This window comes from Actinomadura sp. 7K507 (assembly GCF_004348425.1).
GTDB lineage: Bacteria > Actinomycetota > Actinomycetes > Streptosporangiales > Streptosporangiaceae > Spirillospora.
The window spans coordinates 1-42,007 of the sequence record NZ_SMKK01000063.1 but is presented as its reverse complement, the minus strand read 5'-3'; the positions used below and the strand labels follow the sequence as shown (position 1 = coordinate 42,007).

The window sequence follows — 42,007 nt, the reverse complement described above, 5'->3', positions numbered from 1 at the left end:
CCCCTGGACGACCTCGCCGAGGTGTACGCGGCGCTCGTCCTCGGCACCCGCGACTACACCCGCAAGAACGGGTTCCGCTCCGTCGTCCTCGGGCTGTCCGGCGGCATCGACTCCGCCCTGGTCGCCACCATCGCCTCGGACGCCATCGGCCCGGAGAACGTGCACGCCGTCCTGCTGCCGAGCCGCCACTCCTCCGAGGGCTCGGTGACCGACGCCGAGGAGCTCGTCAAACGGCAGGGCGTCCACTCGCGCGTCGTCCCCATCGCCGGCATGGTCGAGGCCTTCGAGGAGCAGCTCGACCTGCACGGACTCGCCGCCGAGAATCTCCAGGCCCGCATCCGCGCCAACATCTGGATGGGGCTGTCCAACGAGCACGGCCACCTCGTGCTGACCGGCGGCAACAAGAGCGAGCTCGCCACCGGCTACTCCACCCTGTACGGCGACTCCGCGGGCGGCTTCGCCCCCATCAAGGACATCTTCAAGCTCACCGTGTGGGACCTGGCCCGCTGGCGCAACGCGCAGACCGGCGCCCCGCCCCCGGCCCCCGGCCTGGCGTTCCTGCACCCCTTCGCCGAGGAGCCCATCCCCGAGGCGATCATCGAGAAGGAGCCGTCCGCGGAGCTGCGCCCCGGCCAGCGCGACGTCGACAGCCTGCCCGAGTACACCGCCCTCGACCCCGTGCTGACCGACTACGTCGAGCGCGACATGGGCCGCGACGCCCTGGTCTCCGCCGGACACGACCCCGCCCTCGTCGACCGCGTCATCCGCATGGTCGACATCGCCGAGTACAAGCGCCGCCAGTACCCGCCCGGCCCCAAGATCACCTCGAAGAACTTCGGCCGCGACCGCCGCCTCCCCATCACCAACCGCTGGAGGGAGAGGTGACCCGGCCGCCCCCTACTCGCGGTGGTGGTTCTCGCCGGGCCAGCTCTCCTCGGGCCAGCCGGAGACCTGGTCGGAGGCGTCCGGGTCGACGCCGGGCACGATCTGCTCGGACCAGACGACCTTGCCGGCGGCGGTGCGGCGGGTGCCCCAGCGGTGCGCCAGCTGGCTGACGACCAGGAGGCCGCGGCCGTTCTCGTCGTCGTCCTCGGCGCGGCGGAGGCGCGGCAGGGCGGCGGACCGGTCCAGGACCTCGCAGACCAGGGTGCGCTCCAGCAGGAGGCGCAGCTCGATCGGGCCCGGCGCGTAGCGCAGCGCGTTGGTGATCAGCTCGGAGGCCAGCAGCTCGGTGGTGTACTCCAGCTCCTCCAGGCCCCACTCCTCCAGCCGGGCGCGGACGAGGCCGCGGGCGCGGCGGACGGCGGCCGGGTCGGCGGGCAGCGTCCAGGAGGCGTGGCGGTCCTCGGGGAGGCGGCGCAGCCGGGCGATCAGGACGGCGATGTCGTCGCGGTGCTGGTCGCCGTAGACGCCGGCGAGGGTGGCCTTGGCGAGGTCCTCCATCGAGTGGCCGACGGAGTCCGGGCCGAAGATCTTCTGGAGGCGGGCGAGGCCGTCGTCGATGTCGCGGCCGCGGTTCTCGACGAGGCCGTCGGTGTAGATGACGAAGAGGCTGCCGTCCTCGACGGTGAACTCGCGGCTCTCGATGGCGGCGCCGCCGGCGACGCCCAGCGGCGGGGCGGGCGGGACCTTCAGGTAGTCGTTGTCGCCGGCGGGGCCCGCCAGCAGCGGCGGCAGGTGCCCGGCGGAGGCGATCTCGATGGTGCCGGTGGTGGCGTCGTACACCGCGTACACGCAGGTGGCGAAGTGCGGCTCCTGCTCGCCCAGCTCGATCATCAGCTCGTGCATGACGTGCAGCGCGTCGGCGGGCGGCAGCTCCAGGTTGGCGAGCGTGTGGAGCGCGGTGCGCAGCCGGCCCATCGTGACGGCGGCGCGGACCCCGTGGCCCGCGACGTCGCCGACGATGAGGGCGACGCGGGCGCCGGGCAGCGCGATCGACTCGTACCAGTCGCCGCCGACCTCGACGAGCTTGCTGCCGGGCAGGTAGCGGTGCCGGACCTCGACCGAGGACGGCGCCGACAGCCGGTTCGGGAGCAGGCTGCGCTGGAGCGCCAGCGCGGTGGCGCGCTCGCGGCTGAACAGCCGGGCGTTGTCGACGACGATCGCGGCGCGGGCGGCGAACTCCATGCCGATCTCGACGTCGTAGAGGTCGAACTTGCGGAACCCGGGGACGCGGGTGCAGGCGATGAACCCGAGCAGGGTGTCGCGGGCGATCATCGGCAGCAGCACCATCGACACGTCCGACAGCAGCTCGCCCGCCGGGCCGCGCCGCCACAGCCTGGCGATCTCGGACGCGCGGTCCAGGCTGATGTTCGGCAGGTGGACGGGACGCGCCGTCTCCATGACCTCCCGGTACGGGGTGCCCTCAGGGAACACCAGCACCTCGCCGACGGGGAACGTGGACGTCCACGCCGGGTTGCCGTCGTCGGAGGTGACGGCGATGCGGCGCAGCACCGCCGAGCCGGACTCGGAGTGCACCTCGTCGGCGGCGACGAGGCTCTCCAGCACCAGCACCGAGGCGGCGTTGCAGTAGTGCGGGACGACGACCTCGACGAGCTTGCGGGCCGACTGGTCCAGGTCGAGGGACGCGCCGAACCGGGTGACCTGGTCGTCCATCAGCGCGCGGCGCATGAGGGCCGGGTCCTGGTAGCGCTCGCTCGGCGGCAGCGCGACCCGGACGTACAGCAGCGCGGCGGGCGCCGCGCCCGGATCGCCGACCATGGGCTGCGCGGTCAGCACCGCGTCGGCGGACGCGCCGTCGCCGCGCAGCACGGTCATCACGCCGTTGCGCTCCTGGCCGGCCTCGTTGGCCTCCAGGAGGGCCTCGAGTTCGGCTTTGGCCTCGTCCCCCACCAGATCGGTGGCGGGACGGCCGATGAGGTCCTCGGGCGCGCGGCCGAGGACGGCCCTGGCGTTCGGCCCGCACTGCACGATCCGCCGGGAACCGTCGATGCCCAGGACAAGGGTCCGGGACGCGGAATCGGTGGCGGGCGCATCGCCTCGCGGCGCCATCACTGATCTCACCTGACGCGCTCCAGACAGCCGGTCGTCTACGCACTACCCAGCGACAGTATGGGGCATGACACGGTTTCCATGGGAGAAGATCACGCTTACCAGGCCGAAAACGGTTCGGCATTCGTCACATTTCACTCCGGGACGGTCCCGATCCCGTCCAGGAGGGCGCCGACGACGGCCTCGGCGTAGCCGTCCGGGAGGCTCTCCCGCGGTCCCTTCGGCGTCAGCGAGCCGATCAGCATCGACATCGCCACCTCCACGTCGAGGCCGGCGCGCAGCTCCCCCCGGGCGACGCCGCGCAGCAGCACGTCGCGGACTATCGCGCGCCTCGGCTCGATGACGTCCTGCTTGTAGCGGGCGTACAGCTCGGGGTGCCGCTCCGCGCCGCCGACGACGTTCCAGAAGCAACGGAAGTGCCCGCCCTCGCGCTCACCGGCGAGCGCGCGGGCGATCTCGGTGAGGTCCTCCCGGACGGACGCGCCGGACGGCTCGGGCAGCGGCCGCTTCGCCGAGCCCAGCGCGTCCACGATCAGCGCCTCCTTGCTGGGCCAGCGCCGGTAGATGGTGGTCTTGCCGACGCCGGCGCGGGCGGCGACGGCCTCGATGGACACGCCCGCCACGCCCGACTCCCTGGCGAGCAGGTCGAGGGTCGCCTCGATGATGGCCTTCTCCGCCCGTTCGCTGCGGGGCCGTCCCGGCGCCCGGCCAGTGGTGTCGGTCCCGGTGGTGTCGGTCCCGGTGGTGTCGGTCCCGGTGGTGTCGGTTCCGGCGGCGTCGGCCCCGGCGGTGCTCGTCATGGCGCGCTCACGCTCTCGCTCCGGCCTTCTCCAGCCGCGGCTCGCTCGGCTCCGGGCCATCGGCGGGCGGGACGGCCGCCGCGCGGCCCGGCATCCACTTGAGGACGACCATCGCGCCGAGGAAGGCGATGAACGCGGCGGCGGCGGACGCGGTGTGCATGGCGTGCACGAACGCGGCGTTCGCCGGTTCGATGAGGCTCTGCCCGGCGGCGCCCAGCTCGGCCGCGACGCCGTGCGCGCCCTCGATGGACTCGCCGGCGGCCTCCCGCGCCCCGGCGGGCAGCGCGGCGAGGTCGCCGTCCAGGTCGCGGCGGTAGACCGACGCGATGACGGAGCCCAGCACGGCGACGCCCATCGCGACGGCGACCTGCCGGGCGACGTTGTTGATGGACGATCCGGCGCCCGCCTTCTCGGGGGGCAGCGCCGACATGACCGACTCGGTGGCGGGCGGCATCACGTTGGCCATCCCGGTGCCCTGCACGAAGAAGATCACGCCGAGGATCCACATCGGGGTGTCGGTGCCGACGAACTGGTAGCTCGCCAGCGCCGCGGCGACCAGGAGCATCCCGGTCGTGCAGACGGCCCTGGCGCCGAAGCGGCGGACCATGGCGGCGCTGCGCGGCGAGAAGAAGAGCTGGGCGGCGGCGAACGGCAGGACCATCGCGCCCGCCGCGAGCGGGGTCAGTCCGCGCACCGACTGCATGTAGAAGTTGGCGAAGAAGAAGACGCCGGACGCCGCGAAGAAGCACAGCGCGATGGAGGCGACGGCGGCCGACAGCCGCGGATCCCTGAACAGCCGGACGTCGAAGGCCGGGGAGTCGCTGCGGGCCTCGTGCCAGACGAACAGCGCGATGACCGCGGCGCCCGCGAGGATCGGGCCGGCCGCGGAGAGGCCGAGCCAGTCCCCCGTCTCACCGCCCCGGATGATGCCGTACGACAGGACGACCAGGCCGACGACCGAAAGCAGCACGCCGACCGGGTCGAGCCGCCCGGGACTCGGATTGCGCGACTCGGGCACCAGGAACACCATCAGCACGATGCCCAGCGCGATGACCGGCACGTTGATCAGGAAGACCGAGCCCCACCAGAAGTGGGCGAGGAGCAGGCCGCCGGTGAGCGGGCCGATGGCGATGGCGAGCCCGACCGCGCCGGCCCAGATGCCGATGGCGCGGGCGCGCTCGTGCGGCTCGAAGACGTTGGTGATGATCGACAGCGTCTGCGGCATGACCGCGGCGCCGCCGAGGCCCATCAGGGCCCGGGCGTAGATGAGCTGCTCCGGGGTCTGCGCGTACGCCGAGACCAGCGAGGCGAGCGCGAACACGGCCATCCCGCCGACCAGCACCCGCTTGCGCCCGAGCCGGTCACCGAGGACTCCGAAGGTGAACAGCAGGCCCGCGAAGACCAGCGTGTAGGAGTTGATGGACCATTCGAGCTCGCTCTGCGTCGCGCCGAGGCCCTTGTCCGGGTCCGCGATCGTCTTCAGCGCGACGTTGAGGATGGTGTTGTCGAGCACCACCACCAGCAGGCTCATGGTCAGGACACCGAGGATGTACCACCGGCGGCGCTGGATCGTGGGGGAGTCCATGTAGATACGCAACGGTACCGTTTCGGAATTCATTCCCGGCTCCCGCGAGAGATCGGGGAATGGCGGGGCTACCAGAATCGTTTTCGAAGTGGCACCATCGGTTCCGTCTGGGTACGCCACAGTGGCGCCTCAAGACCGGAGGTCTCGCATGTCTTCATCTGCCGCACCCCCAGCGCAGCCGGCCGCACTCTACGGCGGCACGAGCGGGCGAAGGGTCACCGTACGCGACATCGCCGCCGCCAAGGAGCGGCGCGAGAAGTGGCCGATGCTCACCGCGTACGACGCGCTCACCGCACGGATCTTCGACGAGGCCGGGATCCCCGTGCTGCTCGTCGGCGACTCCGCCGCGATGGTCGTGTACGGGTACGACTCGACCATCCCCGTCACCGTGGACGACCTCATCCCGCTCACCGCGGCCGTCGTCCGCGGCTCCAAGCGCGCCATGGTCGTCGCCGACCTGCCGTTCGGCTCGTACCAGACGGGGGTCCCCGAGGCGCTGTCGGCCGCCACCCGGTTCCTCAAGGAGACCGGCGCCCACGCGGTCAAGCTGGAGGGCGGCCGCCGGATCATCCCGCAGGTCGAGGCGATGGTCGCCGCGGGCATCCCGGTCATGGCCCATCTCGGGCTCACCCCGCAGTCGGTGAACGCCTTCGGCGGCTACCGCGTGCAGGGCCGCGGGCAGGACGGCGACGAGCTGATGGCGGACGCGAAGGCCCTCGAGGCCGCCGGCGCGTTCTCCGTCGTCCTCGAATGCGTCCCCGAGGACCTGGCCGCCCACGTCACCTCGTCGCTGTCGATCCCGACGATCGGCATCGGCGGCGGCAACCGGACCGACGCGCAGGTCCTCGTCTGGCAGGACATGGCCGGGCTCACCCCGCAGACCGCGAAGTTCGTCAAGAAGTTCGCCGACATGAACGGCCTGCTCGGCGAGGCCGCGCGCAGCTACGCCGACGAAGTCGTGAGCGGCGCCTACCCGGCACCCGAGCACACGTACCACTGATCCGGCCACTGATCCGGCCACGGATCCGAGCCACCCCCGGACCCGCCGCCGCCCACCCCTGCGGCGGGCCTCGACGCCCGCACGGCCGCCCTCCCTCCCGGCGCGGCCGTGCGGGCGTTCGCCATGGACGGGTGCTCACCGGCCGGTGTCCACCGGCCCCCGCTCCCGCCGCCGTCAGGATCCGTTCTCGCGGCGGCCGTCGTCGCGGGCCAGCTCCTCGCCGTTCCCGTCCGGCTCCTTCTGCTCCGGGCGCCGCTTGGACTGCGCGACGATGAGCCGGTCGCCCGGCCGGAGGGACTTGCACTCCGGGTGGTCGAACGGCAGCATCCGGCCGTCCCGGACGACCGCGAGGACCGGCTCCCGCACCGCGCCGAGCGGCCCGCCGGTCTCGTCCGGGCGCACGTCGCGCTCCGCCAGATCGAGGCCGCTGCCCTGGTCGAGCAGGTCCTCGATCACCTGGCTGACGTTCGGCTGGCTGGTGGACACCCCGAGCAGCCGGCCCGCCGCCTCCGACGACGTCACCACGTGGTCGGCGCCGGACTGCCGCAGCAGCGGGACGTTCTCCGACTCGCGCACCGACGCCTGGATCGCGGCGTGCGGGTTGAGCTGCCGCGCCGTGAGGGTGACCAGCACGGCCGTGTCGTCGCGGGCGCTGGCCACCACGACCTGCCGGGCCTGCGGCACCGCCGCCTGTTTGAGCACCGAGCTCCGGGTCGCGTCCCCGACGACGCCGACGAACCCGGCCTCCGCCGCCTCGGCGACCACGCGCGGATCGGGATCCACCACGACGATCGATTCGCGGGTCACACCGGTGCTGATCAGGGTCTTGATGGCGCTGCGGCCCTTCGTGCCGTAGCCGGCCACCACGATGTGGTCGCGCACGCGCGTCCTCCAGCGGGCCTTGCGCCAGTCGTCGCGGGTGCGTTCCGCCAGCACCTCAAGGGTCGTGCCCACGAGGACGATGAGGAACAGCACCCGCACGGGCGTGATGAAGAGGATGTTGACCAGCCGGGCGGCGTCGCTGACCGGCGCGATGTCACCGTATCCGGTGGTCGACATGGTGACTGTGGCGTAGTAGAAGGCGTCCTGCAACGACACCGTCCCGTCCGCGCCGTCGGTGTACCCGTCGCGGTCGAGGTACACGGCGGCCACCGTGGCGAAGAGCAGCAGCAGCGCGAAGCCGATCCGCTTGGCGACCGCGCGCAGCGGCCCCGTCCGTGCCGAGGGCATCAGGACGAGCGGACCGTGCGCCGCTTCCGGAACGTTCACCTTCGGCACCGTACCGGGTCAAACGATCAGACGTCGGTGATCCGCAGGCCCGCGTGCGCCTTGTAGCGGCGGTTCATCGAGATGAGGTTGGCGGTGAACGCCTCGACCTGGCCGGCGTTGTGCAGCTTGCCGCCGTAGACGCCCCGCATGCCGGGGATCCGGCCCGCCAGCGCCTGGACGAGGTCGGTCGCCTCGCGGTCGTTGCCGAGGACGAGCACGTCCAGCTCCATCCCGTCCACCTCCGGGTCGAGCAGCAGCTTCGCCGAGACGTGGTGGAACGCGGCGACGACGCGGCTGCCGGTCAGGACGGCGGCGGCCTGCTCGGCGGCGCTGCCCTCCTCGACGGGCAGCGCGAACGCGCCCTTGCCCTTCTCGAAGCCCAGGGGGTTCACGCAGTCGACGACGATCTTGCCGTCCAGCTCCGCGCGCAGCGACTCCAGCGTGGGCTTGTGCCCGTCCCACGGCACCGCGACGATCACCACGTCGGACTGCCCGGCGGCCACCGGGTTCTCCGCACCCGACACCGGCAGTCCCGCGCCGCCCCGCTCCCCGGTGAGGTCGTCGGCGGCCTGCTGGGCGCGCTCGGCCTTGCGCGACCCGATCGTCACCCGGTGCCCGGCGAGCGCGAACCGGCGCGCGAGGCCCTTGCCCTGGTCGCCGGTGCCGCCGAGAATGCCGATCGACAGGCCGCTCACGTCGGGAAGGTCATAGGGCGTCTTCTGCTGCTCAGTCATGCCGCCGAGTCTGCCAGGCGGCCTCCCGGGCGCCCCTCCCCGGCCCACCGCATCGCGGAACCGCCCCGTCCGGGACGCCCGGTTGCGGCACCATGGTCTCCGTGGACGCCGAGCAGATCACGATGTTGCGCGAGGTGCTGTCGGCCACGGGCTGGCTGGAGCGGACCCAGGAGTTCGGCCGCGCGCTGCGTGGCACGTCCCGGACCCCCGGCGGGCTGCTGCTCGTCGGCACCCCCGGCGACGACCCGTGGCATCTGGCGGCGCACCTGGACGACGAGAGCCGCCTCGGCGACGTTCCCGGCCTGGCGCCCACGCTGGTGCGCTGGAAACCGCCGGCGGGCGCGCCCGCGCACCTGAAGATCGGGCTGGAGCGGCTCGAAGCGGCCCGGCGCGGCGAGACGCTGTTCGTCGTCGCCGAGGAGGACGCGCCCGTCCCGCTGCTGGAACGGGTGGACGACGCGCGCCGTACGGGTGCGACCGTCCTCGCGCTGGAAGGCGGCGACCGCGAGCTTCAGGGCCTCGCCCACGAGGCGCTGACCGTCCCGCCTCGGGAGGCCCTGCTGTCGTTCGACGGCGCGCAGCACCTCGTCAGCGCGGCGGCGGGCCAGGAACCCGCGAGGAGTCCCCGCGGGTTCCGGCGCCGCCTCGCCAGGCTCCTCGACACCGTGTCGGGGCCCGTGGTCGACTAGCCGTGGTCGACAAGCCCGTGGGCGGCTAGTCCTCGGCGTCGTCCCTGCGCCACGCCTCGTTGCGCTCGCGCGCCAGGGCCAGGGCGTCCGCCGCGGCGCTCTCCGACTTGTACGGGCCCATCCGGTCCTTGCCGGGGCAGCCCGGCCCGTGCTCGACCTTCATGTGCTTCAGGCAGAACCACCAGTCACCGTCGTCACCGGCCATCGGCGCTCCTCTCGAATGTGCGCTCGGCACGGGATTCGTTGCCGCGATCCCGCTGACTACACTCCATCACTATGACGACCCAGCTACTCCGGCCCGGAAACGTTTCCCCGATGCGCAAGGTCCCGTCGAGCATCCCGCGCCCGGAGTACGTCGGGAAGAAGCGCCCGAAGACCGGTGAACCCGATGTCAAGACGCCTGAGATCATCGAGCGGATGCGGGTGGCGGGGAGGATCGCCGCGCAGGCGCTCCAGGAGGTCGGCAGGCACGTCCGGCCCGGCGTCACGACCGACGAGCTGGACGTCATCGGGCACGAGTTCCTGCTCGACCACGGCGCCTACCCGTCCACGCTCGGCTACCGCGGCTTCCCCAAGTCGCTGTGCACCTCGGTCAACGAGGTGATCTGCCACGGCATCCCGGACGACACCGTCCTGCGCGACGGCGACATCGTCAACGTCGACATCACCGCGTTCATCGGCGGCGTCCACGGCGACACCGACGCGACGTTCCTGTGCGGCGACGTGGACGAGGAGTCGCGGCTGCTGGTGGAACGCACCCACGAGGCGGCCATGCGGGGCATCCGCGCGGTCAGGCCGGGACGGGCGCTGAACGTGATCGGGCGGGTCATCGAGTCCTACGCCAAGCGCTTCGGGTACGGGGTCGTGCGCGACTTCACCGGTCACGGCATCGGCACGACGTTCCACTCCGGGCTGGTCGTCCCGCACTTCGACGACCCGACCGCCACGACGCTCATCGAGCCGGGGATGACGTTCACGATCGAGCCGATGCTGACGCTCGGTACCCACGACTACGACATGTGGAAGGACGGCTGGACGGTCGTCACCAAGGACCGCAAGCGCACGGCCCAGTTCGAGCACACACTCCTGGTGACCGAGGACGGCCACGAAATCCTCACCCTGCCGTGACGAACCTCTTGATCTAGGGTCCGATTCGCCCCACATCCGGCCGGGAGAGTCTCTAGAGATGAACGCCCCAGCGCCCTACGAGCCGCGGGTTCCGTCCGACAGCATGCCGCCGGGGCGCGCGGCGCTGAGCGTGACGTGGGCGGCGCTGCCGTTCCTGACCCTCGGCTACGCCACGCCGTTCACGTTCGCGGTGGTGGCGCTGTGGCGGCGCAGCCTCCATCTGCTGCTGTCCACGGCCGCCTACCTCGGCGTGTTCGCGGTGATGCTGTACCTGCTGCCCGGAATCGGCAAGGACGACGGCACCGAGCGCACGGTCGGGGTACTGCTCTTCGTCCTCGCGGTGGTGGGCTGCGCGCATTCGTTCGTCATCCGGCGCCGCGTGTTCGACCCGCACGGGCTGTCGGGGGTCGACAACGAGGCAGTCGTGGAGCGGGTGAAGAGGCAGCGGCTGCTGCGGGACAAGGCGCGGGAGCTGGCGCGCGAGGATCCCGGCCTCGCCAAGGAGCTGCGGATCGGCCGCCCCGACCTGCCGCGCCAGTACAACGACGGCGGGCTGGTCGACGTCAACCACGCCCCGGCGGAGGCGCTGACGCTGCTGCCGGGCATCACCCCGGAGCTGGCGGGGAGGATCGAGCGGGTGCGGGCGGAGTCGGGCGGGTTCATGTCCGCCGAGGAACTGTCCGCGGTGGCGGGCCTGCCCGCGTCCCTGACCGGCGAGGTCGCCGACTACGCCGTCTTCATACGCTGACAAGGCGCCGATCCCGGGTACGGGACGTGCGTGGCCCCGAAGAAGCGCGAGAAGGACGCCGACCGGCTGGCGGAGTACCGCGGCAAGCGCGACGCGGAGCGGACGCCCGAACCCGTCCCCGAAGAGAAGGCGCTGCCGCACGGGGACGACGACACGTTCGTCGTCCAGGAGCACCACGCCAGGAGCCTGCACTGGGACCTGCGGTTCGAGCGCGACGGGGTGCTGGTGTCGTGGGCCGTCCCGAAGGGCCTGCCGTGGAGCCCGGAGACCAACCATCTGGCCGTGCACACCGAGGACCATCCGCTGGAGTACGCGACGTTCGAGGGAGACATCCCGAAGGAGGAGTACGGCGGCGGCAAGGTGCTCATCTGGGACCGCGGCACGTACGAGACGGAGAAGTGGTCCGAACGCGAGGTGAAGGTCGTCATCCACGGCTCGCGGGTCTCCGGCCGCTACGTGCTCTTCAAGACGCGCGGCCGGAACTGGATGATCCACCGGATGGACCCGCCGGCGGACCCGGACGCCGAGCCGCTGCCGGAGTCGCTGCTCCCGATGCTCCCGGTGGAGAAGGCGCGGCTGCCGCGCGACCAGGACGCGTGGGCCTTCGAGTTCGCCTGGGGCGGCAAGCGGACGGCCGCCTACGTCGAGGGCGGCCGGACGCGGTTCACCGACGGCCGGGGACGCGCCGTCGACGGCCCCGGCGGGCTGGGCTCGCGGCTCGGCGTGGCGCTGGGCGCCCGGCCCGCGCTGCTGGACGGCGAGCTGGCCGTCCTGGACGGCCGCGAGACCTACATGATCTACGACGTGCCGCATCTGGACGGGCGGCCGCCGCTGGACGTCCCGTACCGGCGACGCCGGGAGACGCTGGACGAGCTGGGCCTGTCGGGCTCGCTGTGGCAGACCGCCCCCTGGTTCCCGGGCGACGGCGACGCCGTCCGCGCCGCCGCGGGCGAGCAGGGGCTGCCGGGAGTCGTCGCCAAGCGGCTGGACTCCGTCTACGAGCCGGGCGAGGAGTCCGCCGCCTGGCGTTTCGTCCCGTCGAGGTGACCGAGGGGTCACCGCATCCGGCCCGGAGGGGAACCGGGGCGGGGTTCCGCGCATCCAAACGGACGTAGCGCCCGCTTCGGCGCGTCGCCGCCGAAAACGATCAGTAGCGGGTTAGAGTCCGCCACTGAAACGCGGGCGGCGGGACGTGCTGGAAGGCGGGGGAACGGCGGATGATGGGCAAGACGCACGCCCTCAGCGGCGCGCTGGCGTGGCTGGCGGCCGTGCCGGTGATCGCGCAGGAGCGGCTGCTCGGCGAGCACGCGGTGTCGCTGTCGCCGGAGCAGGTCGCGGCGGGCGCGGTCGTGTGCGCGGGAGCGGCGATCCTGCCCGACATCGACCATCACAACGGCCGCATCGCCAACACGTTCGGGCCCATCACCCAGCACATGTGCAAGTGGGTCGGGAAGATCTCGGGCGGGCACCGGCAGGCGACCCACTCGATCCTGTTCGCGGTCGGGATCGGCTTCGCGATGGACTTCCTCGCCACTCACTACGTGTACGCCTGGTGGGCCTGCCTGTTCATGATCGTCGGCCTGGGGCTGCGCGGCGTCGGCCTGGACTTCGAGGGCAAGGAACCGCAGTCCGCGCTGGCCGACTGCGCGCTCGCCCTCGTCGCCGTCTGGCTCATGGCCAAGATCGATATGAGCTTCGTGGGGTACGCGGTCGCGCTCGGATGCATCGCGCACGTCGTGGGCGACTGCCTGACGCCGCGGGGGTGCCCCGTTTTCTGGCCGCTGCCGTGGCGGATCGCCGTCCCCGTGATCCCGAGGACGGACGGCAAGGTGGAGCGCTTCCTGGTGATGCCCGTCCTCACCCTGGGAATCGCCGTCCTCGCCGTCCGGTCGGTGCTCGGAGACGTCGGCGCGCAGTGGCTCACCAGAGGCTGAGCGCGGCTCAGTAGCGGGTCACCAGGGCGATGCGGCCGTGGTCGACCAGGAAGCCGTCGGAGACGAAGGTGACCTCGCCGCCGTACTCCATCGCCGTCTCTATGACGTCGTCGACGGCGTCGTCGACGACGTCCGCGCCCTTCAGGACGCCGGGCATGCCGTCCATCGGGACGAGTTCGCGGTGGGTTTTGACCGCGGGCGCGTAGTAGCCGCGCTCGACGACCAGGTGGTCGCCGCGTCCCTCCTCGACCAGCCGGGAGACCTCGCAGAGGCCGCCCGCGTACCGCTGGATGCTGCGCGCGGCCTCCAGCTCGGCGAGCACGGCCACCTCGCGGAGATCGTCGTAGGCGTCGAGCGCCGGGCGGGCGGCCTCGGCGAGCGTGCCGGGCGCGGCGCCCTCGAAGCTGCCGTCGACGCGTCCGGCCACGGTGGTGTGCGGTCCCGCCAGCTCGTCGAAGAGCGCCTGCCGGCGGGTGACTCCCGCGACGATCAGGGGGCGCCGGTCGCGCGCGAGGATCCGGTCGACGGCGCGCGCCGCGTCCCGGACGATCTGGCGGTGGCGCTCCCCGGCTCCGCCGCCGTCGCCGCCCTGCGCGGCGCGGCGCGACTGCCGCCCGGAGCCGGCCTCGTCGATCGGCTCCGGCGTGACGGGGAAGCCGCCGCCGGTGTGCTCGGCGAGCCGCCCGTCGTGGCCGTCCCACAGCCGCGTCCGCTGGTCCGACAGCGACAGCAGCCAGTAGCGCGGGGTGCGCGTGTAGTCGGCGACGAGGTCGCGGGTGGCGAAGCCCGCGTCGACGACCACCCGCTCGTCCACGTGCTGGCCGATCGTGAACGCGTGGTGCTCCCCGTCGGGCGCGGCGAACAGCACAAGCCCCGCGGAGGCGTGGCGCGGGTCGATCCCGTCCGCCGCGCGCTCCAGGCCGCGCACGACCTGCCCGGCGGCGTCGGGCGCCACGCGGACGTCGTCGTGCAGCCGCCGCCGCACCTCCGTCAGCAGGTTGCGCAGCCGGATCCGGTCCTGCCGGCTCTCCGGGAGCGTCCGGTGCGTGGGCATCAGCACGGATACCGCCGGATAGGCCCTCGGCTTGCGCAGTTCGGACAGAGTCGCGGCGTCCATGATCCCCCGATCGTCGACCTTGTTCGCTTATGACTCTTTTGTAGCTACTCGTAGGTAAACGAGGCGTAAGGGGGGTGTCAGGGTCAGCCCGGTGTGATGAACGACGTCTCGTAGGCGAAGATCACCGCCTGGGTGCGGTCGCGGGCCTGCAGCTTGGCCAGGATGTTCCCGACGTGCGTCTTCACCGTCTGCGGGCTCACGAACAGCTCCTGGGCGATCTCGGCGTTCGAGCGTCCCTTCGCCATCAGGCGCAGCACGTCGCCCTCCCGCTCGGTGAGCCGACCGTGCCAGCTCGGCGCGGCCGCCCCGCCCGCGGGCTGACCGTGCTGTGCGGCCAGCTCCCGGATCGCCGCGGGAAACAGCAGGCTGTCGCCGTGCGCGACCATCCTGATCGCCTGCAGGATCTCCTCGGGCCGCGTCCGCTTGAGCAGGAAGCCGTTCGCGCCCGCCTTCAGCGCGTCGTAGACGTACTCGTCGTTCTCGAACGTGGTGACGACGATGATCCGCGGCGGTTCCGGGACGGTCTCCAGGATGTGGCGGGTCGCCTGGATGCCGTCGAGCCGCGGCATCCGCACGTCCATCAGGATCACGTCGGGCCGCAGCCGGTTCACCTCGCCCGGGACCTCCGAGCCGTCGGCCGCCTCGCCGACCACGGAAAGGTCGTCCTCGGCGTCGATGATGGCGGCCAGGCCGGCCCGGATCAGCCGCTCGTCGTCGACCAGCAGAACCTTGATGGTCATGTTCCGGACCTTAGCGGCAGTGAGACGTGGAAGCGCCAGATGTCGCCGTCCGGCCCGGCGATCATCTCGCCCCGCAGCACGGTGACGCGCTCGCGGACGCCGCCGAGGCCCCGCCCACCGCCCACGCCGCTGAGCGAGGGACCGGCCTCGTCGCCCTGGTGGGCGCCGAGCGGGTTGCTCATCTCCATCTCCAGCCTCTCCCCCTCGACCGCGAGCCGGAGCCGCACCGGCACCTTCCCCGCGTGCCGCAGCGCGTTCGTCAGCCCCTCCTGGACGATCCGGTACGCCTCGCGCGACACCGCGGCCGGGACGCGCTCCACTCCGGGACCGACGTCCGCGTCGAGCTTCACCCCGGCGATCCTCATCTGCTCCAGCAGCCGCCCGAGATCCTCCAGCGTCGCCTGCGGCGCGGGGCGCGACGGGTCCTCCCGCAGCAGCCCCAGCACGTGGTCGAGATCCTCCAGCGCGGCGCGGGCCGACTCCTCGATCGCGCCGAGGGCCTCCCGCGCGAACGCCGGGTCGCTGTCGAGGACCCGTCCCGCCGCCCCCGCCTGGAGCGTCACCACGCTGAGCGCGTGCCCCACCGAGTCGTGCAGCTCCCTGGCCAGCCGGTTGCGTTCGGCCAGCTTCACGGCCCTGGCCTCCATGTCGGCGAGCCGCTCGGCGGCGGACGGCCCGAGGAACCACGGCGCCAGCCGCGACAGCAGCGTGCCCGTGCCCACGATCAGCGCGAGCAGCGCCGCCATCGACGCCAGCCCGATCGGCGGCGCGGGCCACTGATGCCAGGTGCTCTCGAACCCCCACGAGTCCAGGAAAGCGGAGTCCCAGGTCACCATGGGCGCGACGATCATCACGAACGCGAACGGCGGCACGGCCAGGCTCAGCCCGCTGATCACCACACCGGCGCCCAGGTGCAGGCTGAACCACGCCCCGGCCCGGATCCTGCTCTCCCACGACCGCGCCGACCCCGGCACGAGCGCCGCGGCGGGCCCCTTGAGCAGCTCCCTCGCGAGGGAGCCCTCCAGCAGCCGCACCGTCGGCACGAGCCCGGTGACGAACGTCGCCGCCATCGGCAGGACGACGAGTGCCAGCACCGTCGTGACGAGGATGTCGTCGACCGGCATCAGCGGGGTGAAAGTGATCGCGAGGAACCAGAACGGCATCAGCAGCGCGCCGCCCACCACCAGGTGAGCCCAGCGCTGCCAGGTCCTCCGCGCTACCAGCGGCCGCACCACACGCATCACGTCCCCGATCCTGGCAGACCGGGGACTCCCGTCCCCTCCCCCGCGAGAGGGAACCGCGGTCAGGGGCGTTTGCCCTGCTTGTCGGCTTCGGCCTTGTCGCGTTCGGCGAGCTTCGCCAGGCGGGCGTTGTAGGCGGCCAGTTCGTCGTCGTCCCCGGGCGGGCCGCCTGACTTCGCGGCGCGGTCGGCCTTGCGGTCCAGCCGCCGCGCCTGCCGCTGGTCGTCGCCGTACCACTGGAACGCCAGGACGATCAGGACGATGAACGTCGGGATCTCGCCGAACGCCCACGCGATCGCGCCGCCGGTCTGCTGGTCGTGCAGGATCGTGGTGCCCCACGGGGGGTCGACGGAGTTGTACCAGCCGAGGGCGAGCGCCTGGCTCATGTTCATCAGGGCGATGCCGAAGAACGCGTGGAACGGCATCGTGACGAACAGCAGGAGGAGCCGCCCGGGGTAGGGCAGCTTCTTCGGCGCGGGGTCGACGCCGAGCAGGACCCAGAAGAACAGCGAACCGGCGGCCAGGAAGTGCACCATCATCGCGATGTGGCCGAGGTGGTTGCGCATCGCGGCCTCGAACAGCGGCGTGAAGTACAGCACGTAGAGGCTCGCCACGAAGATGATCGTCGCCACCGCGGGATGGGCGATGACCGCGACGTACCGGCTGTGCACGATCGCCGTCAGCCACTCGCGCGGGCCGCGGTCGCCGCGGATCCGGGCGGGCTTCAGGGCGCGCAGCGCCAGCGTCACGGGGGCGCCGACGACCAGGAAGATCGGCGTCAGCATGTTCAGCACCATGTGCTGCGCCATGTGCACGCTGAACAGGATCGGCGCGTACTTGGCCACGCCCGTCTGGGTCACGGCGACCATGGCCAGCAGGCCGACGAACCAGGCCGCGGTGCGCCACACCGGCCAGGAGTCCCCGCGCCCGCGCAGCCGGACGACGGCGGCGAGGTAGAGGCCGCCGAGCACGAGGGCCAGGACGGCGAAGAACAGGTCGAACTGCCACAGCGTCGCCAGCCGCGCCGGGGTGACCTCTGGCGGCATCTCGTAGCCGAGCAGCGCCTTGACCGCGGAATCGGGGGTGGCCGGCGGGGGCGGCGCGGTGCGGGCCAGCGCGACGGCCAGGCCCATGGTGGCGGCCATCACGGCCACCTCGACGGACGCGAACCGGGTGAACGACCACGGCCTGCGGTCGGCGAGGGCGGGCAGCGTCCGGTTCCGGTGCCACCACCCGAACCAGCCGAGCACGCAGAAGAAGACGATCTTCCCGAGCGCCAGCCGGCCGTAGTTCGTCTCGACCAGCTCCACCGGGTCGGGCAGCCGGGCGATCACGTTCACCATGCCGCTGGCGCCGACGGTGATGAAGCACCACAGCGCCATCCGGCTGAACCGCTCGGCCATGACCGGCAGCCGGTCGCGGCGGAGCAGCGCGTGCGCGCCGACGATGGCGAGGCCGCCGACCCAGGGGGCGACCGCGGCCACGTGCAGCGCGACGCCGGTCGTCGCGACGGAGTGGTTGGCGGCCGAGGAGGAGTGGCCGGTGAGCGGCGCCGGCAGCAGCGCGATCCCGGCCATCACGAGCAGCCCGAACGCGGCGGCGGGCGTGGCGGTGGTGCGGGCCAGCAGCGCCACGACGACGGCCAGCAGCACCACGATCATGAGCGCGGTGCCCTGCGGCAGCGAGCCGACGTAGCTGCTCAGCTCGCTTCCGGTGACGACCTGCTGCACCGGCTGGCCGAGGACGTCGGCGACGGTGAACACGAGGGTGGCCGCCGCGGCCGCGGCCCAGCCGGCGGCGAACCAGGACGCGGCGTGCACGTAGCCGACCGCGTCCTTGGAGAGCCGGGCCGCGTCCTGGGAGGACCGGGCGTCCTTGGCCGTGCGGCCGGGCCCGCGCCCGCGCTCGACGGGCAGGAACGCGGCGGCGGCCAGCAGGGCGCCGACGGTCAGCGCGGACAGCAGGTCCATCGCCGTCCGGGACGCCGGCAGCCCCCACCGGGTGAGGGCGCCGGGGTCCCCGAGGCCGGGGATGACCTTCTCGGTGACCGATCCGCCGAACAGGAGCCCGGCCACCAGGACCACGGCGGCCGCGGCCACCGCTCCCGCGGCGACCGGCCAGACGCGCAGACCGGCCCTATTCACTTCCGCCGGCCGCCTGGTGCTTGCGCTTGGCCTGGAACACGATGCCGACGCCGATTCCGACGCCGATCAGCAGGCCCGCGACGATCAGTATCCACAGCACCGGCCCGGAACCGGAGTCCTCCTCCGCCGCGGCCTGCTCCTGGTCGACCTTGAGCGGCTGCTCGTCGGAGGTGGCGGCGGCGCCCGTCTGCTCCTCGGCGCCGACCCCGCCCGCGGACGGCGCGGGCGCGGCTCCCCCGGCCGCGGTGAACGTCACGTCGTCGCTCTGGATCGGGTGCCCGTCCTCGCCGACGACGCGGTAGGCCACCGTGTAGGTCCCGGCGGGCAGCGCGCCCGACAGCTTCTGCGTGACCGTCGCCCCCGAGCGCTCGGCGGCGCCCGAGTGGAACGTCTTGCCCGAGTCGTCCTTGACGACGACCTCGGCGAGGTTGATCTTGCCGCTGAAGACCAGCTTCACCTCGGTGACCGATTCCGCCGAGGCGCCCTTGGCCGGCGTGCTGCTCACGAGCTGGGGGTGGGCGAGCGCGGGCGGCGCCATGACGACGGTGAGCAGGGCGGCGACGGCGGCGGCGATGCCGAGACCGCGCAGGGGCCGGCGAAGCTTGAGGATGTTCATTGATGGCCGGGTTCTCTAGAGGGCCGAAGGGGCTTCTCCACCCTACTGAGGGTGTGGTACTGACACATCCCGGGTTCCACGACGTCCACGCGCGGATCCGGCCGTTTACACGCCGACGCAGGTCAGGGCCCGGCGGTAGGCGGCCATCCTGGGCTCGTCGGCGGTCCCCGTCTCGGCCAGCACCTCGGCGAGGTCGAACCAGGCCTGCGCGGCCTCCCGGGACGACTCCATCTCCTCCAGGCAGGTGGCGGCCCGGGTCAGCACCTCCACGGCGCGGTCGCGGCGGCCGAGCCGCACCGACGCCTCGCCGAGCACGGTCAGCGCCCCGGCGGTCGCGCGGCGCGGCGCCTCCCCGAGCAGGTCGAGGGCCTCCTCGGCGAGCCGCACCGCCTCGGCGGGACGGCCGAGCACCGTCTCGGCGCGGGCCAGCTCGGTCAGGCACCAGGCGACGTCGATCTCCCCGGACGAGCTGGCGTTGATCTCGCCGCGGACCCGGGTGAGCAGCTCGCGGGCGCGGGCGGCCTGGTCGGGACGGGCGCGCAGCAGCAGCCCGGCGTAGCTGACGCGGAGCCGTCCGAGGTTGCGGGGGTCCTCGCCGTCGCCCGCGAGCATCAGCGCCCGCTCGGCGAGGGCGACGCCCTCCTCGTACTCGCCGCGGATCTCGGCGACGTAGGCGGCCTCCCAGTAGGCGACCATCCGGGCGCGGGGGCTGCCGATCCGCTCGGCCCGCTCGACGAGCTGGGCGGCGAGCTGGCGGGCCCGGACGAGGTCGCCGCGCTCGATGAACGCGGCGAGCAGCGCCGCGCCGAGGTGCACGGCGGCGTCGGTCGAGTCGGCGCCGGTCGCGATGAGGTGCCGCAGCGCGTTCTCGGCGGCGTGCACGCCCGCGCCGATGTCGCCGCGCTCGCGCAGGCAGCGGCTCAGCGCGACGTGCACCTTCGCCCAGTGGTCGAGGTCGGCCTCGGCGGAGGCCTGCCCGGTCAGCTCCGCCAGCCCGGTGATCGCCTCCTCCAGCTCGCCCGCGGCCTCCAGCGCGAGGGCGTGCCCCCACCGCGCCTGGTGCAGCATCTCCGGCAGCGCCACCGCGTCGGCGCTGGCGAGCACCTCGGCGAACCGGGCCCGCGCCTCGGCCGCGGCGCCGTTGCTCAGCGCGATCTCCGCGTAGTCGAGCGTGACGCGCAGCTCGTCCACGACGTCCTCGCTGACGCCGCTGACGAGATAGGTGGGCGAGCAGTTCAGCTTCGCCGCGAGCAGCTCGACCACGCTCGGGGCGGGCACCCGCTTGTCGCTCTCGATCAGCGAGATATAGCTGTCGGACAGCTCGGGGAAGGCGAGCTGCGCCTGGCTCACGCCCTGCCGGATCCGCAGGGCGCGTATGCGCTGCCCCAGTGTCTCCCGATCCATCGTGTGACCACCGCCTACAGAGTGTTTCCCGCTGGAAGAGTGTTCCCGTTACCGGGTGCTCGCCGGCCGCGTCGCGCGCAGGGCGAGGAAGAAGTCGACCCGGTCCTCGAGTGTGCCGAGGTCCCGGCCGGTCAGGTCCTCGATTCGCCGGATTCGGTACCGAAGCGTGTTCACATGGACGTGCAGCCGTGTCGCGCTGCGGCGCCAGGACCCCGAACACGTGAGGAAGACCTCGAGCGTGTGCACGAGCTCGGCCTGCCGGCTGCTGTCGTACTCCTCCAGCGGGCCGAGCATCCGGGCGCGGAAGGACGAGCGCGTGCCCTCCGGGACCGAGTCCAGCAGCCGCGCATAGGAGTCGAGGCCGTCCATCCCGGCCGAGTCTCGCATTCGCACCAGGGCAGGCTATAGCGGACCCGTCGCGAGGTCACGCTGTGGAAGCCGGGAATCACATCTGGATACCGCCCCGCCCGGCTGTGCCGGTGCGGGACGGCCGCCCCCGGGACGGTTAACCTGTGCACGCCCATTCCGAGACCATGCTGCTGAAAGCGGAGCGCCCGTCATGTCCGAGACCAACGCCGCCAGGGCCGGCGATTCACCGCCGGCGCGCGGGCACGGGCCGCTGGAGCGGCTGTTCGACCTCACCGGGCGCGGGACGACCGTGTCGCGCGAGCTGCGCGGCGGCGTCACCACGTTCTTCGCGATGGCGTACATCATCCTGCTGAACCCGATCATCCTCGGCGGGGCGGAGGACGTCACCGGGGCGCAGCTGTCGATCCCGCAGCTGACCACGATGACCGCACTGTCCGCGGCGATCGCCACGGTGATCATGGGCCTGGTCGGGAACGCGCCGCTCGCGCTCGCCGCGGGCCTCGGCATCAACGCGGTCGTGGCGTTCCAGGCGGCGCCGGTGATGACCTGGCCGCAGGCGATGGGGCTGGTGGTGATCGAGGGCGCGGTGATCGTGGTGCTCGCCCTCACCGGGATCCGCGAGCGGATCATGAACTCGATCCCGCTGGCGCTCAAGCACGCGATCGCGGTCGGCATCGGCGCGTTCATCGCGCTCGTCGGCTTCTACGACGCGGGCTTCGTCAGCTCCAACGACGAGAGCCCGCCGCTGGCCCTGGGCACCAGCGGGCAGCTGGACACCTGGCCGGTGCTGGTGTTCGGGCTCACCCTGCTGCTGATGATCGTCCTTTACGTGCGGCGGGTGCCCGGCGCGATCCTGATCAGCATCGTGGCCGGGACGGTGGCCGCCGTGCTGATCCAGGAGAACGCGAACATCAAGGAGGGCGGCTGGGGCGTGGTCACGCCGAGCATGCCCGACAGCCTGTTCGCGATGCCCGACTTCGGGCTGTTCGGTGAGTTCGACCTGTTCGGCGGGTTCGCCGAGGCCGGGGTCATCACCGCGCTGGTCGTGCTGTTCACGCTGGTGCTGTCGGGATTCTTCGACGCGATGGGCACGATCCTCGGGGTCAGCGACGAGGCGGGCCTGCTGGACGAGAAGGGCCAGGTCCCGGGGCTCGGCCGGATCCTGTCGGTGGACGGCGTGTCGGCCGCGTTCGGCGGCGTGACCAGCTCGTCCGCCAACACGGTGTTCGTGGAGTCGGCGGCCGGTGTCGGCGAGGGCGCGCGGACGGGCCTGGCCAACATCGCCACCGGCGCGCTGTTCGCCGTGACCCTGTTCCTCACCCCGCTCGCCGCGACGGTGCCCGCGCAGGCCGCCGCGCCCGCGCTGGTCGTCGTCGGCGCGCTGATGATGACGCAGGTCGCCAAGGTGGACTGGGACGACCTGGAGCTGACGATCCCGGCTTTCCTGACCATCGTGCTGATGCCGTTCACGTTCTCGATCACGATCGGGATCGGCGGCGGGCTGGTGAGCTACGCGCTGATCAAGCTGGCCCGGGGCAAGGTGCGCGAGGTGTCGGTCTGGCTGTGGCCCGTGGTGGCGCTGTTCCTGCTCTTCTTCGTGATCAGCCCGATCGAGGGGTGGCTGGGGGTGCGCTGACGGCCGCCGCGAGCCGCCGGACCGGGGCGGATTGCGGTGTATCTAAAATTCTTGGACACGCTTGCGGGTGTAAATCAGTGCCGTCATGGCGTAAGCAGAAGGTACGGCCTTACCCCCGGCGTGAAAGGCGTGGCTGTGGTGTCCGCGGACTCTCCCTCCCACCCGTCGCCGCCAGGTCACGTCCTACTGGCCCCTGACAGGTTCCCGGGAGCGCTGACCGCGGCGCAGGCGGCACGGCACCTCGCGGCCGGGCTGCGCCGCGCCCGGCCCGGCGTCCCGCTGGTGGAGCTCCCGGTGGCCGACGGCGGGGAGGGCACCGTCGAGGCCGCGGTGGCGGCCGGATGGCGGCGGGTCGAGGCGGAGGTCTGCGGGCCGACGGGCCGTCCGCTCACCGCGCGGCTGGCGGTGAACGGCCGCAGCGCGGTGGTGGAGCTCGCCGAGGCGTCCGGCGTGCGCCGGCTGCCGGACGGCAAGCCGCGCCCGCTCGCCGCGTCCAGCATCGGGACGGGGCAGCTGCTCGCGCACGCGGTGCGGCTCGGCGCCCGCCGGATCGTCCTCGGACTCGGCGGCGGCGCCTGCACCGACGGCGGCGCGGGCCTCGTGCAGGGCCTCGGGGGCCGGCTGCTGGACGCGGTCGGCAAGGACCTCCCGCCCGGCGGGGCGGCGCTGCGCTCCCTGCACGCCCTGGACCTGCGCGGCCTGCCGGACATGTCGGGCATCGAGGTGGTGGTCGCGGGCGACCCGGCGGGACCGCTGCTCGGCCGCACCGGCGCCGCGGCGGTGGACGGGCCGCGCCACGGGGCGAGCCGCGACGAGGTCCGGCTGCTGGACGCGGGGCTGCGCCGCTGGGCCGACCTGGCGGAGGCGGCGTCCCGCACGGCGGCCCGCGACCTGCCGGGCGCCGGGACGGCGGGCGGCGTCGGGTTCGCCGCGCTCGCCTTCCTCGGCGCGACGATCGAGCCGGGCGCCTCGCTCATGCTCGACCTGCTGGGCTTCGCCGGGAAGGCGCGGGGCGCGCACCTGGTCGTGACCGGCGAGGGCTCGCTCGACACCCGCTCGCTGCGCGGCACCGCGCCGATCGGCGTCGCCCGCGCCGCCGCCCGCGCGGGCGCGCCCGTCGTCGCGGTCGCCGGGCGCCGCGGCCTCACCGGCGAGCAGCTCCGCAAGGCGCGCATCCAGGCGGCGTACGCGCTGGCCGACATCGAGCCCGACGCCGAGCGCCGCGTCCGCCGGGCCGGGCCGCTGCTGGAGCAGCTGACGGTCGCGATCGCGGACGAGTGGCTCCCCCCTGCGGGCCCGTAGCCCGGACCGCTCCAACCGGTTCGGATCGCTCCCCGGAATATTCGCCACTTTCGTGACGGACGAGTAGTCAGACGTTTACGATCTACGGAGCGGCGAACCACAGAACTCAACATCGGGCGAGGCGGGCACGGCATGGCCGAAGAGCAGTACGACTGGGCTTCACTCGGGATCGACACCACCAAGCCGAGCATCGCCAGGACCTACGACGTGGTCCTGCGGGGCAAGGACAACTTCGAGGTCGATCGCGCCTTCGTGGCCGAGATCGTCAAGATCGTTCCCGAGATCTACGACGTCGCCACCTACAACCGGGAGATCCTCGGCCGCGGCGTGCGGTACCTGACCGCCGGGGCGGGCCTGCGCCAGTTCCTCGATCTCGGCTCCGGGCTCCCGACCGTGCAGAACACCCACCAGGTCGCGCAGGCCACCGCGCCCGGCACGCGGGTCGTGTACGTCGACAACGACCCGATCGTCCTCGCGCACGGCCGGGCGCTACTCGCCGAGAACGCGAACACCACCGTCGTGACCGCCGACGTCCGGGAGCCGGAGAAGATCCTCGCGCACGACGAAGTGCGCCGGCTCATCGACTTCGACCAGCCCGTCGGGGTGATGCTGGTCGGCATCCTGCACCACCTGCACGACGACGAGGGGCCGCAGCGGATCGTGAAGACGCTGATGGACGCCGTGCCGTCCGGCAGTCACCTCTTCGTCACGGCGTTCTGCGCGTCGAGCCCGGAGGCGGCCGACGCCGAGGTCCAGTACCAGGGGCTGCTCGGCACGGGACGTTTCCGCACGCCCGAGGAGATCACCCGCTACTTCGACGGCCTGGAGCTCCTCGAACCCGGCCTGGTCCCGCTGCCGCTGTGGCGGCCCGACGTGGACGTCCCGGACGAGCTGACCGTCGGCCAGCGCCTCATGTACGGGGGCGTCGCCCGGAAGCCCTGAGCGTGCCGGCGACGGTGCGGCCGGGTTGACACGGTGTAGCCGAACGGGCCGATGCGCTGACACCTTGCCCATGGCGCCGGGACGCTCCGCGCCGCACGCTGGAGGCGTACGCCCGGTCAGCGCCGACCATGAGGAGCTCCCGTGAAGATCGGTGTCCCCCGCGAGGTCAAGAACCACGAGTACCGGGTGGCCATCGCCCCGGCGGGAGTGCACGAGCTCACCCGCCACGACCACGAGGTGTTCGTCGAGCGCGGCGCGGGGCTGGGATCGGCGATCCCCGACGACGACTACGCCGCCGCGGGCGCCAAGATCGTGGACGGCCCGGACGAGGTCTGGGCCGAGGGAGAGCTGATCCTCAAGGTCAAGGAGCCGGTGGCGTCCGAGTACCACCGGATGCGCGACGGCCAGGTCCTGTTCGCCTACCTGCACCTGGCCGCGTCCCGCGAGTGCACCGGCGCGCTGCTGTCCGCCGGCGTCACCGCGATCGCGTACGAGACCGTCCAGCCGCCGGGCGGCTCCCTGCCGCTGCTGGCTCCCATGTCCGAGGTCGCCGGGCGGCTCGCCCCGCAGGTCGGCGCGTACAGCCTGATGTCGTCCAACGGCGGGCGCGGCGTCCTGCCCGGCGGCGTCCCCGGCGTCGCGCCGGCCAAGGTGGTCGTCATCGGCGGCGGCGTGTCCGGACTGAACGCGGCGCAGATCGCCGCCGGGATGGGCGCGGACGTCACGGTGCTCGACGTCGACGTCGACCGCCTCCGCCACATCGACGCCGTCTATCAGGGCCGTATCCGCACCCTGGTGTCGAGCGCGTACACCGTCGAGCGGGAGGCCCGCGCCGCCGACCTGGTCATCGGCGCGGTCCTGATCCCCGGCGCCAGGGCGCCCAAGCTCATCTCGAACGAGCTGGTCGCGGGCATGAAGGCCGGTTCCGTCCTGGTGGACATCGCGATCGACCAGGGCGGCTGCTTCGAGGACTCCCGCCCCACCACGCACGCCGAGCCCACCTACCGCGTGCACGACTCGACGTTCTACTGCGTCGCGAACATGCCGGGTTCGGTCCCCAACACCTCCACCTACGCGCTGACCGGTGTCACGCTGCCCTACGCCGTCCAGATCGCCGGCAAGGGCTGGCGCCGCGCCCTGGAGACCGACGCCGCCCTCGCCCGCGGTCTCAACACCCACGCCGGCGACCTCGTCCACGCCCACGTCGCCGAAGCCCACTCCCTCCCCTACGTGCCTCTCACCTCCGTCTTGGACTGACCGCGAGCGCATAAGGTACCCATTAGGGGATTTCCCCAGGGGTATCCGGGCGTGCGCCCTCGGAAGAATGTGAGGACGGAGATGGCGACCAGCGAGACCCCCACCCGCGGGTACACCGCCACGAAGGACCAGCTGCAGACGCGGCTTGCCCGGATCGAGGGGCAGGTGCGCGGCATCGACCGGATGGTCGACGAGGACCGCTACTGCATCGACATCCTCACGCAGATCAGCGCCGTCCAGGCCGCGCTGGACAAGGTCGCGCTCGGCCTGCTGGACGGGCACGTGCGGCACTGCGTGGCCGAGGGCGCCGAGGAGGGCAAGGGGGACGCGATGTCCACCGAATTGATGGCGGCCGTGGGCCGGCTCATGCGCCGCGGCTGACCGGTCACCCGCCGGGGTGCGGGAGCGGCGGGTCCCCGGGGCGGGTCACGAGGCGACGGACCAGGTGGCCAGGTCCGCCTCGTGCTGGCGCGTGAGGAGCCTGGCCCGCTGGGCGTCCGGGGAGTAGCGGTACCGCTCGGGGACGACCTGCGACGTCCGGTACAGGCCCTTGAGCGTCAGCGTCGCGGCCAGGTCGGACGTGGGCAGCCCCGGCAGCCCGTACATGCGGCGGGCCCAGCGCGGCAGCGTCGCGACGACCAGCGACCCGAGGGCCGGAGCGGCGAGCTTCAGCGGCAGCAGCCGGCGCGGGACGGCCGGGTTGAACATGCGGCGCAGCCCGTCGCGGGCCTCCCGGCACGCCCAGATGCGCCGCCGCATCTCCTCGTAGTACTCGTCCATCTCCGCGACCGTGGCGGGCACGGCCCCGGGGTCGAGCCCGACGACGGCGGCCGCGCGGCGCTGCTCGTCCACGAACGCGTCGGCGTCCGCGGCGGTCAGCGGCACGCCGGCGCGGCGCGCCACGTCCAGGTACGACTCGACCTCGCCCAGGTGCACCCAGAGCAGGTTCTCCGGGTCGTCGACCGCGAACGTCTCCCCGGTGCGCATGTCGAGGCCGGTCAGCTTCGAGTGCAGCTTGCGGACCCTGCGGCCCACCCGCTCGACCTCCGCCTCCGTCCCGTAGGTGCGCACGCGGACGAACTCGACCGTCCGCCCGAGCCGCGCCCAGGCCGCGGACGGGTCCATGAGCTCGGAGTTCTGCGCGGTGCCCCACATCGACCGCGGATGCAGGCCCTGCAGCAGCAGCGCCCTGATACCGCCGACGATCAGCACGGGCTCGCCCATGACCCGCCAGGTCACCGAGCCGGGCCCGAACAGCCCGTGGCCGGTGCGCTCCTGCGCGCGGGGGGACGAGACCAGCTCGTCGTGCACGTCGACCACCGCCTTCCGTCGCCGCGGCCGGCCGGCAGCCCGGTCGCGGTGACGGAAAACTTACCCCGCATTGACGCGCGTCACACGATCAGTCCTGGTCATCGTCCTCGACGGCGTCGTCGTGCTCCCCGGCCTCGGTCTGCTCGGTGATCCAGGCGAGGTAGTCCATGCTGCCCGCCACCACCGGCGTCGCGATGATCTCCGGAGTGTCGTAGGAGTGCCCCTCGGTGATCAGGGACGCCAGCTCCTCGAAGCAGTCGACGGAGGTCTTGAAGAGCACCATCCACTCCTCCGCCGACTCGATCTCGTCCTCCCACCAGTAGGTGCTCGCGATCGGGCCGACGAGCTGGGCACAGGCCGCGAGCCGCTCGGCGACCGCGGACTTGGCCAGCTCGGCCGCCTCGGCTCGGGAGTCGGTCGTCGTCGTCACCTGAACGAAAGAGTGGGCCATGGCACGACTCCTTCCCTTTCACCGTTCGCGCACGCCACCGGGCCGTTCCGGGACATGGTCACCGCCCGGCCGGCCGGACGACCAGCGCGCTGCCGCCGCCCCGGCGCACCGGCTCCGCCACCGCCTGCACGAGCCCGTGCCGCAGGATCTCCAGGCCGGTCGCGGCGCCGATCACGCCCGCCGGCGGGCCCGGGAAGACCTCCAGCCGGTGCCCGCGCGCGGCCAGGTCCCGGCCGTAGGCGTCGATGAAGGGCTGCTCGGCGAACACCTGCGGGGTGTTGCGCTGCGTCGCGCGCGGGGCGTTCAGCGCGGCGGGCAGGTCCATGCCGAGGTCGACGCGGTTCATCAGGATCTGCAGGACGGTCGTGATGATGGTCGACCCGCCGGGCGTGCCGAGGGCCAGCTTCGGGCGCCCGTCCTGGAGCACGAGCGTCGGGGACATGCTGCTCCGCGGGCGCTTGTGCGGGCCCGGCAGGTTCGGGTCGGGCGCCTGCCCGGGGTCCGGCGGCCGGAAGGAGAAGTCGGTCAGCTGGTTGTTGAGGAGGAAGCCCCGCCCGGGGACGGTGATGCCGCTGCCGCCGAACTGCTCGATCGAGAGGGTGTAGGAGACGACGTTGCCCCACTTGTCCGCGACGACGAGGTGGGTGGTCTGCGGACCCTCGCGCGCCAGCCGCCCGGTCCGGGTCCCGGGCGGGACGCACCGCTCGTAGTCGCCGTCGGGCGAGCCGGCGGCCACGGGCGCGGCGGCGGCCCGGTCCGGCTCGATCAGGCACGCGCGCTCGCGGGCGAACCCGGACGACAGCAGCGCGTCCACGGGGACGTCGACCTTGTCGGCGTCGCCCAGGTAGCGGCCGCGGTCGGCGTAGGCGAGCTTGGACGCCTCCAGGTAGTAGTGCAGGGCCGTGGCCGGATCCCGCCGGTCGAGCCGGAAGCCGCCCATGATGTTGAGCGCCTCCCCCACCGTCGTGCCGCCGGACGAGGACGGCGGCATCCCGTACACGTCCGTCCCCCGGTAGGAGACGTGCGTGGGCTCGCGCACCAGGGCGCGGTAGGCGTCGAGGTCACCCGGTCCCATCAGGCCGGGACGGACGTCGCGGCTCGCGTCCGGGTCCACCGGCGGGTCGGCGACCGTCCGCGCGATCTCCCCGCCGAGCCGTCCCTCGTAGAACCAGCGGGTGCCGCGCCTGGCCAGCTCGCGGTAGGTGCCGGCGAGGTCGGGGTTGCGGAAGACGGAGCCGACGGCGGGGACCCGCCCGTCCGGCAGGAACAGCTCGCGGGTCGGGACGATGTCGCGGAAGCGCTCCGCGTTCGCCGCCGTCTGGTCGTGGAACTCCCGGTCCACCACGAACCCCCGGTCGGCGATCTTGATCGCCGGGCGCAGCAGGCGGCCGAGGTCGCGGGTGCCGAACCGGCGCAGGGCGAGGTCCCACTGCGCGAGCGTGCCGGGCACGCCGACGCCGAGCCCGCTGGTGACGGCCTCGTCGAACGGGAGCGGCTCGCCGGTGGCGGGGTCGATGAAGGCGTCCTGCTTCATCCGCTCCGGCGCGATCTCACGGCCGTCGAGGGCGTGGACGCGGCGCGTCTTCGCGTCGTAATAGGTGATGTAGCCCCCGCCGCCGATCGCCGCCACGTGGGGCTCGGTGACGCCGAGGGTGGCTCCGGCCGCGACGGCCGCGTCCATCGCGTTGCCGCCGCGCTCGAGCACCTCCAGCGCGGTCCGGCTGGCGTACGGGTCGACCGTCGACACCGCGCCGCCGTAGCCGGTCGCGACCGGCTGCTTGCCCGGCGGGCGCGGATGCCCCGCGGCGGCGGGGGCGGGGGCGGCGGAGACGGTCAGGGACGCGGCGGTGGCGAGCGCGGCCACGACGGCCGTGCGGCGTGACGACGGGGAGCGGAGCACCGGACCTCCAGATGAACGCGGCGACCCCACGGTGCCATCGATCTTCGTCCGGCGCCAGCAACAAAGATCGTAAAGCGCTTTCTGTATTGGAAATCCCGGGCCTATTCGGTCCGGAACGCTCCATTAGAAACCGATTCGGTGTGTGCCCAGCGTGATTAGGGCGCTGCTCCACGTCGCCAGTGCGGGGCCACCACCAGGCGGTTTGGCACTATCCGCCAATAGATCGGCGGCACCGATCCGCGGCCGAACGTTGCGATTATGGTCGCACCTGGTGAATTCTTAGGGGCTTCGGCAAACCATCTCGCGATCAGCGGCGCGGGTTCAGCGCCCCCGGCCGGGCGGCCTGGGGGGAGATCACCTATGACCTGGGACATGCGCATGCGCAACAACATGTTCCGGCGGCTGCCGGTGGAGCGGGCGACCGGAAGGCTCTACGGCGGCAGGCACCGGCTCCGCGTGGTCTACCGGACCCGGGACCTCGTCGTGCTCGGCCTCGGCGTCATGATCGGCTCCGGCATCTTCAAGATCGCCGGTGAGCAGGCGGCCGCGACCGCCGGGCCCGGCGTGCTCGTCTCCTTCCTGATCGCCGGGGGCGTGTGCCTGCTGGTCGCGCTCGCCTACGCCGAGCTGTCCTCGATCATCCCGGTGGCGGGCAGCGCCTACTCCTTCAGCTACGTCGCGTTCGGCGAGGTGTGGGCGTGGATCGTCGGCTGGGCGCTGGTGCTCGAGCTGCTGCTGGCCGCGTCGGTGCTGGCCCGGGTCTGGTCGCTGTACGCGACGCAGGCGCTGAACGGCTTCAGCGTGCCGATCCCGGGGTGGCTCGGCGACCTGATCGGGCAGCAGCAGGGCCCCGACCTCTTCGCCCTCCTCATCCTGCTGCTGGTCGTGCTGATGCTCGCCACCGGCAGCCGGATGAGCCTGAAGACGCTGTGGTTCATGGTGATGGCCAAGGTCGTGGTGATCGGGCTGGTCATCGCCACCGGTCTGCGGTTCTTCAGCCCCGGGAACCTCACCCCGTTCCTGCCGCCCGCGCGGCCGGCGCCCGAGGGAGACCACACGGTCCTGGACGCCCTGCTCGGCCTGGCCGGCGGCGGGACCCCGGAGGTGTTCGGGGTCTGGGGCCTGATCGCGGCCGCGCCCGCCATCGCGTTCGCCTACATCGGGTTCGACCTCATCGCGACCGCCTCCGAGGAGACCGAGGACGCCCCCCGCAAGGTGCCGCGCGGCATCCTCACGGCCCTCATCACCGCCGTCGTGCTGTACGCGGCGGTGGCGGTCGCGCTGGTCGGCATGGTCGGCATGGACGGGTTCGCCGCGCTCGACCCGGACAAGCTGCTGATCGCCGCGGCGTTCGACTCGGTCGGCGCGGGCGCGATGGGCAAGGTCGTCGACGTGGGCGTGGTGCTCGCCCTGACGACCGTCATCCTGGTCGTGCTGATCAGCCTGACCCGGGTGATCTTCTCGATGTCGCGCGACGGGCTGCTGCCGCGCCCGCTGGCGTCCATGAGCCGCTACCGGGTGCCGTCCCGCGCCACGCTGCTGGCGGGCGGCGCGGCGGTCGTGACGTCGCAGACGATCGACGTCCTCACGCTGGAGCAGCTCGTGGTGATGGGGACGCTGTTCGCGTTCCTGTTCGTCCCGGCCGCCGTGCTGGTGCTGCGCCAGTCCCAGCCCGACCTGCACCGCCCGTTCAAGGTGCCGGCGGCGTCGCTCACCGCCATGTTGACGATGTTCGCGGTCGGCTGGCTGATGGTGAACCTGAAGGTCCAGACATGGGGCTACTTCGCGGTCTGGATGGCCGCCGGAGTGCTGCTGTACCTGGTCTACGGGCGCCGCAAGAGCCAGATGAGGCTGCTGCTGGACGAGCCGCCGCCCGGACCTCCGGCCGCGGTCCTGCCGGCCGCGCCGCCGCCTGGCGGCGGTCCGCCCGCCGGCCCGCCTCCCCCCGGCGCCGCCGCGTACCCGCCGGGCGTCGAGCCCGTCGGCACGTACCCGGCTCCCGAGCCGTACGGGACGGGTCCGTGGCCGGGCGACCCGCGCCCCGGGCCGGTGAACCCGGAGAGCCCGTACCCGACGGGCCGGTACTCGGCGGGGCGGCAGCCCGGCGGCCAGTTCGCCGCCGACCCCGCCACGCCCGGCGACCCGCATCCCCACGGCCCCGACCCGTACGGCTCGGACCCGTACGGCCCCGACCCGTACGGCTCGGATCCCTACGGCTCGGATCCCTACGGTCCGGGACCGCACGAGGGCCGCCCTCCGCAGGACGGGGAACGCCAGGAACCGCCGCCGGGCGGCCGGCACCGCCGCTGAGTCCGCCTTCCGAGGGCGCCGCTCCCATCCGGGGGCGGCGCCCTCGTCCGTGTCCGGAAACGGACTGGACAACGGGCACCGCCTGAACTAAGTTGCACTCATATCGAGATGAACTCAATGTGAGATTAACTCAGGATGAGATCGGCAGGAGAGGCACGGATGACCCCGGACCCGAGGCGCGACGAGAGCGAGTTCCTCGCGAGCTACGACCCGCGCGACTACGACCCGGTCGCCGTGACCGTCGACGTCGTGGCCCTCACCATCCGCGACGGCGCGCTGCACGTGCTGCTGGTGCGGCGCGGAGGCGCCCCGTACGAGGGGATGTGGGCGCTGCCCGGAGGATTCGTCCAGGCGGGCGGGCCGCTTCAGGGCACCGACGCCGAGGACCTGCCCGCCGCGGCCGTCCGGGAGCTCGCCGAGGAGACCGGGCTCAGCGCCAAGGGCGGCGTCCTCGGCCGCGTCCATCTGGAACAGCTCGGAACCTACGGCTCCCCCGGCCGCGACCCGCGCATGCGCGTCATCTCCGTCGCCCACCTGGCGTTCGCGCCGGAGCTGCCCGACCCCGAGGCGGGCGGGGACGCGGCCGACGCGGCGTGGGTGCCGGTGGACGCGCTCGGCCTGGCCGAGTCCGGCGACCAGCGTCCGGGCACCACCCGCCGCCTGGCGTTCGACCACGCGCGGATCCTTTCGGACGGGCTGGAGCGGGCGCGCGGGAAGCTGGAGTACACCCCGCTCGCCACGGCCTTCTGCGGGGGCGAGTTCACCGTCCCCGAGCTGCGCGCCGTCTACGAGGCGGTGTGGGGCGAGGAACTGCACGCCGGCAACTTCCACCGGAAGGTCCTGTCGGTGCCCGGGTTCGTGGAGAGCACCGGCGCCACGTCCGACCGGGGCGGCCGTCGCGGCGGCCCCCGGCCCAAGCTCTACCGGGCCGGCGACGCCCGCCTGCTCCATCCCGCGCTCCTGCGGCCGGGCAGGGAGGAGGAGATCAGATGAGCGACCACGGACTGCGCGAGGCGCTGGCGCGGCTGGACCGGGCGCGCGTCCCCGCGGACCTGTTCGGCGACGACGAGGCCGGGGCGGCACGGCACTACCGGCGGCTGGCCCGGCTCCTGCACCCGGACGCGACCGGCGGCCGCACCCGCGACGCGTTCATCAGGCTGAACGAGCTCTGGCGCACCTACAACCGGGACGACGCCACCCTGATCACGACGCGCCGCCACGCGTACCGGCTCGACGGCGACGCGATCGGCGGCGACCTCGCCCAGCTGTACAGGGCGAGCCGGGGGGACGGCGGGCGGGACGTCATGCTGAAGATGCCGCGCGACCCCCGCGACGGCGACCTGCTCGAACGCGAGGCGGTGGCGCTCCGGCAGCTTCCCGAGGACGGCGACCGGAAGTTCCTGCCGTACGTCCCTCGGCTGGTCGAGTCGTTCCGGCACCGGGACTCCGCGACCGGGGCGCGGCGGCAGGTCAACGCGATCGCCGCGCTGGACGGGTTCCACAGCCTGGCCACGGTCGGGAAGGCGTTCCCCGGCGGCGCCGACCCGCGCGACGTGGCCTGGATGTGGCGGCGGCTCCTGGCCGGCCTGGGCTTCGCGCACCGCGCGGGCGTCCTGCACGGCGCCGTGCTGCCCGACCACGTGATGATCCACCCGGAGGAGCACGGGCTGGTCCTGGTCGACTGGTGCTACTCCGTTCCCGGCCGCTACGCGGCCACCGACCCGAGCGGCCGGGTGCCCGCGATGGTCGCCCGCCAGGCCGACCGGTACCCGCCCGAGGTTCCGGGACGGCGGCCGGCGAGCCCGGCCACCGACATCTACATGGCCACCCGGTGCATGACCGACCTGATGGGCGACAAGGCGCCCAAGGCGATGCGCACGTTCGCGCGGGGCTGCACGCTGCCCGCGCAGAACCGGCGCCCCTCCGACGCCTGGCGCCTGCTGGCCGAACTGGACGAGCTCCTGGAGAAGCTCTACGGCCCGCGGCGCTTCCGCCCCTTCCACCTGCCGACGCCCAACTGAGGGCCACGCCCCAACCGAAGGAGACGACCATGGGAAGCGGAAACTGGTCCACCGACGTCTACGCCGCGCAGGCGAGCTACCGCGCGTCCTCCGGCGCCAGCGCGTTCGCCTACTCCGACGGCGGCGCCACCACCGTCCACCCCGACCTCGACCCGCGCGGCGTGACCGTCCGGGAGAGCCGGGACTCCGACGACCACCCCGAATCGCTCGCGATCGGCGTCCTGTTCGACGTGACCGGCTCGATGGGGCACGTGCCGCGGACGCTGCAGACCAAGCTCCCCGACCTGCTCGGCCTGCTGCTGCGCAAGGGCTACGTGGAGCACCCCCACATCATGTTCGGCGCGGTCGGCGACGCGACCTGCGACCGGGCGCCGCTGCAGGTCGGCCAGTTCGAGGCCGACAACCGGATGGACGACGACCTCGGCAAGATCCTCCTCGAAGGCGGGGGCGGCGGCCAGATGCGCGAGTCCTACGAGCTGGCCATGTACTTCATGGCCCGGCACACCGCGATCGACTGCTTCGACAAGCGCGGCAAGCGCGGCTACCTGTTCATGATCGGCGACGAGCTGGCCTACCCGGAGATCAAGCGGCGCGAGGTCGCGAAGGTCATCGGGGACGAGCTCGACGAGGACGTCCCGGTCGCCGGGATCGTCCGCGAACTGCAGCGGATGTACGAGGTGTACTTCATCATCCCGGAGGGCGCCTACCACGCCGGCAGCCGCGAGCTGAGGGACTTCTGGCGGGGGCTGCTCGGCCAGCACGTCCTCTACCTGGACGATCTCGACGCGGTCTGCGAGACGATCGCGCTGACCATCGGGCTCGCCGAGGACGCCATCGACCTCGACGAGGGCCTCGACCACCTGTCGGAGGCGGGCTCGGACGCGGGCGCGTCGGTGTCGCGGGCGCTCGCCCGGCTGGACTCGTCCCGCGCGCCGGTCGCGGTGTCGTCCGCGCCGCCCGGCCTCGGCACCGCCGGCCCGTCCGCGACGACCCGCCTCTGAGCCCATGGGACACGTGATCGTCGTCGACCTCGGCTTCGGGGACGCGGGCAAGGGCACGGTCGTCGACCACCTGTGCTCCGCCGCGTCCGGCACCACGAGCCCTGTCGTGGCGGTCGTCCGGTTCAACGGCGGCGCGCAGGCGGCGCACAACGTCGTCACGGCGGACGGGCGGCACCACACGTTCGCCCAGTTCGGCTCGGGGACGTTCACGCCCGGCGTCCGCACGCACCTGTCGCGGTTCATGCTCGTCGACCCGCTCGCCCTGGCCTCCGAGGCCGACCACCTGCGGGCGCTGGGCGTGCGCGACGCGCTCGACCGCCTGACCGCCGACCGGGACGCGCTGCTGACGACGCCGTACCACCGGGCCGCCAACCGCGCGCGGGAGTCGGCGCGCGGCGCGGACCGGCACGGGTCGTGCGGGATGGGCATCGGCGAGACGGCGTCCTACGCCCTCGCGCACGGCGGCGCGCCGCGCGTGGGCGACTGCCTGTCGCCCGCGCGGCTGCGGCGCCGGCTCGCCGCGCTGCACGACTGGTACCGCGACACCTTCCCGTCCGGCGGGGACGTACCGGACGTCGATGCCTGCGCCGGCGCCTTCACGGCGTTCGCCGAACGGGTCGCGACCGTGGGCGGCGACCACCTGCACGGCCTGCTCCGGACGGGCGACGTGGTCTTCGAGGGCGCCCAGGGCGTCCTGCTGGACGAGTGGCACGGCTTCCACCCGTACACGACCTGGTCGACGACCACGTTCGCCAACGCGGAGACGCTGCTGGCCGAGGCGGGCGAGCCGGCGGCGCGGCTCGGGGTGCTGCGCGCGTACGCGACCCGCCACGGCCCCGGCCCGTTCGTCACCGAGGACCCGGTGCTCACGGCGGACCTGCCCGAACCGCACAACGGCGCCGGCCGCTGGCAGGGCGCGTTCCGCGCCGGCCACCTCGACGCGGTCGCGCTCCGCTACGCGCTGGACGTGGCGGGCGGCGCGGACGGCCTGGCGGTCACGCATCTGGACGTAGCAGGGGCACGTCCAGACCTGCGCGCCTGCCTGGCCTACGAGATGGACGGCGAGCGGGCCGGGCGCCTGGAGACGGGCCCGCCCGACCTGGACCGCCAGGCCGCCCTCACCCGCCGCCTGCTCCGGGCGCGTCCCGTCTACGCGCCGCTCGGCCGCGCGGCGGAGACGATCGAGGACGTCCTCCGGACCCCGGTCGTGCTGCGTTCCCACGGGCCGTCCGCAGCCGATAAACGTCCTGGCCACCTCCGGACGCCCATTGACCTCGGCGCCGGCTGAGTTCAAGATCTGCTGAACCCCGCCGATCTTCCGGAGGTGGACGGTGCGTCTCCCCCAGCGCACGTTCTCGGCCGTCACGGCGCTCGTCGCGTCCCTCGCGCTGCTGGCCGTCCCGCCCGCCGTGCCGCCCGCGGCGGCCGGCGCCGGGCCCGGCTGCGACCCCATCGACCCGGCCGCCTGCCTGCTGCCGTTCCCGAACGACTGGCACACGGTGCGCGACTCCGGCACGCCGACGGGCCGCCGGGTCCACCTGCGCACGACGCTGAAGAACGTGGCCGGCCTCCCGGTGCGGCCGCACGAGTGGAACCGGGCCGACGGCTTCTCCCCAGGATCGATGCTGCTCAGCCGCGTCCCGGGCCTCGACCTGACCCGCACCGGGGCGGCGCCGGTCACCGACATCGGCTCCTCGCTCCGCGACGACGCCCCGATCGTCATCGTCGACACCGAGACCGGGGAACGCTGGCCGTACTGGGCGGAACTGGACGCGAACGCGCCGGACGACCGCAAGGCGCTCATCGTCCGCCCGGCCAGGAACCTCCGCGAGGGACACCGCTACGCCGTCGCGCTCCGCGACCTGCGCGACGCGTCCGGGAACCGGATCGAGCCGAACGACGCGTTCGCCAGGATCCTCGGACCGGGCCTGCCGCCCGGCGACCCGCTCCACGGGCGGCAGCGGGACACGCGGCAGGTCCTCGCCGCCCTCGATCGCCACGGGGTGAGCCGCGACGGCCTCTACCTCGCCTGGGACTTCACGGTCGCGAGCGGGCAGAGCCTCGCCGGGCCCATGCTCCACATGCGCGACGAGGCGCTCCGGAAGCTCGGCGACCGCTCGCCGTCGTTCTTCGTGACGCAGGTGACCGACGACGTCGACGACCACATCGCCCGCGAGGTCAAGGGGATCGTCTGGGCGCCGAGCTACCTCGACCAGTACGGCGGCCTGCCCGGATCGGCGCTGCACCGCGGCCGGGACGGGAAGCCGGCACGGCTGCCGGGCAACTCCCAGGCCGTCCCGTTCCAGTGCGAGATCCCGAGATCGGCGTTCGAGGAACCGGCCCGTCCCGCCCTCTACGGGCACGGACTGCTCGGCGGCGAGGACGAGGTCGGCGCCGGGAACGTCAAGGCCATGGCCGGCGAGCACGGCTTCGTCTTCTGCGCCACCAAGTGGATCGGCATGTCGGAGGAGGACGTCCCCAACGTCGTCACGGCGCTCGCCGACCTCACCCGCTTCCAGACGGTCGCGGACCGCACGCAGCAGGGCCTGCTGAACTTCATCTTCCTCGGCCGCGCCATGACCCGCGGCTTCGCCGGCCACAAGGCCTTCCAGGACGGCTCGGGCGCGTCCCTGATCGACACCCGCGCCGAGCTGACCTTCGACGGCAACAGCCAGGGCGGCATCATGGGCGGCGCGCTCACCGCCGTGTCGCCCGACATCCGCCGCGCAGTCCTCGGCGTGCCGGCGATGAACTACAGCACGCTGCTCAACCGCAGCTCCGACTTCCCCCAGTACGGGCAGGTCCTCGACCTGTTCTACCCGGACAAGCTCGACCAGCAGATCGGCATCGCGCTGATCCAGATGCTGTGGGACCGCGGCGAGGCCAACGGCTACGCCTGGCACATGACGGACGATCCGCTGCCCGGCACGCCGGAGCACCGCGTCCTGATGCACGTCGCGTTCGGCGACCACCAGGTCGCGCCGGTGGCCGCCGAGGTGCAGGCCCGCACGATCGGCGCCCGCCTGCACGCCCCGGCCGTCAGGCCCGGCCGCAAACCCGACAAGGTTCCGTACTGGGGCATTCCGACGTTCGGCTCCTCCCACGAGGGGTCGGCGATGGTCGTCTGGGACAGCGGCTCCCCGCATCCGCCCCTCACCAACACCCCGCCGTCCGAGGGCCGGGACCCGCACTCGGACCCGCGCAACGACGCCGACGCCCGCAGGCAGAAGGCGATCTTCCTCAAGACCGGAACCGTACGGGACGTGTGCGGAGGCGGACCCTGCGTCATCACGCCCTGACCTGCCCTGCGATGATCAGACCATGCTCCAGGTCTGCCCGAACGGAAGCCGGACCGAGGGCGTGCCGGTCTCACCTGAGGAGATCGCCGCCGCCGTGCGCGCCGCCACCGACGTCGGCGCGCAGGACGCGCACGTGCACCCGAGGGACGACGCCGGAGCCTGCACCCTGGACGCGTTCCACGTCGCCGCGGCCGTCACCGCCGTCCGCACGGCCACCCCGTCGATCGGCGTGGGCGTCACCACGGGCGCGTGGACGGCGCCCGATCCGGGCGAACGCGCGGCGCTGATCCGCTCCTGGACGGTCCTGCCCGACCACGCGTCGGTGAACTTCCACGAGAAGGGCGCCGAACTGGTCGCCGAGACCCTCTTCGAACGCGGCGTCGCCGTCGAGGCGGGCATCTTCTCCGGCACCGACGCCGCCGAGCGCTTCCTGCGCTGGCCCCACGCCCACCACGTCCGGCGGATCCTCGCCGAGGTCGCCGACACCGATCCGCAGACCGCGACGGGCACCGCCAAGGCGCTCCTGCACGATCTCGGCACCCGGCTCGGCCGCCCGATCCTCCTGCACGGCGAGGATGGCGGCACATGGCCCGTCCTGCGCCTCGCCGCGCGGCTGAACCTGGACGTCCGCATCGGCCTGGAGGACACGCTCACCCTCCCCGACGGGGCTCCGGCCACCGACAACGCCGTCCTGGTCCAGACGGCCCGCGCGCTCATCACGCCGTAACGCGGGACGGGCGGGGCTCAGGAGCGTGGATTCGCGTCGGCGTCCATGCGGGCCCAGCCCGCCTCCCACAGGTCGTAGCGGTGGCGGTCGCAGCGGCGGCGGACCAGCGCGTACACCAGCAGGACGGGCAGCCCGCAGCCGAGGACGGCGGCGGCGCCCGCGTAGGCGGCGTCGGTCACCGTGCGGCTGTGCGGGCGGGGCCGGACCGTCGGGGCGCCGTCGCGGTCGACCCAGATCCTCCGCTGCGCCCCGATCTTGGCGTTCTTCCAGCTCGGCAGGGTCCCGGCGCGCGGCTCGCCGCCCGCCCCCCGCCAGGTGGCCTGGACGGTCTCATGGATGTAGCGGTCCCCGGACGAGCTGGTCGCGCCGGTCGCGGTGACCGTCGCCACGACCAGCCGGCGGTTCGCCCGCTCGGCGTTCTCGGCCCGGACGCCGGCCTCGTAGGACCAGGACGCCGCCCAAGCGGCCAGCGGCGGCGCGACGCCCAGCAGGAGCACGAGCAGCCCGAGGGCGATCGCCCGCTGGACGCGGTCCACCCGGCGGCGGAGCTCGTTGCGTTCCAGGCCGAGCCGCCGCCGCAGCCTGGTGAGCGGCCCGCCTCCGCGGCCGATGCCGGACCCGCGCATCTGTGTCACCTCCCCGGGGAGTGCCCTCCCGGCAAGAGGTCGTCAGCCATCTTCTCCCAGGATATTCCCGCGCCCGCTGATCGGCACGTGGCCGGTGGCCGAATCGTTTCCGGAATCGCGTCCGGTATGCCGAAACGCTGGCCGGATCCGGCCAGGATCCGGCTCTCCACCCGGCCCCCCGTCCGGCTCGGGGTCCCGGTTCCGGTCACGGCCGCCGGCGGCGAGCGCGAGCAGCGCCCCGAGGACGCACATCCCGGCGGTGATCCAGAAGATCTCCTGGTACTCGGTGCGCAGCGCGTCCTGCACGGCCGCGTTGTAGACCTTCATCTGGCGCGCGAACTCGTCCTCCGACATCAGGAACGGCAGCGGCGGCTTCAGGTCGGCGGTCAGCTCGTGGAACCGGTAGAAACCCCACGCCGACAGCGCGGAGATCCCCAGCAGCATCCCCATCATCCGCGCCACGACCACGGCGGCCGAGGCGACGCCGTGCCGCGCCGCCGGGACGAACCCCAGCACCGCCGACGACACCGGCGCGATCACCAGCCCGAGCCCCAGCCCGGTGATCACCAGATCGGTGTCCATCCGCGGCAGCGGCCCGTACGAGGCGCTCGCCAGGTCCGCCGGCCACGCCGCGATCAGCAGGTAGCCGATCGCCGACACCGCCATGCCCGCCGCCATCGGCCACCGTTCGCCGAACCGCCTGGCGATCATCCCGCCGGCCACGGCCGCGACCGGAAGCGCGACGAGGAACCTGGTGAGCAGCAGGGCCCCCTCCGTGGCGTCCTTGCCCAGGACGGTCTGCGCCACCAGCACCACGTCCACGAGCGTCACCATCAGCGCCGCACCCGACAGCAGGCTCACGCCCAGCGTGGCCAGCAGCGGCCCGCGCCGCACGCCCGACAGGTCCAGCAGCCTCGTGCGCGCCTTGATCTCCCAGAGCACGAACACCACCAGGACCGCGGCGCCCGCGGCCAGCACCGGCGGCCCCCAGGACGGAAGCGCCGACTCCTGCGGCTCGGGGTTGTAGACACCCGCGACCAGCAGCCCCAGCCCGAGCGCCAGCAGCAGCCCGCCGGCCACGTCCACGCCGGGCCTCGGCCCCTCCCCGCGCCCGCCCGGCACCGCGTACTGGACGCCGACCATCGCCAGCAGCACCAGCGGAAGGTTGATCCAGAAGATCGCCCGCCAGTCCATGACCGCCGCGATCCCCGCCCCGTACAGCGGGCCGAGCACGCTGCCCAGCTCCTGCGCCGCGCCCACCGCGCCCAGGACCACGGGCCGCTGCCGCTCGTCCCACAGGTCCCCCGCCAGGGCCATCGTCACCGGCAGCAGCGCGCCGCCCGCGACGCCCTGCACCACCCGGCCCGCCGTCAGCAGCGGCACGTCCCCGGCAAGCGCGGTGACGACCGAGCCGACCGCGAAGAACACCAGGCACGCCTGCAGCAGCGGCCGCCGCCCGAACCGGTCCGACAACTGCCCGAGCAGCGGCATCGCCGCCACATACCCCAGCAGGAACCCGGTCAGGACGGGCGTGACCCGCTCCAGCCGGTTGATCGGGACGCCGATGTCCTTGACCACCGGCACCAGGATCGTCGTGACGACGTAGGCGTCCAGCGCGGCCAGCATCACCACCGCGCCGCCGGCCCCGATCGCGACCCGGCGACGCTCCCTCACCGCGGTGCGCTGATCTTGTAGGGGGCGTCGAACTCGGTGAACGAGATCACCACCGCACCCTGGTTCTCCGGGAACGCCCCGCGCACCTTCACGAGCCGGTGGTCGGCCTTGTTCACCCAGACCTGACCCTCCAGGTCCGCGTTGATCCCCGGAATGAGGCCCGCGATCCGGTCCTTCGGCAGCTTGGTCCCCACCCGGTAGGTCTCCTTGCCGTTCACCTTCTCGACGGCCTGCGGCTCCGGCTCCGCCGCCGACTCCAGCAGCTTGGAGATGCCGCGCTGCGGATCCAGCACCGCCGACGGGTCGTACATGCTCGCGGCCAGAGCCTTCGGGACCTTGCGCCAGCCGCCCGTCCCGGCGTCCAGATAGATGCTGTCCCCGACCGCGACGACCTTCATCTCGACGTTCTGGCCCTGCTGCTCGACCGTCAGCGTCCCCTCCGCGTCACCCTCGCGGAGCAGCTTCAGGTCGCCGCCCTTCACGATGACGGGCGTCGTGCCCTCCGACTCCACGGTGAACGCCACGCTCTTCAGCTTCGCCATGGACTGCGCCGACTGCCGCAACGTCTGCGCGGCGTCGAAGTCCGCCTTCCCGGCGGGCTCGTCCGATCCGCCCCCGCTGCACGCACCAGTGGAAACCAGCGCCAGCAACACGGAAACGAGGACGAGGATGCGTCTGGACATACGCGGGACCCTACCGACGGGTACCCGCACCCGTCACTCGGTACGAGGTATGACATCGCCCCACCGCGAGTAGGACCCCGCGGGGACGCCGCCGCTCATTTCTCTGTGGCAGTCGCCGTTTCCCCACCGCTAAGATGAGATCGGCAACGCCCCCACCGTCACCGGGGGACGCCTCGGGGCGGTAGCTCAGCTGGTCAGAGCAGGAGACTCATAATCTCCCGGTCGCGGGTTCGAGTCCCGCCCGCCCTACGTCGCCGGGCGAGGTGTGTCCGCGGAAAGCGCGGACCTTCGCGACTTCGCAATGCTTTCCCGGGGGGCGACCCCCGGACCCCCGATG

Annotated in this window: 37 protein-coding genes, 1 tRNA gene and 1 pseudogene; 20 read left to right on the top strand and 19 right to left on the bottom strand. The window is 73.0% G+C overall.

Annotated elements, in window-relative coordinates:
* The coding region (gene nadE, locus E1285_RS16510) for an NAD(+) synthase (RefSeq protein WP_132152908.1) at positions 1-885 on the top strand (885 nt) is incomplete at its 5' end.
* Between the two features lie 12 nt (positions 886-897).
* On the opposite strand, the gene E1285_RS16505 is transcribed toward nadE, so the two are convergent.
* The 3 genes from E1285_RS16505 to E1285_RS16495 form a co-directional block, all read right to left on the bottom strand.
* A complete protein-coding gene (locus E1285_RS16505) occupies positions 898-3,012 on the bottom strand; it encodes a SpoIIE family protein phosphatase (protein WP_132152906.1) in 2,115 nt (704 codons plus the stop codon).
* A gap of 134 nt (positions 3,013-3,146) precedes the next feature.
* Positions 3,147-3,812 (bottom strand): TetR/AcrR family transcriptional regulator, encoded by a 666-nt coding sequence (locus E1285_RS16500; RefSeq protein ID WP_132152904.1) that lies wholly within the window; start codon positions 3,810-3,812, stop codon positions 3,147-3,149.
* Between the two features lie 7 nt (positions 3,813-3,819).
* On the bottom strand, positions 3,820-5,430 hold the full coding sequence (locus tag E1285_RS16495) for an MFS transporter (protein WP_243722823.1): 1,611 nt from the start codon (positions 5,428-5,430) through the stop codon (positions 3,820-3,822).
* 115 nt (positions 5,431-5,545) lie between these two features.
* Between E1285_RS16495 and panB the strand changes: the two genes are divergently transcribed.
* Positions 5,546-6,397, top strand: a complete 852-nt coding sequence (panB, locus tag E1285_RS16490) for a 3-methyl-2-oxobutanoate hydroxymethyltransferase (RefSeq protein WP_132152902.1) — start codon at positions 5,546-5,548, stop codon at positions 6,395-6,397.
* A gap of 174 nt (positions 6,398-6,571) precedes the next feature.
* On the opposite strand, the gene E1285_RS16485 is transcribed toward panB, so the two are convergent.
* Both E1285_RS16485 and npdG read right to left on the bottom strand, forming a co-directional pair.
* Positions 6,572-7,666, bottom strand: a complete 1,095-nt coding sequence (locus E1285_RS16485; protein WP_243722822.1) for an NAD-binding protein — start codon at positions 7,664-7,666, stop codon at positions 6,572-6,574.
* Positions 7,667-7,692: 26 nt separating this feature from the next.
* Positions 7,693-8,400, bottom strand: a complete 708-nt coding sequence (npdG, locus tag E1285_RS16480) for an NADPH-dependent F420 reductase (protein ID WP_132152900.1) — start codon at positions 8,398-8,400, stop codon at positions 7,693-7,695.
* 92 nt (positions 8,401-8,492) lie between these two features.
* On the opposite strand from npdG, the gene E1285_RS16475 reads away from it, so the two are divergent.
* Positions 8,493-9,089: a hypothetical protein gene (locus E1285_RS16475; protein ID WP_132152898.1), complete on the top strand. Its 597-nt coding sequence runs from the start codon at positions 8,493-8,495 to the stop codon at positions 9,087-9,089.
* Between the two features lie 25 nt (positions 9,090-9,114).
* Here E1285_RS16475 and E1285_RS16470 read toward each other — a convergent pair whose 3' ends face one another.
* On the bottom strand, positions 9,115-9,294 hold the full coding sequence (locus tag E1285_RS16470) for a hypothetical protein (protein ID WP_132152896.1): 180 nt from the start codon (positions 9,292-9,294) through the stop codon (positions 9,115-9,117).
* Positions 9,295-9,365: 71 nt separating this feature from the next.
* Here E1285_RS16470 and map point away from each other — a divergent pair, with 71 nt between their 5' ends.
* The 4 genes from map to E1285_RS16450 all read left to right on the top strand — a co-directional run bounded on the left by map (position 9,366) and on the right by E1285_RS16450 (position 12,899).
* The gene (gene map / locus E1285_RS16465; RefSeq protein WP_132152894.1) at positions 9,366-10,217 is read left to right on the top strand and encodes a type I methionyl aminopeptidase; all 852 of its coding nucleotides are present in this window, start codon (positions 9,366-9,368) and stop codon (positions 10,215-10,217) included.
* Between the two features lie 58 nt (positions 10,218-10,275).
* Positions 10,276-10,965 (top strand): helix-hairpin-helix domain-containing protein, encoded by a 690-nt coding sequence (locus tag E1285_RS16460; protein ID WP_132152892.1) that lies wholly within the window; start codon positions 10,276-10,278, stop codon positions 10,963-10,965.
* Between the two features lie 30 nt (positions 10,966-10,995).
* Positions 10,996-12,012: a DNA polymerase ligase N-terminal domain-containing protein gene (locus E1285_RS16455; protein ID WP_132152890.1), complete on the top strand. Its 1,017-nt coding sequence runs from the start codon at positions 10,996-10,998 to the stop codon at positions 12,010-12,012.
* Between the two features lie 170 nt (positions 12,013-12,182).
* Positions 12,183-12,899 (top strand): metal-dependent hydrolase, encoded by a 717-nt coding sequence (locus E1285_RS16450; protein ID WP_207946620.1) that lies wholly within the window; start codon positions 12,183-12,185, stop codon positions 12,897-12,899.
* Between the two features lie 7 nt (positions 12,900-12,906).
* Here the strand turns inward: E1285_RS16450 and E1285_RS16445 are convergent, their stop codons facing one another.
* The 7 genes and pseudogenes from E1285_RS16445 to E1285_RS16415 form a co-directional block, all read right to left on the bottom strand.
* Entirely contained in the window at positions 12,907-14,016 is a 1,110-nt protein-coding gene (locus E1285_RS16445; protein ID WP_132152888.1) for a hypothetical protein, read from the bottom strand.
* 83 nt (positions 14,017-14,099) lie between these two features.
* Positions 14,100-14,756, bottom strand: a complete 657-nt coding sequence (locus tag E1285_RS16440) for a response regulator transcription factor (RefSeq protein ID WP_132152886.1) — start codon at positions 14,754-14,756, stop codon at positions 14,100-14,102.
* The gene (locus E1285_RS16435; RefSeq protein ID WP_132152919.1) at positions 14,753-15,997 is read right to left on the bottom strand and encodes a histidine kinase; all 1,245 of its coding nucleotides are present in this window, start codon (positions 15,995-15,997) and stop codon (positions 14,753-14,755) included. The genes E1285_RS16440 and E1285_RS16435 overlap by 4 nt, the downstream gene beginning before the upstream one ends.
* 62 nt (positions 15,998-16,059) lie before the next feature.
* On the bottom strand, positions 16,060-18,141 hold the full coding sequence (locus tag E1285_RS16430; protein ID WP_132152884.1) for a bifunctional copper resistance protein CopD/cytochrome c oxidase assembly protein: 2,082 nt from the start codon (positions 18,139-18,141) through the stop codon (positions 16,060-16,062).
* Positions 18,134-18,757 carry a copper resistance protein CopC gene (locus E1285_RS16425; RefSeq protein WP_132152882.1) on the bottom strand — a complete coding sequence of 208 codons (624 nt, stop codon included), beginning with the start codon at positions 18,755-18,757 and terminating at the stop codon, positions 18,134-18,136. The genes E1285_RS16430 and E1285_RS16425 overlap by 8 nt, the downstream gene beginning before the upstream one ends.
* 105 nt (positions 18,758-18,862) lie before the next feature.
* Positions 18,863-20,161: a helix-turn-helix transcriptional regulator gene (locus E1285_RS16420; RefSeq protein ID WP_132152880.1), complete on the bottom strand. Its 1,299-nt coding sequence runs from the start codon at positions 20,159-20,161 to the stop codon at positions 18,863-18,865.
* 48 nt (positions 20,162-20,209) lie between these two features.
* A pseudogene (locus E1285_RS16415) lies at positions 20,210-20,536 on the bottom strand (helix-turn-helix domain-containing protein); the annotation flags it as partial.
* 184 nt (positions 20,537-20,720) lie between these two features.
* Here E1285_RS16415 and E1285_RS16410 point away from each other — a divergent pair.
* The 5 genes from E1285_RS16410 (at position 20,721) to E1285_RS16390 (ending at position 26,048) form a co-directional block, all read left to right on the top strand.
* Positions 20,721-22,166, top strand: a complete 1,446-nt coding sequence (locus tag E1285_RS16410) for an NCS2 family permease (protein ID WP_132152878.1) — start codon at positions 20,721-20,723, stop codon at positions 22,164-22,166.
* A gap of 138 nt (positions 22,167-22,304) precedes the next feature.
* A complete protein-coding gene (locus tag E1285_RS16405) occupies positions 22,305-23,468 on the top strand; it encodes a glycerate kinase (protein WP_243722821.1) in 1,164 nt (387 codons plus the stop codon).
* A 132-nt stretch (positions 23,469-23,600) separates the two neighbouring features.
* A complete protein-coding gene (locus E1285_RS16400) occupies positions 23,601-24,410 on the top strand; it encodes an SAM-dependent methyltransferase (protein WP_132152876.1) in 810 nt (269 codons plus the stop codon).
* Between the two features lie 141 nt (positions 24,411-24,551).
* Positions 24,552-25,667 carry an alanine dehydrogenase gene (gene ald / locus E1285_RS16395; protein WP_132152874.1) on the top strand — a complete coding sequence of 372 codons (1,116 nt, stop codon included), beginning with the start codon at positions 24,552-24,554 and terminating at the stop codon, positions 25,665-25,667.
* Positions 25,668-25,748: 81 nt separating this feature from the next.
* Positions 25,749-26,048 carry a metal-sensitive transcriptional regulator gene (locus E1285_RS16390; protein WP_132152872.1) on the top strand — a complete coding sequence of 100 codons (300 nt, stop codon included), beginning with the start codon at positions 25,749-25,751 and terminating at the stop codon, positions 26,046-26,048.
* 45 nt (positions 26,049-26,093) lie between these two features.
* On the opposite strand, the gene E1285_RS16385 is transcribed toward E1285_RS16390, so the two are convergent.
* The 3 genes from E1285_RS16385 to ggt all read right to left on the bottom strand — a co-directional run bounded on the left by E1285_RS16385 (position 26,094) and on the right by ggt (position 29,329).
* Complete coding sequence (locus E1285_RS16385) at positions 26,094-26,987, bottom strand: oxygenase MpaB family protein (RefSeq protein WP_243722820.1); 894 nt, start codon at positions 26,985-26,987, stop codon at positions 26,094-26,096.
* Positions 26,988-27,066: 79 nt separating this feature from the next.
* A complete protein-coding gene (gene cutA, locus E1285_RS16380; RefSeq protein ID WP_132152870.1) occupies positions 27,067-27,429 on the bottom strand; it encodes a divalent-cation tolerance protein CutA in 363 nt (120 codons plus the stop codon).
* Between the two features lie 58 nt (positions 27,430-27,487).
* Entirely contained in the window at positions 27,488-29,329 is a 1,842-nt protein-coding gene (ggt, locus tag E1285_RS16375; RefSeq protein WP_132152868.1) for a gamma-glutamyltransferase, read from the bottom strand.
* Between the two features lie 360 nt (positions 29,330-29,689).
* Between ggt and E1285_RS16370 the strand changes: the two genes are divergently transcribed.
* The 7 genes from E1285_RS16370 (at position 29,690) to E1285_RS16340 (ending at position 38,687) form a co-directional block, all read left to right on the top strand.
* Positions 29,690-31,639: an APC family permease gene (locus tag E1285_RS16370; protein ID WP_243722819.1), complete on the top strand. Its 1,950-nt coding sequence runs from the start codon at positions 29,690-29,692 to the stop codon at positions 31,637-31,639.
* Positions 31,640-31,798: 159 nt separating this feature from the next.
* Positions 31,799-32,632, top strand: a complete 834-nt coding sequence (locus E1285_RS16365; protein WP_132152866.1) for an NUDIX hydrolase — start codon at positions 31,799-31,801, stop codon at positions 32,630-32,632.
* On the top strand, positions 32,629-33,660 hold the full coding sequence (locus tag E1285_RS16360; RefSeq protein ID WP_132152864.1) for a molecular chaperone DnaJ: 1,032 nt from the start codon (positions 32,629-32,631) through the stop codon (positions 33,658-33,660). The genes E1285_RS16365 and E1285_RS16360 overlap by 4 nt, the downstream gene beginning before the upstream one ends.
* 29 nt (positions 33,661-33,689) lie before the next feature.
* Positions 33,690-34,661 carry a hypothetical protein gene (locus E1285_RS16355; RefSeq protein ID WP_132152862.1) on the top strand — a complete coding sequence of 324 codons (972 nt, stop codon included), beginning with the start codon at positions 33,690-33,692 and terminating at the stop codon, positions 34,659-34,661.
* Between the two features lie 4 nt (positions 34,662-34,665).
* The gene (locus tag E1285_RS16350; RefSeq protein WP_132152860.1) at positions 34,666-35,949 is read left to right on the top strand and encodes an adenylosuccinate synthetase; all 1,284 of its coding nucleotides are present in this window, start codon (positions 34,666-34,668) and stop codon (positions 35,947-35,949) included.
* A gap of 43 nt (positions 35,950-35,992) precedes the next feature.
* A complete protein-coding gene (locus E1285_RS16345) occupies positions 35,993-37,960 on the top strand; it encodes a hypothetical protein (RefSeq protein ID WP_132152858.1) in 1,968 nt (655 codons plus the stop codon).
* A 22-nt stretch (positions 37,961-37,982) separates the two neighbouring features.
* A complete protein-coding gene (locus tag E1285_RS16340) occupies positions 37,983-38,687 on the top strand; it encodes a 3-keto-5-aminohexanoate cleavage protein (RefSeq protein WP_132152856.1) in 705 nt (234 codons plus the stop codon).
* A gap of 17 nt (positions 38,688-38,704) precedes the next feature.
* Here E1285_RS16340 and E1285_RS16335 read toward each other — a convergent pair whose 3' ends face one another.
* From E1285_RS16335 to E1285_RS16325, 3 genes are read right to left on the bottom strand one after another with little or no spacing between them, the layout of a single operon-like run.
* Positions 38,705-39,313, bottom strand: a complete 609-nt coding sequence (locus E1285_RS16335) for a hypothetical protein (protein WP_132152854.1) — start codon at positions 39,311-39,313, stop codon at positions 38,705-38,707.
* A 42-nt stretch (positions 39,314-39,355) separates the two neighbouring features.
* Complete coding sequence (locus E1285_RS16330) at positions 39,356-40,987, bottom strand: MFS transporter (protein WP_243722818.1); 1,632 nt, start codon at positions 40,985-40,987, stop codon at positions 39,356-39,358.
* Positions 40,984-41,670 (bottom strand): LppX_LprAFG lipoprotein, encoded by a 687-nt coding sequence (locus E1285_RS16325; RefSeq protein ID WP_132152852.1) that lies wholly within the window; start codon positions 41,668-41,670, stop codon positions 40,984-40,986. The genes E1285_RS16330 and E1285_RS16325 overlap by 4 nt, the downstream gene beginning before the upstream one ends.
* Before the next feature lie 175 nt (positions 41,671-41,845).
* On the opposite strand from E1285_RS16325, the gene E1285_RS16320 reads away from it, so the two are divergent.
* A tRNA-Ile gene (locus E1285_RS16320) sits at positions 41,846-41,919 on the top strand.
* Positions 41,920-42,007: the final 88 nt, after the last annotated feature.

Bases quoted from the DNA above. Each gene is read 5' to 3' on its own strand.
- E1285_RS16505 (WP_132152906.1), bottom strand. From the start codon at position 3,012: ATGGCGCCGCGAGGCGATGCGCCCGCCACCGATTCCGCGTCCCGGACC.
- E1285_RS16500 (WP_132152904.1), bottom strand. From the start codon at position 3,812: ATGACGAGCACCGCCGGGGCCGACGCCGCCGGAACCGACACCACCGGG.
- E1285_RS16495 (WP_243722823.1), bottom strand. From the start codon at position 5,430: ATGAATTCCGAAACGGTACCGTTGCGTATCTACATGGACTCCCCCACG.
- panB (WP_132152902.1), top strand. From the start codon at position 5,546: ATGTCTTCATCTGCCGCACCCCCAGCGCAGCCGGCCGCACTCTACGGC.
- npdG (WP_132152900.1), bottom strand. From the start codon at position 8,400: ATGACTGAGCAGCAGAAGACGCCCTATGACCTTCCCGACGTGAGCGGC.
- E1285_RS16475 (WP_132152898.1), top strand. From the start codon at position 8,493: ATGGTCTCCGTGGACGCCGAGCAGATCACGATGTTGCGCGAGGTGCTG.
- E1285_RS16470 (WP_132152896.1), bottom strand. From the start codon at position 9,294: ATGGCCGGTGACGACGGTGACTGGTGGTTCTGCCTGAAGCACATGAAG.
- map (WP_132152894.1), top strand. From the start codon at position 9,366: ATGACGACCCAGCTACTCCGGCCCGGAAACGTTTCCCCGATGCGCAAG.
- E1285_RS16460 (WP_132152892.1), top strand. From the start codon at position 10,276: ATGAACGCCCCAGCGCCCTACGAGCCGCGGGTTCCGTCCGACAGCATG.
- E1285_RS16450 (WP_207946620.1), top strand. From the start codon at position 12,183: ATGATGGGCAAGACGCACGCCCTCAGCGGCGCGCTGGCGTGGCTGGCG.
- E1285_RS16445 (WP_132152888.1), bottom strand. From the start codon at position 14,016: ATGGACGCCGCGACTCTGTCCGAACTGCGCAAGCCGAGGGCCTATCCG.
- E1285_RS16440 (WP_132152886.1), bottom strand. From the start codon at position 14,756: ATGACCATCAAGGTTCTGCTGGTCGACGACGAGCGGCTGATCCGGGCC.
- E1285_RS16435 (WP_132152919.1), bottom strand. From the start codon at position 15,997: ATGCGTGTGGTGCGGCCGCTGGTAGCGCGGAGGACCTGGCAGCGCTGG.
- E1285_RS16425 (WP_132152882.1), bottom strand. From the start codon at position 18,757: ATGAACATCCTCAAGCTTCGCCGGCCCCTGCGCGGTCTCGGCATCGCC.
- E1285_RS16420 (WP_132152880.1), bottom strand. From the start codon at position 20,161: ATGGATCGGGAGACACTGGGGCAGCGCATACGCGCCCTGCGGATCCGG.
- E1285_RS16410 (WP_132152878.1), top strand. From the start codon at position 20,721: ATGTCCGAGACCAACGCCGCCAGGGCCGGCGATTCACCGCCGGCGCGC.
- E1285_RS16400 (WP_132152876.1), top strand. From the start codon at position 23,601: ATGGCCGAAGAGCAGTACGACTGGGCTTCACTCGGGATCGACACCACC.
- E1285_RS16390 (WP_132152872.1), top strand. From the start codon at position 25,749: ATGGCGACCAGCGAGACCCCCACCCGCGGGTACACCGCCACGAAGGAC.
- cutA (WP_132152870.1), bottom strand. From the start codon at position 27,429: ATGGCCCACTCTTTCGTTCAGGTGACGACGACGACCGACTCCCGAGCC.
- E1285_RS16370 (WP_243722819.1), top strand. From the start codon at position 29,690: ATGACCTGGGACATGCGCATGCGCAACAACATGTTCCGGCGGCTGCCG.
- E1285_RS16365 (WP_132152866.1), top strand. From the start codon at position 31,799: ATGACCCCGGACCCGAGGCGCGACGAGAGCGAGTTCCTCGCGAGCTAC.
- E1285_RS16360 (WP_132152864.1), top strand. From the start codon at position 32,629: ATGAGCGACCACGGACTGCGCGAGGCGCTGGCGCGGCTGGACCGGGCG.
- E1285_RS16355 (WP_132152862.1), top strand. From the start codon at position 33,690: ATGGGAAGCGGAAACTGGTCCACCGACGTCTACGCCGCGCAGGCGAGC.
- E1285_RS16350 (WP_132152860.1), top strand. From the start codon at position 34,666: ATGGGACACGTGATCGTCGTCGACCTCGGCTTCGGGGACGCGGGCAAG.
- E1285_RS16340 (WP_132152856.1), top strand. From the start codon at position 37,983: ATGCTCCAGGTCTGCCCGAACGGAAGCCGGACCGAGGGCGTGCCGGTC.
- E1285_RS16335 (WP_132152854.1), bottom strand. From the start codon at position 39,313: ATGCGCGGGTCCGGCATCGGCCGCGGAGGCGGGCCGCTCACCAGGCTG.
- E1285_RS16325 (WP_132152852.1), bottom strand. From the start codon at position 41,670: ATGTCCAGACGCATCCTCGTCCTCGTTTCCGTGTTGCTGGCGCTGGTT.